The organism is Arthrobacter pullicola (genome assembly GCF_014836875.1).
GTDB classification, from domain to species: domain Bacteria; phylum Actinomycetota; class Actinomycetes; order Actinomycetales; family Micrococcaceae; genus Arthrobacter_B; species Arthrobacter_B pullicola.
The window spans coordinates 167,494-225,164 of the sequence record NZ_JACSQC010000005.1; the positions used below are offsets into that span (position 1 = coordinate 167,494).

50 protein-coding genes and 1 tRNA gene (2 of these 51 only partly in view) are annotated in these 57,671 nt (G+C 66.3%); 26 read left to right on the top strand and 25 right to left on the bottom strand.

Going from position 1 to position 57,671, the window contains the following annotated elements:
• A protein-coding gene (trhO, locus tag H9638_RS11985) for an oxygen-dependent tRNA uridine(34) hydroxylase TrhO (protein WP_191747599.1) crosses the window boundary here: on the bottom strand, positions 1-370 show its start. Its footprint begins 524 nt before the window's first position; only the first 370 of its 894 coding nucleotides appear in the window; it begins with the start codon at positions 368-370; the stop codon falls past the left edge of the window.
• An 82-nt stretch (positions 371-452) separates the two neighbouring features.
• Between trhO and H9638_RS11990 the strand changes: the two genes are divergently transcribed.
• Entirely contained in the window at positions 453-1,103 is a 651-nt protein-coding gene (locus H9638_RS11990) for a GNAT family N-acetyltransferase (protein ID WP_191747600.1), read from the top strand.
• A 71-nt stretch (positions 1,104-1,174) separates the two neighbouring features.
• The gene (locus H9638_RS11995) at positions 1,175-3,538 is read left to right on the top strand and encodes a DEAD/DEAH box helicase (RefSeq protein WP_191747602.1); all 2,364 of its coding nucleotides are present in this window, start codon (positions 1,175-1,177) and stop codon (positions 3,536-3,538) included.
• 9 nt (positions 3,539-3,547) lie between these two features.
• Here H9638_RS11995 and H9638_RS12000 read toward each other — a convergent pair whose 3' ends face one another.
• Genes H9638_RS12000 through H9638_RS12010 form a run of 3 tightly spaced genes read right to left on the bottom strand, consistent with a single transcriptional unit; the run spans position 3,548 to position 6,578 of the window.
• Positions 3,548-4,234 carry an HAD-IA family hydrolase gene (locus H9638_RS12000; protein ID WP_191747604.1) on the bottom strand — a complete coding sequence of 229 codons (687 nt, stop codon included), beginning with the start codon at positions 4,232-4,234 and terminating at the stop codon, positions 3,548-3,550.
• Positions 4,235-4,251: 17 nt separating this feature from the next.
• Positions 4,252-5,640, bottom strand: a complete 1,389-nt coding sequence (gene xylB, locus H9638_RS12005; RefSeq protein WP_191747606.1) for a xylulokinase — start codon at positions 5,638-5,640, stop codon at positions 4,252-4,254.
• Entirely contained in the window at positions 5,637-6,578 is a 942-nt protein-coding gene (locus H9638_RS12010) for a sugar-binding transcriptional regulator (RefSeq protein ID WP_191747608.1), read from the bottom strand. The genes xylB and H9638_RS12010 overlap by 4 nt, the downstream gene beginning before the upstream one ends.
• A gap of 163 nt (positions 6,579-6,741) precedes the next feature.
• Between H9638_RS12010 and H9638_RS12015 the strand changes: the two genes are divergently transcribed.
• From H9638_RS12015 to H9638_RS12030, 4 genes are all read left to right on the top strand, one after another.
• A complete protein-coding gene (locus H9638_RS12015) occupies positions 6,742-7,782 on the top strand; it encodes an NAD(P)-dependent alcohol dehydrogenase (protein WP_225217347.1) in 1,041 nt (346 codons plus the stop codon).
• Positions 7,779-9,308 carry a sugar ABC transporter ATP-binding protein gene (locus H9638_RS12020; RefSeq protein ID WP_191747610.1) on the top strand — a complete coding sequence of 510 codons (1,530 nt, stop codon included), beginning with the start codon at positions 7,779-7,781 and terminating at the stop codon, positions 9,306-9,308. The genes H9638_RS12015 and H9638_RS12020 overlap by 4 nt, the downstream gene beginning before the upstream one ends.
• Positions 9,305-10,327 (top strand): ABC transporter permease, encoded by a 1,023-nt coding sequence (locus H9638_RS12025; protein WP_191747611.1) that lies wholly within the window; start codon positions 9,305-9,307, stop codon positions 10,325-10,327. Before H9638_RS12020 ends, H9638_RS12025 begins: the two co-directional genes overlap by 4 nt.
• Before the next feature lie 67 nt (positions 10,328-10,394).
• Complete coding sequence (locus H9638_RS12030; protein ID WP_191747613.1) at positions 10,395-11,468, top strand: substrate-binding domain-containing protein; 1,074 nt, start codon at positions 10,395-10,397, stop codon at positions 11,466-11,468.
• Positions 11,469-11,701: 233 nt separating this feature from the next.
• On the opposite strand, the gene H9638_RS12035 is transcribed toward H9638_RS12030, so the two are convergent.
• The 8 genes from H9638_RS12035 to ssd form a co-directional block, all read right to left on the bottom strand.
• On the bottom strand, positions 11,702-12,139 hold the full coding sequence (locus tag H9638_RS12035; protein ID WP_318241864.1) for an Rv3654c family TadE-like protein: 438 nt from the start codon (positions 12,137-12,139) through the stop codon (positions 11,702-11,704).
• A gap of 161 nt (positions 12,140-12,300) precedes the next feature.
• The gene (locus H9638_RS12040; RefSeq protein WP_318241865.1) at positions 12,301-12,621 is read right to left on the bottom strand and encodes a TadE family type IV pilus minor pilin; all 321 of its coding nucleotides are present in this window, start codon (positions 12,619-12,621) and stop codon (positions 12,301-12,303) included.
• Positions 12,622-12,719: 98 nt separating this feature from the next.
• Positions 12,720-13,259: a DUF4244 domain-containing protein gene (locus H9638_RS16970; RefSeq protein WP_263599534.1), complete on the bottom strand. Its 540-nt coding sequence runs from the start codon at positions 13,257-13,259 to the stop codon at positions 12,720-12,722.
• Positions 13,260-13,585: 326 nt separating this feature from the next.
• Positions 13,586-15,376 carry a tannase/feruloyl esterase family alpha/beta hydrolase gene (locus tag H9638_RS12050; RefSeq protein ID WP_318241866.1) on the bottom strand — a complete coding sequence of 597 codons (1,791 nt, stop codon included), beginning with the start codon at positions 15,374-15,376 and terminating at the stop codon, positions 13,586-13,588.
• A 335-nt stretch (positions 15,377-15,711) separates the two neighbouring features.
• The gene (locus H9638_RS12055; RefSeq protein WP_191747621.1) at positions 15,712-16,353 is read right to left on the bottom strand and encodes a type II secretion system F family protein; all 642 of its coding nucleotides are present in this window, start codon (positions 16,351-16,353) and stop codon (positions 15,712-15,714) included.
• 10 nt (positions 16,354-16,363) lie between these two features.
• Positions 16,364-17,251: a type II secretion system F family protein gene (locus H9638_RS12060; RefSeq protein ID WP_191747623.1), complete on the bottom strand. Its 888-nt coding sequence runs from the start codon at positions 17,249-17,251 to the stop codon at positions 16,364-16,366.
• Positions 17,226-18,434: a TadA family conjugal transfer-associated ATPase gene (locus H9638_RS12065; protein ID WP_191747625.1), complete on the bottom strand. Its 1,209-nt coding sequence runs from the start codon at positions 18,432-18,434 to the stop codon at positions 17,226-17,228. Before H9638_RS12065 ends, H9638_RS12060 begins: the two co-directional genes overlap by 26 nt.
• Positions 18,435-18,436: 2 nt before the next feature.
• The gene (gene ssd / locus H9638_RS12070) at positions 18,437-19,573 is read right to left on the bottom strand and encodes a septum site-determining protein Ssd (protein ID WP_191747627.1); all 1,137 of its coding nucleotides are present in this window, start codon (positions 19,571-19,573) and stop codon (positions 18,437-18,439) included.
• A 466-nt stretch (positions 19,574-20,039) separates the two neighbouring features.
• On the opposite strand from ssd, the gene H9638_RS12075 reads away from it, so the two are divergent.
• On the top strand, positions 20,040-21,740 hold the full coding sequence (locus H9638_RS12075) for a bifunctional 3'-5' exonuclease/DNA polymerase (RefSeq protein ID WP_318241867.1): 1,701 nt from the start codon (positions 20,040-20,042) through the stop codon (positions 21,738-21,740).
• 9 nt (positions 21,741-21,749) lie between these two features.
• On the opposite strand, the gene H9638_RS12080 is transcribed toward H9638_RS12075, so the two are convergent.
• The 3 genes from H9638_RS12080 to H9638_RS12090 all read right to left on the bottom strand — a co-directional run bounded on the left by H9638_RS12080 (position 21,750) and on the right by H9638_RS12090 (position 24,636).
• Positions 21,750-22,433 carry an NUDIX hydrolase gene (locus H9638_RS12080; protein ID WP_404799662.1) on the bottom strand — a complete coding sequence of 228 codons (684 nt, stop codon included), beginning with the start codon at positions 22,431-22,433 and terminating at the stop codon, positions 21,750-21,752.
• Positions 22,430-23,221 carry an endonuclease III gene (nth, locus tag H9638_RS12085; protein WP_191747912.1) on the bottom strand — a complete coding sequence of 264 codons (792 nt, stop codon included), beginning with the start codon at positions 23,219-23,221 and terminating at the stop codon, positions 22,430-22,432. Before nth ends, H9638_RS12080 begins: the two co-directional genes overlap by 4 nt.
• Positions 23,222-23,298: 77 nt before the next feature.
• Complete coding sequence (locus tag H9638_RS12090) at positions 23,299-24,636, bottom strand: hypothetical protein (protein ID WP_191747631.1); 1,338 nt, start codon at positions 24,634-24,636, stop codon at positions 23,299-23,301.
• Positions 24,637-24,957: 321 nt separating this feature from the next.
• On the opposite strand from H9638_RS12090, the gene acs reads away from it, so the two are divergent.
• Complete coding sequence (gene acs / locus H9638_RS12095; RefSeq protein WP_191747633.1) at positions 24,958-26,946, top strand: acetate--CoA ligase; 1,989 nt, start codon at positions 24,958-24,960, stop codon at positions 26,944-26,946.
• Positions 26,947-27,027: 81 nt separating this feature from the next.
• Here acs and H9638_RS12100 read toward each other — a convergent pair whose 3' ends face one another.
• The gene (locus tag H9638_RS12100) at positions 27,028-27,450 is read right to left on the bottom strand and encodes an organic hydroperoxide resistance protein (protein ID WP_191747635.1); all 423 of its coding nucleotides are present in this window, start codon (positions 27,448-27,450) and stop codon (positions 27,028-27,030) included.
• A gap of 113 nt (positions 27,451-27,563) precedes the next feature.
• Between H9638_RS12100 and H9638_RS12105 the strand changes: the two genes are divergently transcribed.
• The 3 genes from H9638_RS12105 to aroQ all read left to right on the top strand — a co-directional run bounded on the left by H9638_RS12105 (position 27,564) and on the right by aroQ (position 30,082).
• Complete coding sequence (locus tag H9638_RS12105; RefSeq protein ID WP_191747637.1) at positions 27,564-28,151, top strand: TetR/AcrR family transcriptional regulator; 588 nt, start codon at positions 27,564-27,566, stop codon at positions 28,149-28,151.
• Between the two features lie 129 nt (positions 28,152-28,280).
• The gene (locus tag H9638_RS12110; protein WP_318241868.1) at positions 28,281-29,609 is read left to right on the top strand and encodes an MFS transporter; all 1,329 of its coding nucleotides are present in this window, start codon (positions 28,281-28,283) and stop codon (positions 29,607-29,609) included.
• A gap of 8 nt (positions 29,610-29,617) precedes the next feature.
• Positions 29,618-30,082 carry a type II 3-dehydroquinate dehydratase gene (gene aroQ, locus H9638_RS12115; RefSeq protein ID WP_191747641.1) on the top strand — a complete coding sequence of 155 codons (465 nt, stop codon included), beginning with the start codon at positions 29,618-29,620 and terminating at the stop codon, positions 30,080-30,082.
• 24 nt (positions 30,083-30,106) lie between these two features.
• On the opposite strand, the gene H9638_RS12120 is transcribed toward aroQ, so the two are convergent.
• Positions 30,107-31,288, bottom strand: a complete 1,182-nt coding sequence (locus H9638_RS12120) for a MarP family serine protease (protein ID WP_191747642.1) — start codon at positions 31,286-31,288, stop codon at positions 30,107-30,109.
• A 221-nt stretch (positions 31,289-31,509) separates the two neighbouring features.
• On the opposite strand from H9638_RS12120, the gene H9638_RS12125 reads away from it, so the two are divergent.
• Positions 31,510-32,187 (top strand): Crp/Fnr family transcriptional regulator, encoded by a 678-nt coding sequence (locus H9638_RS12125; protein ID WP_055239104.1) that lies wholly within the window; start codon positions 31,510-31,512, stop codon positions 32,185-32,187.
• Positions 32,188-32,256: 69 nt separating this feature from the next.
• Here H9638_RS12125 and H9638_RS12130 read toward each other — a convergent pair whose 3' ends face one another.
• Genes H9638_RS12130 through H9638_RS12140 form a run of 3 tightly spaced genes read right to left on the bottom strand, consistent with a single transcriptional unit; the run spans position 32,257 to position 33,798 of the window.
• Positions 32,257-33,168 carry an NUDIX hydrolase gene (locus H9638_RS12130; protein ID WP_191747643.1) on the bottom strand — a complete coding sequence of 304 codons (912 nt, stop codon included), beginning with the start codon at positions 33,166-33,168 and terminating at the stop codon, positions 32,257-32,259.
• The gene (locus tag H9638_RS12135) at positions 33,161-33,643 is read right to left on the bottom strand and encodes a RidA family protein (protein ID WP_191747644.1); all 483 of its coding nucleotides are present in this window, start codon (positions 33,641-33,643) and stop codon (positions 33,161-33,163) included. The genes H9638_RS12130 and H9638_RS12135 overlap by 8 nt, the downstream gene beginning before the upstream one ends.
• Complete coding sequence (locus H9638_RS12140; protein ID WP_151723881.1) at positions 33,643-33,798, bottom strand: DUF4177 domain-containing protein; 156 nt, start codon at positions 33,796-33,798, stop codon at positions 33,643-33,645. The genes H9638_RS12135 and H9638_RS12140 overlap by 1 nt, the downstream gene beginning before the upstream one ends.
• Before the next feature lie 37 nt (positions 33,799-33,835).
• Here H9638_RS12140 and H9638_RS12145 point away from each other — a divergent pair, with 37 nt between their 5' ends.
• The 6 genes from H9638_RS12145 (at position 33,836) to H9638_RS12170 (ending at position 41,882) form a co-directional block, all read left to right on the top strand.
• The gene (locus tag H9638_RS12145; protein WP_225217349.1) at positions 33,836-36,079 is read left to right on the top strand and encodes a transglycosylase domain-containing protein; all 2,244 of its coding nucleotides are present in this window, start codon (positions 33,836-33,838) and stop codon (positions 36,077-36,079) included.
• 2 nt (positions 36,080-36,081) lie between these two features.
• On the top strand, positions 36,082-37,020 hold the full coding sequence (locus H9638_RS12150; RefSeq protein ID WP_191747646.1) for a metallophosphoesterase: 939 nt from the start codon (positions 36,082-36,084) through the stop codon (positions 37,018-37,020).
• Positions 37,021-37,161: 141 nt separating this feature from the next.
• Positions 37,162-38,982 carry an ABC transporter ATP-binding protein gene (locus H9638_RS12155; RefSeq protein WP_191747647.1) on the top strand — a complete coding sequence of 607 codons (1,821 nt, stop codon included), beginning with the start codon at positions 37,162-37,164 and terminating at the stop codon, positions 38,980-38,982.
• A gap of 11 nt (positions 38,983-38,993) precedes the next feature.
• A complete protein-coding gene (locus tag H9638_RS12160) occupies positions 38,994-40,859 on the top strand; it encodes an ABC transporter ATP-binding protein (protein WP_191747914.1) in 1,866 nt (621 codons plus the stop codon).
• 103 nt (positions 40,860-40,962) lie between these two features.
• Positions 40,963-41,039: transfer RNA gene (locus tag H9638_RS12165), tRNA-Pro, on the top strand.
• A 201-nt stretch (positions 41,040-41,240) separates the two neighbouring features.
• Positions 41,241-41,882 carry a dihydrofolate reductase family protein gene (locus tag H9638_RS12170; protein ID WP_191747648.1) on the top strand — a complete coding sequence of 214 codons (642 nt, stop codon included), beginning with the start codon at positions 41,241-41,243 and terminating at the stop codon, positions 41,880-41,882.
• A 44-nt stretch (positions 41,883-41,926) separates the two neighbouring features.
• Here H9638_RS12170 and H9638_RS12175 read toward each other — a convergent pair whose 3' ends face one another.
• Together H9638_RS12175 and purD are read right to left on the bottom strand one after the other, a co-directional pair.
• Positions 41,927-42,820, bottom strand: coding sequence for a phosphoribosylaminoimidazolesuccinocarboxamide synthase (locus H9638_RS12175; protein WP_191747650.1), 894 nt, complete (start codon positions 42,818-42,820; stop codon positions 41,927-41,929).
• The gene (gene purD, locus H9638_RS12180; protein WP_191747652.1) at positions 42,817-44,127 is read right to left on the bottom strand and encodes a phosphoribosylamine--glycine ligase; all 1,311 of its coding nucleotides are present in this window, start codon (positions 44,125-44,127) and stop codon (positions 42,817-42,819) included. Before purD ends, H9638_RS12175 begins: the two co-directional genes overlap by 4 nt.
• A gap of 413 nt (positions 44,128-44,540) precedes the next feature.
• On the opposite strand from purD, the gene H9638_RS12185 reads away from it, so the two are divergent.
• Genes H9638_RS12185 through purM form a run of 5 tightly spaced genes read left to right on the top strand, consistent with a single transcriptional unit; the run spans position 44,541 to position 48,992 of the window.
• Positions 44,541-45,545 carry an asparaginase gene (locus tag H9638_RS12185; RefSeq protein ID WP_191747654.1) on the top strand — a complete coding sequence of 335 codons (1,005 nt, stop codon included), beginning with the start codon at positions 44,541-44,543 and terminating at the stop codon, positions 45,543-45,545.
• Between the two features lie 3 nt (positions 45,546-45,548).
• The gene (locus H9638_RS12190; RefSeq protein ID WP_191747656.1) at positions 45,549-45,929 is read left to right on the top strand and encodes a sterol carrier family protein; all 381 of its coding nucleotides are present in this window, start codon (positions 45,549-45,551) and stop codon (positions 45,927-45,929) included.
• A 25-nt stretch (positions 45,930-45,954) separates the two neighbouring features.
• Positions 45,955-46,275 (top strand): hypothetical protein, encoded by a 321-nt coding sequence (locus H9638_RS12195; RefSeq protein WP_191747658.1) that lies wholly within the window; start codon positions 45,955-45,957, stop codon positions 46,273-46,275.
• A 51-nt stretch (positions 46,276-46,326) separates the two neighbouring features.
• Positions 46,327-47,880, top strand: coding sequence for an amidophosphoribosyltransferase (gene purF, locus H9638_RS12200; RefSeq protein WP_191747660.1), 1,554 nt, complete (start codon positions 46,327-46,329; stop codon positions 47,878-47,880).
• Positions 47,877-48,992: a phosphoribosylformylglycinamidine cyclo-ligase gene (purM, locus tag H9638_RS12205; protein ID WP_191747662.1), complete on the top strand. Its 1,116-nt coding sequence runs from the start codon at positions 47,877-47,879 to the stop codon at positions 48,990-48,992. Before purF ends, purM begins: the two co-directional genes overlap by 4 nt.
• A gap of 181 nt (positions 48,993-49,173) precedes the next feature.
• On the opposite strand, the gene H9638_RS12210 is transcribed toward purM, so the two are convergent.
• Positions 49,174-49,410 (bottom strand): DUF3073 domain-containing protein, encoded by a 237-nt coding sequence (locus tag H9638_RS12210; RefSeq protein ID WP_191747664.1) that lies wholly within the window; start codon positions 49,408-49,410, stop codon positions 49,174-49,176.
• Positions 49,411-49,682: 272 nt separating this feature from the next.
• Here H9638_RS12210 and H9638_RS12215 point away from each other — a divergent pair, with 272 nt between their 5' ends.
• Positions 49,683-51,659 (top strand): septum formation family protein, encoded by a 1,977-nt coding sequence (locus H9638_RS12215; protein ID WP_191747666.1) that lies wholly within the window; start codon positions 49,683-49,685, stop codon positions 51,657-51,659.
• Between the two features lie 99 nt (positions 51,660-51,758).
• Here H9638_RS12215 and clpB read toward each other — a convergent pair whose 3' ends face one another.
• Positions 51,759-54,383, bottom strand: coding sequence for an ATP-dependent chaperone ClpB (gene clpB / locus H9638_RS12220; protein ID WP_191747668.1), 2,625 nt, complete (start codon positions 54,381-54,383; stop codon positions 51,759-51,761).
• 181 nt (positions 54,384-54,564) lie between these two features.
• Positions 54,565-55,167 (bottom strand): SRPBCC domain-containing protein, encoded by a 603-nt coding sequence (locus tag H9638_RS12225; RefSeq protein ID WP_191747670.1) that lies wholly within the window; start codon positions 55,165-55,167, stop codon positions 54,565-54,567.
• Between the two features lie 311 nt (positions 55,168-55,478).
• Between H9638_RS12225 and betT the strand changes: the two genes are divergently transcribed.
• A complete protein-coding gene (gene betT, locus H9638_RS12230; protein ID WP_191747672.1) occupies positions 55,479-57,590 on the top strand; it encodes a choline BCCT transporter BetT in 2,112 nt (703 codons plus the stop codon).
• Positions 57,587-57,671 carry the beginning of an aldehyde dehydrogenase family protein gene (locus H9638_RS12235; RefSeq protein ID WP_191747674.1) on the top strand. The gene runs 1,424 nt beyond the window's last position, so only the first 85 of its 1,509 coding nucleotides appear in the window; the start codon lies at positions 57,587-57,589; its stop codon lies off the right edge, out of view. Before betT ends, H9638_RS12235 begins: the two co-directional genes overlap by 4 nt.

Sequence of the window (57,671 nt, forward strand, 5' to 3'; positions counted from 1 at the left end):
GCAGTTCCTCGGGGCGCAGGTGTGTGCCGCCGCCTACCACGCCGTTTTCGTCGACCTTCAGCTCCCCCGGAGCGCCGAAGCTGACGATCTCCGGGCGGACCTTCACGCTCAGACGCGGGAAGTCCTCGGCGGAACCTTCTGAATACTTGATGTCCATCTTCTTGAACGCCGGATATTCGCGGGTGGCCTTGACGTAGGCCTTGACCGCGCTCAGCTCACCGCCGACCGTTCCGTTGATGCCGTCCTTGGAGATGAGGATGCGGCCCCGCAGGCCGAGTTTCTCGCAGAGTGCACGCTGCCAGAGACGGATCGCTTCCGGGTCCGGAAGCGGGGTAAAGGCGTAATAAAGAGCGATTCGGTTCAAAGCCACGCTTTAAGGGTAGACCGACGGGCAAAATCCGATTTAGGGATCAGCCCTGCCGCCCGTCCGGCTGCCGGGCTAGTGTTCATTCATGAACGCACTAACCGACGATCTCCTCGAAACCTGGGTTACCGGCTGGGCCCGCGCCCGCGGGTACCAGATGCGTCACGAGGGTCGGTTCCCGGCGGCCTTCCTCCACGACAAGACCAATGACTGGGAGTACTTCGCCCTCGAGCCCTCACATGACGAGTTCGCGGCACTGGCCTCCTCTGCCCGGCAGGGCGCCAGCCGCCTGTTCACCATCGTCACTTCACGGGTGGGTGAACTGCACGGCGCAGCCAACGTTTACGGGCTCTCGGTCCGCTCCACGGACGAGGTTTTTATGGTCCTAAACATGGACGGCCAGGACATTGAGGATCCGATCACGCCGGACGGCTACGACGCCGAGACGCTCCGGTCCGGGCCGGTGGGATCAGTGCTCGTCACAATGGAGGGCGAACCGGCAGCCCGCGGGCATGTTGCCGTGGTGGACGGCTATGCCGTGTATGACAAGATCTCAACGGAACCGGCCTTCCGCCGCCGCGGACTGGGCAGTTACGTCATGCGGGCGCTGACGGCGGTGGCCTTGGAACAGGACGCGGAGACAGGCCTGCTGATTTCACCCGAATCCGGGCTGGAACTGTACCGCTACCTCGGCTGGGAATCGCTGGCCAACGTGATGATTTTCGAACCGCGGCTCTAGCGGATTTCGCCGGTCGCGGAGCGGGCCGGGTTTGTTGCCTGCCACTGGCGTGCCGGTGGGAGAATGGCGGCGTGGCCTTACATGATTCCCTCATCCCGCTGCTCGGCGGCGGAACAGACCCGGAGCAGCTGGTCCACATCCATTCCATTCCGGCCCGCAAGGCGGAGACGGTGCCGTGGCCCGGTTGGGTCCATCCTGACGTGCAGGCCGCCTATGAACGTCTGGGCGTTCACTCGCCGTGGCGGCATCAGGCCGAGGCTGCCGAGTCAGCCCGCGCGGGCCGGCACACGATCATTTCCACCGGAACGGCGTCGGGAAAGTCGCTGGCTTACCAGCTGCCGGTGCTGGATGAGATCCACCGCACCGCCCTGGACGGCAGGATCAGCCTGGAACCCACCGGCTCGGTAGCCCTGTACCTCTCCCCCACCAAGGCACTCGCGGCAGACCAGCTCTCTGCCCTGAACGCACTGCAGCTGCCAACGCTGCGCGCGGAAACATACGACGGCGACACCGACCCGGGTGCGCGCCGCTGGATCCGTGACCACGCCAACCTGGTGCTGGCCAATCCGGACATGCTGCACTTCGGCGTGCTGCCGAACCATGCCTGGTGGGCACGGTTCTTCCGCCGGCTCAAGTACGTCATCATCGATGAGGCCCACAGCTACCGGGGCGTTTTCGGCTCCAACGTGGCCAACCTGATGCGCCGGCTGCGGCGGATCTGCACCTACTACGGTGCCGATCCGGTCTTCATTGGAGCCTCCGCCACGTCAGCGGATCCAGCACAATCCTTCGGCCGGCTGATCGGCGGGGACGTCCAGGCCTTCACCCGCGACTTTTCCCCGCACGGCGCGACGACGGTGGCGCTTTGGGAACCGCAGCTGACCGACCTGAAGGGGGAAAACGGTGCCCGCGAGCGGCGCACGGTGATCGCCGAAACCTCGGATCTGCTGGCCAACCTGGTTGCGGCCCAGGTCCGCACCATCGCATTCATTAAGTCCCGCCGCGGCGCGGAGGCGATAGCGACGATCAGCCGCCGGCTGCTGGAGGAGGTCCATCCGTCGCTGCCGGACCGGGTGGCGGCCTACCGTTCGGGATATCTGCCGGAGGAGCGGCGGGAGCTGGAGAATCAGCTGCGCAGCGGAGCACTGCTGGGGATTGCCAGCACCCCGGCCCTGGAGCTGGGGATCGATATTTCCGGGCTCGACGCCGTGCTGGTGGCTGGTTGGCCGGGGACGCGCGCGTCCCTGTTCCAGCAGATCGGCCGGGCCGGACGGTCGGGGCAGGATGCTCTGGCGGCCTTTGTAGCCAGCGACGATCCGCTCGATACGTACCTGGTGCATCATCCGGAGGCAATCTTCGATATTTCGGTCGAGGCAACGGTGTTCGACCCCTCGAACCCCTATGTGCTCGGCCCGCATCTGTGTGCCGCGGCCGCCGAGCTGCCCCTGACGCCGGATGAGCGGGAGCTGTTCGGCCCCACGGCTGCGAAACTGCTGGATTCGCTGGTGGCCCAGGGGTACCTGCGGCGCCGTCCGGCCGGCTGGTTCTGGACCCATGCCGAGAGCGCTGCCTCCATGGTGAACCTGCGTGCCAGCGGAGGCGGGCCGATCAACATCGTCGAGTCGGAGACCGGAACGCTGCTGGGCACCATGGATGCAGCGCAGAGCCAGTACCAGGCCCATACCGGCGCAGTCTATGTGCATCAGGGCCAGACCTTCATGGTGGATGAGCTGAACGAGGCCGACCACTGTGCCATGGTGACGCGGGGAAATCCGGAGTTCTATACCCAGGCCCGCGACATCACCCAGATCGAAGTGATGGAAACCGAGCGCACTTCACAGTGGGGCGAGATTACCGTGTGCTTCGGCACGGTGAAGGTGACGACCCAGGTGGTGTCGTTCCAGCGCAAGGCCCTGGTCTCGAACGAGATCATGGGCGAGGAACCCCTGGACCTGGAGGCCAAGGAGCTCTTCACCAAGGCTGTGTGGTTCATCATCGATGAGAAGCTGCTTCTCGGTGCCGGGCTGGCGGCCGCTGACTTCCCGGGGTCGCTGCACGCTGCCGAGCACGCCGCGATCGGGATGCTGCCGCTGGTGGCAACCTCGGACCGCTGGGACATCGGCGGGGTATCCACGGCTCTGCACGCGGACACCGGCAAGCCGACGATCTTCGTGTATGACGGCCATCCCGGCGGCGCCGGCTTCGCCGAACGGGCCTATGACGCCGCCACCGTGTGGCTCACCGCCACCCGGGACGCGATCCGTGCCTGTGAGTGCGACGGCGGCTGCCCGTCCTGCGTGCAGTCCCCCAAATGCGGCAACAAGAACAACCCGCTCGACAAGAAGGGTGCGGTCACGCTGATCGAAGTGCTGCTCGCGAATGCCCCGGACGGCGCGGCTGCCGGAGCCTCCGTCTCCGCCGGCTCACACCGGTAAAACCTTTTATTACCGGTCCTGGACACCGATCAGGAGCGGTCCTCCCGGCTGGCGGGAGACGGTGAGCTGGTTCAGGGAAGCCACAACGACGTCGGCGTTCAGTGCGTCTGCAGCGTAGGTTCCGGTCACGCCCAGGGTCTGCGCGTTCGCCGACCGGCCGGCGCTCAGGCCTGCCGGAGCGTCCTCGACCACCAGGCACCGCCGGATGTCCGTTCCCAGCCGCCGGGCAGCCAGCAGAAAACCCTCGGGTGACGGCTTTCCCGTAGTTACCTGGTCCGCGGTGACCATGTGCTCCGGCCAATCCAGCCCCGCGGCCGCCATGCGTGCACGCGCCAGTTCACGGGTGCAGGAGGTCACGATGGTCCACTTCTCCGGGGGAATAGCCGCCAGGAGTGCGGGGACTCCATCTTTCTGCCGGATTCCGCGGGTGTCTTCGATTTCCAGGCGGGTGATCAGCTCAAGTGCTTCGGCCCGGCGGGGTTCGTCCACCAGTTGATTGACCAGAGTCTGCGCCGTCAGGCCATGGGCGGTATGCCGGTAGCCCGCGATCCCCATACGTTCGCCCCAGAAGGTCCAGGCACGTTCGGTGGCGACAGTGGAGTCAATGAGCGTGCCGTCGAGGTCAAAGAGGACGGCGTCGACGTCGAACGTCCCGGCGGATTCCTGCAGCAGTCGTGTGTGGGCTCGATCAGTCATGGGTTCCTTCGGACCGTTCACAGTCCATATGCGGCGATGCGGGACGCCGTGAAGCGTCCCCGGACCTCGGCTGCCCAGGAGGCACCGGTTGGTTCATGGGTTTCCTCCGTGGAGCGGGTCCACGTTGGTGGTTCCGGCTCCCCGCTCAGGGCCCACGCCGCCTGGCGGGCTGCCCCCAGCGCCACGTATTCCGCGGGGGCAGGAATGACAACCTCGGCGTTGAAGATCTCCGCCGCGGCCCGGCGGACGGAGCGGGACATGGAACCTCCGCCGATCAGCACGATGCGTTCGCAGGCCACCCCCTGCGCGCGGAGCCGGTCCAGTGCGTCCGAGAGTGTGCAGAGCAGGCCCAGGACCGAGGCCCGGGCAAGGTTTTCCGGCGTCAGGTTCGCCCGGGTCAGCCCCGTCATCGTCCCGGTCGCGTGCGGGAGGTCAGGGGTCCGCTCGCCGTCCAGGTACGGGATGAGGGTCAGTCCACCGGCGTCCGGGGCACCCGCTGAGGCAAGGTCATCGAACGCGTCGAGGTCAACGTTGAGGAGCCGGGCACTGGCGGCCAGGGTGCGGGCAGCGTTGATCGTGGCCAGCAGCGGCAGGTTGTTGCCGGCCGCGTCCGCGAATCCCGCCACAGCGCCGCTGGGATCCTGGATGCGGGCGGCCGACGGCGCAAACACAGTGCCGCTGGTCCCGATGCTGACGACCACTTCACCCGGCGTCAGGCCCAGTCCCAGCGCCGCACCGGCGTTGTCTCCACAGCCTGCTGCGAGGAGGGCACCCGAGGCGGTTTTACCCGCTGTCGCGCTCGGGGCCAGAACGCGCGGCAGCTCGGGCACCCGGCCGAAGGCCAGCTCCAGGATGTCCTTGCGGTAGCGGCCTTCGGGAACCGAATAGTAGCCCGTCCCCGAGGCGTCGCTGCGGTCGGTGGTCGCCTCCTCCGGACGGCCGGCGAGCCGCCAGGTCAGCCAGTCGTGCGGAAGCAGTACCTGGTGCACCCGGTCGGCGAGCTCAGGGTGGTTTTGGGCGAGCCAGGCGAGTTTGGTGACCGTGAATGACGGAACCGGAACAATACCGATTTCCCGTGCCCAGGCCTCGGGCCCCAGGGCTTCCCTGAGCTCCTTGGCCTGTGCGGACGAACGGGTGTCGTTCCACAGCAGGGCGTCGTGAACCGGTGCGCCGCTGCTGTCCAGGGCAACCATGCCGTGCTGCTGCGCGCTGACAGACACCGCGGCCACGTTCTCCAAGCGTCCCTGCGACTGCAGGGCCTCCCACCAGAACTCCGGGTCGATGCTCGTCCCGTCGGGGTGGGGAGCCGAGGTCTTGCTGAGGATCTCGCCTGTCTCGGCATCCACGTGCAGCACCTTCGTGCTTTGGGTCGATGAGTCAATACCGGCGACGACAGTGCGGGTCATGGGTTCTCCAACAGTCGGTAGGCAAGGGTGGAATCGGTGACCAGCGAGTCGATGAGTCCTGATTTCAGCGCGGCGCGGACGGCGTCATGCTTCAGCGCGCCGCCGGCGACGCCGATCACCTCCGGGATCCGCCGCAGCTCGCCGTCGTCAATGGCCACGCAGCGGGCCTGGATATCGTTGACTACTTTTCCCTCACGGTCGATCAGGATTGAGCCGATGTCGGCCTGGACGCCGCTGTCCAGAAGTGCGGCGTGGTCCTCGGCGGTGATGGCCGGGTTGTCGAAGAACTGCGAATCGGCCGGCGCCCAGCTGCCGATCGCCACGAGGGCGAGGGTGACCTTGGAATACTGCCCCATGGTCTGCTGCACGTCGTGCTGGCGGCGGATGGCTGCGGCGGCTTCCGGGTCGGACGCGACGATGGGCGCATACAGGGTCCAGCCGCGTGACCTGGCAGCCTCGGCCACCCGCCGGATGACTTCCACCCCGGTGGCCTGGACCGGCCCGGCGACACCGGCCAGCTGGACTACTTCACAGCCGGGCAGCGAGTCCAGGGAATCGGCAAGCCGGCCCAGGGTCCGGCCGGCCGTCATGCCGATGACGTCCTCCGGAGCGGCCAGCTCGGTCAGCAGGTCCGCGCCGACCTTGCCGAGCTCCTCCTGCACGGCTTCCGACGCATCTGTGGGAGTCCGCACCACAACAGCACGCTTGAGTCCGTAACGCCGCTGCAGTTTCAGGGAGGATTCCACGTCCACGGGGCCGGGTACCGAAATATCGAACGTGACGATCCCCGACTTGACCGCGTCGTCGAGGAGCCGGCCGACCTTGAAGCGGCTCAGTCCCAGTTCTTCTGCAATTTCGACGCGTGTTTTGCCGGCTATGTAATGTTCGCGGGCGATGTGAGCCAGCCGAACCAGCTCGTCGGGGCCAATGGGTGCCAAAAACGTCTCCTTGCAGGGGGCGGGCTTCCACCATAGCGTACCGTGCTCACATGAGCATGCTGATTGCACAAGTGAGAAAACTTCGTGCATACTTGTGGCTGTCGTCACGGCGCATCTCTGCTCAGCGGGAAGCCCGTTGAAGCAACCATGAGAAGGAATCCCCATGCGCGAACTACTTCCAACGCAGATGCGTGCCAGCGTCCTGCGCCGCGCCGGCGACATCGTCGTCGAGTCGCGTCCCGTCCCCCAGCCCGCAGCTGATGAGGTGCTGATCCGCGTTGGTGCGGTCGGGATCTGCGGCTCCGATGTGCACTATTTCAAGGAAGGCCGGATCGGTGACTTCGTCGTCGAGTCCCCCCTGGTCCTGGGGCATGAAGCGGGTGGCACCATCGTGGCTGTTGGCTCGGACGTTGACGGGTCCAGGGTCGGAGAAAGGGTCTCGATCGAGCCCCAGCGTCCCTCCCCGACGAGCCGGCAAAGCCTCGCCGGTGCCTACAACCTCTGCCCGCACATGGAGTTTTACGCAACCCCGCCAATTGACGGAGCATTTGCCGAGTACGTCACCATCCAGTCCCACTTCGCCTTCCGGATCCCGGACTCCGTCAGCGAGGACGCCGCAGCACTGATGGAACCGCTGTCAGTGGGCATCGCCGCTGCCCGCAAGGCCGGCATCACGGCCGGATCACGGGTGCTGGTCACCGGGGCCGGGCCAATCGGCATCATCGCCCTGCAGGTCGCACGGGCCTTCGGCGCCACCGAGGTGATCGTCAGCGACGTCGATCCCGAACGCCGCGCCCAGGCCCTGAAATTCGGTGCAGACCGTGCGCTGGACGCCATCGCTGACGATGCCGAGCTGCGGACTTTGGGTGTGAATGCCCTGCTCGAATGCTCCGGCGCCACCCCTGCCGTCCTGGCTGGACTGGAGGCCCTCGCACCCGCCGGCACCGCAGTGCTGATCGGCATGGGCGCAGACGAGATCGCTTTCCCGGTTCCGCTGATTCAGAACCGCGAGCTCGTTGTGACAGGGATTTTCCGCTACGCCAACACCTGGCCCACGGCCATCGACCTGGTGAGCACCGGCCGGGTGGACCTGGATTCCCTGGTTACCGGCACCTATGGTCTCGACCAGGTTGAAGAAGCCCTCCGGGTCTCCACGGCCTCCACCAGCTTGAAGACCATGATCCGGCCGGGAAGCGCCTCATGAACGCCGGTTCAGGAGCCCTGGAATGCGTTGACATCCGCAAGGGGTTTGCGGGAGTTCCAGTTCTCAAGGGCATCACGCTCACCCTCGAACCCGGAACCGTGACCGCCCTCGCCGGAGAAAACGGTGCGGGCAAGTCCACGCTGATGAAGATCGCTTCCGGCCAGTACCGGGCGGACAGCGGCAGCGTCAGCGTCGCCGGGGAGCACCTGCCCGTCGGAAACCCACAGGCCGCCAACCAGCTCGGGGTGGCCATCGTGCCCCAGGAACTGGCCTCGATCCCGGACATGAGCGTTTACGAGAACCTGTTCATCGGACGGGAACTGCGCCGCGGCGGGTTCCTGCGCCGCCGGGCCATGAAATCCGAGGCCCGCGCCATGCTGGCGAAGTTTGGCCTGGATATTTCACCGGAGATCCAGATGGGCTCGCTGCCCGTCGGTGTCCGCCAGATCATCGAAATAGCCAAGGCAACCACGCGCGGAGCGAAGGTCCTCCTGCTGGATGAGCCCACCAGCGCCATCGCGGAAAAGGAAGTAGCCCGGCTGGCTGCGGTTGTCCGTCAACTGCGTGCCGAGGGTGTGGCGCTGCTCTTCACCACCCACAAGATGGAAGAGATCCGGGCCATGTCGGACCGCGTGATCGTGCTCCGGGACGGGAACCTCGTCGCGGACAGCCCCATCGGGGAGGTCACCGACGATGACATTGTCCGCGCGATGATTGGCCGTGAGCTTGAGGACCTGTTCCCCGAGATCCATCCGCACGGCAGCGAAGTCCTGCTCGAAGCCACCGACCTGCGGGTGGGTGACCGGAGCCCGGTGAACCTCTCCGTACGCCGCGGCGAGATCCTTGGACTGGCTGGCCTGGTCGGCGCCGGACGCACCGAGCTGCTCGAGACGATCTTCGGTATGCGCGCCCGCACTTCCGGAACCGTCGCTGTCTCAGGCACCAAGGTCCGGGCAGGTAACCCGGCCGCCTCCATCGTGGCCGGCATGGCTCTGGTCCCCGAGGACCGCAAGGGTGCCGGCGCCGTGATGGGTATGTCCATCCTGGACAACACAACCCTTCCGCGCATCTCGGCCTTCTCCACCGCGGGCTGGCTGCACCGGCGATCACGCCAGCAGACCGCCGCCGAGGTCATGGACTCCCTGCGGCTTCGCCGCCGCACCCTGAACCAGCCGGTGGAAACACTGTCCGGGGGAAACCAGCAAAAGGTTGTCCTGGGGCGCTGGCTGACCGGAAACGTCGATGTGCTGCTGCTCGACGAGCCGACCCGCGGCGTCGACGTCGGTGCGCGCAACGAGATCTACCGGATCATCACCGACCTCGCGCAGTCCGGCATGGCCGTGGTGATGGCCTCCTCCGACATGCCGGAGATCCTCTCATTGACCCACCGGACCCTGGTGATGCGCGACGGCGGTTTCGCAGCCGAACTCTCGCGGGAGGAACTGGCCCATCCCGACGTTCAAGACCGCATATTCAGACTCGCCTCCGGGCAGGAAGCCCACTCCGAGAAGGACCACAGCAAATGACGACGACTAAACCGGCTCCCCAAAGCGGTCAGGCAGAAACAGCACGGCCTGCCGCCCTGGGACCCGCGCGCTTCAGCGGACCCTGGATCAAGCAGCTGCTCATCGACCACGCCATGGTTGTTGTTATGGTGCTGGTGATCTGCTTCTTCCTGTACCGCAGCGCGCGTTTCGGCACTCCGGAGAACCTTGCGACGATCCTCATCGCTGCGGCACCGTTTGCGTTGATCGCGCTTGGGCAGACCCTGGTGATCCTGACCGGAGGCATCGACCTCTCCGTCGGCAGTGTCATCGCGGCCAGCGCCATGGCCGGAGCACTCACGGCTAAATCGAACCCCGACCAGGTGTGGCTGGCCCTGCTGGTCGCCGTCGCCGTCGGCCTGCTGGCGGGCGTGATCAACGGCCTGGTGGTCGCGTACATGAAGGTTCCGCCTTTTATTGCCACGCTGGGCATGATGACGCTGGCCTCGGGTATTGCCTACGTGATCGGCAACGGAGCGCCCATTAACGGCCTGCCCAACAGCTTCGGCAGCTTTGCGAACACGGAGATCCTTGGGGTCAAGATCCCGGTGATCCTCATGATCGTCAGCATCATCGGCCTTGGCGTGATCATGAAGCGTACATCCTACGGCATGCGGGTCTACGCCGTGGGCGGGAACCGCCTGGCCGCCGAAATTGCCGGCGTCAACAGCTCCCGGATCCTGCTCAGCGTTTATGCCATCAGCGGTGTGCTCGCCGGGCTCTCGGGAATCATGATCGCTTCCCGGGTGATCTCCGGCGCTCCGAACCTGGGCTCCGGCTACGAACTCGACGCGATCGCCGCCGTCGTCATTGGCGGAGCATCGCTGATGGGCGGCCGCGGAAGCATCTGGGGAACAGCGCTTGGCCTGCTGCTCATCCAGACCCTCAACAACGGGTTCGACCTGCTGGTTGTCCCTGCCTACTGGCAGGACGTTATGAAGGGCATCCTGATTGTCGCGGCCGTGGCCGTCGATGTCTGGGCGTCCAAGCACCGCAAATAGCGGCTCCCTCCCTCTTCCATCCCCCCCACCTATTCATCAGCCCAACCCACTATCAGGAGTGTCAACGATGATCCGTCCTCTGCAAAAACTCGCCACCAGCATCGCCGCTGTGGGAGTTTTCTCGCTCGTCCTTACCGGCTGCGGTGCCGGTGACCCGAATGCCGCGTCCGGTGCCACCGATGCCGGCGGCGAGCAGCTCACCATCGGTGTGAGCGTTTACGACATGTCCTCCTTCGTCACGCAGGGCAAGGAAGGCATCGACGCATACGCTGCGGCCAATAACGTGAAGATCCTCTGGAACTCCGCCAACCTGGACGTCAACACCCAGGCCAACCAGGTGGACCAGTTCGTCAACCAGGGCGTTGACGCGATCCTCGTGAACCCGGTCCAGGCGGGCTCGCTGCAGCCCCAGGTCGCCGCGGCCAAGGCCGCGGGGATTCCCTTCGTGGACGTCAACGCGTCCCTGAAGAACGATGATCTTGACGGCTCGGTGCAGCCCGACGACGTCGCAGCCGGCGCGCAGGAAGCCCAGATGATGATGGACAAGCTGGGCGGCAAGGGCAACGTGGTGATCCTGCAGGGTCCGCTGGGCGGCTCCGGTGAGATCGACCGCGGCGCGGGAATCGACTCTGTCCTGGCGCAGTACCCGGACGTGAAGGTGCTGGCGAAGGACACGGCCAACTGGAAGCGCGACGAGGCCGTCAACAAGATGAACAACTGGATCTCAGCCTTCGGCGCCGACATCGACGGCGTTATTTCCCAGAACGATGACATGGGCCTGGGTGCCCTCCAGGCCTTGAAGGAAGCCGGGATCACGGATGTCCCGATCGTCGGTATCGACGGCATCGAGGACGGCCTGAACGCGGTCAAGAACGGCGACTTCATTGGAACCTCGCTGCAGCACGGCACGGTGGAAATGGCGGCCGGGCTGGCCGTGGCCATCAAACTCGCCAAGGGTGAGGACGTCGACGCCAAGCCTGTCTACATGATGCCGGCCATCACCACGGAGAACGTGGAGGACGCCATGAAGAACGTGGTGACCGAACGTGACGCATTCCTGGATCGTCTGCCCGCTCTCATCGACGAGAACCTGGCCTCCGGCAACGTGGCCTATGAGGGTCTGCCCGGCCAGGAGCAGTAACCACTGGATCTCCCCCTACAGCAGTTGGCGGTTGCCGGATGATTCCGGCAGCCGCCAATTCGTTTTCCAGAGCGGTTAAAGTCCCCTGGAACGATCTGCTTCCCGGTTCCGGCGGGGCAGAACGATTCGAATCCGTTCCGCTGCGGGGTTTCCTGCATCGACGAGCTGGGCTTTGTTGGTTGGTGCTTGTCGGTGTTGGGTTTCCCGTGTTTTTCCAGTTGCCGGTGTTGTTGCTAACCGGGCGGCCCGGCCCGCGCGCGGGCCGAGGACGGCCAGGGCAGTAGTCTTCCGGCACTTGAGGCGACTTCCACGGTGATGGAGCGGGTTCCCGTGTCCGGGGCACACGAGATAAGTTCTGCTCCGTTCCGGGCGACGACCTCCGCAGCGACTGTGCACGGGTCCCCGGCCCTAAGCGCCCGGACAGCGTCTGCACCGGCGAGCGCCGCCAGATCTGCGGCAGCACCAGCACGCGCCGCTCCTACCGTGGCCTGGGCCAAAACCAGCAGTGCCAGGAGCAGCGTGATCACGGCCAGGCAGAGACCCAGGCTCAGAACGGTCCCGGATCCCTCATCCCGCCGCAGCTGGCCAGGGTTCCACCCGGCGCGGGTCCGGCGGAACGTACCGGCTGCTGGGATGCCAGGCGCCTCCTTTGGCTGGCCTTGGGCTACCACGGTGCACTTCCTTTCCGCGTACCGGAGCAGCCGGACTCCGGAGCGTCGGTTCCGGGGCATCGGTTCCGGGGCATCGGCGGGGCTCTGCGTTTTCCCTGCTGTTTTGGGCCTTTTCCTGCGCGGCGCAGGGAGGTCTTCGCCAGACTGCTTCCCCAGCACATCTAAGGCGGCTGTTCGGGAAGCGCAACGGCCTGCGCCGTGAGGGTGATCGGGAGGTGTTCAAGCAGCGGAGCGCTGAGCGGGGACTCGACCTGGACCGTGACCCACTCCCCCTCCGTCCTCAGCTCAAGTCCGGCGCGTGGTCCTGCCAGCCGGGCAACAGTATCCCCGGCAGCAGCGGCCTCGCCGCGCATGACCTGCCTGGCTGCGGCGCTGGCCGCTTCTTCCAGCCGCAGCTGGGTGACCCCCGCTGCGGCTCCGGTCAGCAGCCCGGCCAGCAGGACCACCACGGCGGGCAGGGCCACAGCTAGCTCGGCCGTCACCGCCCCCAGTTCCTCGGGAGATTGGCTGGGGCCGGCACCGCGGGCGGACCGGTGCAGCGCCGGCTGCAGCATCCTTCCGCTGCGGCAGGACCGCCGGATCACCCGAAACTCAGGGCTCCACGGATGAGTGCCAGAAGCAGCTCCCGGACATCACCGCTGCTCAGCACCGCCACCAGCAGGGCGGCGAAGGCCACGGCGGCCAGCGTTGCGATCGCGTACTCGGCTGTCGCCATGCCCGCCTGGCGCTCCTGCCGGGAGACGGCTACCCGCTGCCGGGGACGGAGCGGAATGACCGGAGCAAGCGGTGAGTGTTCTGATGGACGCTGGTCTTCCGTGGAGCCGCAGTCATCGATGGCTCTGATTTCACCCCGCGCTTCACCCCGGGCTTCGACCCGGGCTCCGGCGCTGAGACCAGCTCTGAGTCCGGCCGGGGCTCCAGTCCTGACACCGGCCCCGGTGCCTGCCCCGGCACCTGCGTCCAGTCTGGTGCCGGTGCCGGTGCCGGCCAGGGTACCGGGCCCTCCCGCCGAACAGTTGCAGGCGGACTGGGCGCAGCATGGTTCCTCCGCCGCGCCGGGAACGCCTGGCTCGGGGGCTGCTGTATGCGGCGAAGCGGGTTCAAACGGCAGGGACAACATGGAGGGCTCCTTTGGTCGATTCGTATCCTGCGCCGGAGGAGTCTGGGAGCTCCTCCGGCGTGGGATCGATTCTGGCCCTTTTTCCCTGCCCGCGAACGGGCAGGAACAGCGCTCTGGATAACGGTCCGGCTCCAGTCGGTTGTGGAGGACAAGCGGGCCAGAGCGTGGGGCAGGAAGCAGGGACCCAGGAACAGCGTTGCTGCCGCAGGGCAAACCACCTTCTGCTGCCGGACAGCGGGCTCCGGCCCTCGCGCGGACGCGGGGCCGGAGCAGTGAATCAGGGGCGCTAGACCGTTGGCCCAGGCCCAGTGCCCCGCGCCCACCCGCTAGGGGCGCCCGTTTCCGTTTCCGTTTCCGTTTCCGTTTCCGTTCCCGTTCCCGTTCCCGTTCCCGTTTCCGTTCCCGTTCCCGTTGCCGTTCCCGTTCCCGTTCCCGTTGCCATTGCCGTTCCCGCTCTCGCATTTGAAGCTGTCGGCACTTTCCGGATCGCCCTTCTTGTACTGCGCAATGAGCGGGTACACGCAGAGCGGCCTGGAGCGGTCGGCTGACCAGCTGGCAGGGATCTCCGGGTTCACGCCGCCGGGGTTGCCGGCACCACGGGCCGTGGCATCCATACGGTCGGGTGCCACTCCTCTTTCAACCCAGTTGACCAACGCCCCGAGTCCGTCGAACTGGTCCGTGGCAGGGCCGCCGCGGACGTGGCCCATGCCCGGCACCTCGAAGTAGCGGACGAATTCGCCGGCCTTTTTCTTGTAGCGGCTGTCAACAGACCGGTACCAGGCGGCCGTGTCATCAGAAGAAAAGACGCCGTCGGCAGCTCCATGGACAACGATCATCTTGGCTCCGCGGCCGCGGAGCGTATCGAGCTGCGTCGGGTTCGGCGGCGTCATAAAGGACATGGCGCTCTCGGTGTAGACGCCGTCCGTCGCGAAGATCTGCGGGGCCTGGATGTCGACGTCGTAATTCAGTGCGTAGCCGAGAGTGTCGTCCAGCATGCTGACATCCTCCGGCGGGGCAGAGAAGATAAAGCCCACTGCCACCGGGTCGCGGTTGCGGTCGATCGAACTCGTGAACTTCCAGCTGGCCCATCCCGGCGATACGATCCCCGGGTCAAGCGGGAACGAACTGTACAGTTCTTCGCCCGCGCTGTTGCGGGCCCCGGCGAAGACGGCCGCGATGACCTTCTTCTGTTCGGCAGTGAGGCACGTTCCGTCCCGTACCGGAGCGCACGTCGGCACGTCCCGGTTGATGGAGAAGACGTCCTGGCAACCGTCGATGTTCTGCACCATGCCGTCCTTCAGCCGGTCCAGTCCGTCGCACCTGGCGATGATTGCATCGGCAACGAGCTGACGCTCCACGGCCGGGAACGCCGTTTCCAAGTCAGCGGGTCCTGTCACAGGCGTGGCGGCAGCCACACTCGCCCATTGCTGCGCTCCCCACAGCTGCGCCACGGCGGCCTGAGGAAGATTGAACCCCGGGGCGACGGCCAGGAACCCGTCATACTCCTGCGCGTAGCGGGTGGAGGCGACCATGGCGTGGCGGCCGCCGTTGGAACCGCCGGCGATGTAGGACCGGTCGGGCCCGCGGCCGTAGGCTGCGCTGATCAGTTCCTTCGCCATGGGGGTCAGTGTCCCCACTGCTTGGTAGCCGTAGTCCAGGCGGGCCTGCGGGTCGAGTCCGAACAACGGGTTCTGCGCTCCGCTGTGGCCGGCATCCGAGCTCAGCACCGCGAAGCCCATTTGCAGGCCGTTCTCCAGCTGGCCGCCAGTGATCGCGCCAACGGCAGGGGCAACCCGGCCATCGGTTCCGCCATTGGCCTGGTAGAGGTAGCGGCCGCTCCAGTCCGCCGGCAGGCGCATCTCGAACCCGATCGCGTATTTCTGCCCGTCGACAGGACTAATGCGTTCGTTCATCTGTCCCAGGACCAGACAATGCTCACCCACAGGGGTTCCTGCATTTGTCAGTTCGCCAGCGGGAACGATTTCCGCCCGCGCAATGGTGGTTGTGCCGTAGTCAAAGGACGTCAGGCCGGTGCATTCCTCCAGGGACCCTGGTTGCGCTGCCGACAGCTGCGGGATCTTTTTTGACGTCTCGGGCTGCGCCGCAGAAGCGGACACCAACCCCGTTGTCAGCGTGAGGGCGGCGAGCGCCGCAGCGTATACAAGGCGGCGCGGGTGTCTGCCGCCGTAAGGGGCCGGCAAAGCCCCCCTGAACCTGGTGATCATGTCCATCCCTCCATTGGGTTTCGATGAGCAGCTTCACCCGTCACGGACGCACCGTGCCAAGCCACCCGGTGCGTCGTTGCACCCGGTCGATGTCATCCTTGCCCAAACTAGGATGCATTGTTGAGGTTGGCAATAGTCAAGTACCTCAAACGTTGTGACCTGCCCCAAATACCGCGTACCCCAAGCAGCGCGGCCCCTGGGTCCTTGGCCTGCACAACCGTGGCGCTTCAGAACGACGGCAGGAGCGCGAGAAGCAGCGGAACCACCGTCAGGCAGATAAAAGCCGGAAGCGCACACAGGCCAAGGGGCAGCACCAGGTGAATACCGAGCGCTGCCGCGCGGCGCTCAGCTTCCCTGGCACGGCTGCGCCGGATCTGCTCGGCCTGTGCATGCAGGACGGCCGCGGAGGGAGCGCCGCTGGAGGCCGCAAAAGCCAAGGCGCTGCGGAGCGTGTCCGCAGCTGCCCCGATCTGCGGCGCCTCTTTGCGCAGCGCCCCGGGGCTGCTGCCGCGGACCAGTGCCCAGGCGTCCGGCCAATCCGAGCCCAGCTCGAGGGCGGTGACCACACTGACAAGCATCCGCGCCAGGTGCGGATCGACTGATTCACTGAGGATGCACAGGGCGACGGGCAGCGGTCTGCCGGACACCAGGATGGCTGCAACCAGGTCCAGCATCAGGGCAGGGTCGCTGATGCCCCCGCCCTCACTGCTGGCAGCTCCGGCCGCCCCGGCTTCTCCGGACGAGCCAGCACTCTTCTCGCGGACGCCGGATCGGAGGCTGCCACGTTGTGCCGCTGCCGGGTACGAGCATGGCCTGCAGAGAATCCAGGCGGCCGCACCAAGCAGCACAGCCACTACCGCGCCGGTCATAATCCTGGTCTCATGCCGGATCCGGACCGGCTGCCCGGCGGACCAGAAGCCTGGTCCAGAACCCCGCGGCGAGGGCCAACCCGGTGCCTGCAGCCGCCGCGCTCCACCCCAGAGGTGTCTGGGTAAGCACGGCCAGGGGATCGGCACCGAGCGCATATCCCATTCCGAGCCCGGCGACGGGCAGCCAGGTCAGTACACGGACGGTCGCTTTGGGCCCGGACAGAGCCGTTGCCCTGGCCGCCCGGGCATCCAGGACAGCCTCCAGCCCATGGGCATACCGCTCCAGGATCCCAGCCAGCGGTGCACCGCTGCGTTCGGAGGAATGTACGCAGGCGGCAAGGTCATTCCAAACCATCGCTTCAAGGCTCCGGGCGGAGAGAGCTGCCTCCCGCAACAGGGGTACCGGGCTGAGGCCAAGACCAGCCGCTCGGGCTGCGGCCTCGAGGATCGCCGCTTCCCCCGCCCCGCCCACAGTCCCGTTGCCGTGCGCGCCAGTGCCTTCCCGGCTCAGCTGTGCCGCATCAGCCCACAGTTCGCCCGGTGTCCGGCCTGCTTTCAACAGCCCGGCCAGCTGATGCACCAGCAGCGGGAACCGGTGCAGCTCCTCCTCCCGGTTTCCCGGCTTGAACCTCGACGCCGGTGCCCGCATCGCGCGGGCCGAACCGTCAGGTGAACCCGTCGACCGCAGCGGACCTGGCTGGGCTTTCGCCCCGGGTGGAGGATCCCGGTGCGGAGGCAGGGTCCTCAGTTGGCTCCGGTGCCCGCCTAGAACTATCAGCCAGGCTGCTGCGAGAAGAATGCCGACCAGTCCCCCGGTCATCGCGCCCGGCCCAGCCCACAGCCCCTGGACTGCCCGTCCGGCCGGCCCGGTATCACCGGCTTCCTGCCCGGAGTCCAAGCCGTTCCTGCAGCTGTTCCCAGCCGCGGTGCCGGATCATTCCTGTCGGTCCCAGGGAGAGCGCGGTCACCGCCGCAAGTTCCCCGTCGTTTTGGGACAGGACTGCTATCTCCGTTACCGTGCGCCCGGCCGCAGAACGCTCCAAATGCACCACCGCGTCGAGCGCTCCCGCCGCCTGCAGGGCCAGGGCCCGGCCGCTCATTCCCGCGAGCGCCCCCAGCGCTGCCAGGCGTGCCGGAACGGTGGACGCGGAATTCGCGTGGATGGTTCCGCCGGCACCGTCATGCCCCGTGTTCATCGCGGCCAGCAGCTCTCGCACTTCCGCACCCCGGCATTCCCCCACCACCAGCCGGTCCGGACGCATCCGCATGGCCTGGCGCACCAGATCGGCCAGCTCCACTGACCCGGCACGCTCGATGTTGCTGTGCCGGGTTTGCAGGCCGACCACGTGGGGATGCGCCGGATCCAGTTCAGCGGCATCTTCGATCAGTACCAGGCGTTCGGCCGGATCGCACAGGGAGAGCAGGGAGGACAACAGGGTGGTTTTTCCTGTGCCGGTGGCGCCGCTGATAAGGAAGTTCAGCCGCCCCTTCACCATTTCCCGAAGGACATCTGCACAGCCCTTTTCCAGCATGCCGCCGGCTTCGAGCTCATCGAGCCGGAAGCTGCGCGGAGCCCGCAGTCGAATGGACAACAGGGTCGATCCGGTGGAAACCGGCGGCAGGACCGCATGCACGCGGTACCCGTTCAGCTGCACATCCGCGCAGGGGCAGGAATCATCCAGCCGCCGCCCACCGGCGGCGATCAGCCTGACCGCCATAGCCTGGACATCGGCATCGCTGGTGAACCGGACACCGGTCCGTTCGAGGCCCTGCCCGCTGTCCGTCCATACCTGGTTGGGTCCGTTGACCAGGATGTCGGTGACCCCCGCCTGCAACAGCAGCGGCTGCAGCGGACCGAGCCCCTGCAGATCTGCCCGAACCCGGTCCACGGCCCGCATTCCGCCTTCAGAGCCGAGCAGCCGGCCGCTGGAGAACACGGCTTCTGCCAGTGTGGCTCCGGTAACCGGGGCGCCGCCGGACAGGACGTCTGCCCGGACCTGCTCAACAAGTTCCCTTCCTCCTTGTTCCGACCTGTAGCGTCCGGCCGCACCGTTCCTGGCGTGTCTGCCGCTGCCGCCCATGTTCACGGCACCCCCGGCAGAACCGGTTCAATTTCCCGGAGAATCCGGACCAGGGCGGAACGCAGCCTTCGCCGCCGCAGCTCCAGGATCCTTCCATGGTCAGTGGCCGGGCTGAGTGCGCGCACGCACGGCACGTAGCCGGCCAGCCGCATGCCAACCAGCTCGGAGACACGGACTTCGTCCAGCCCCTCACCGAGCGGCCCCCGGACAACGGCAAGGGTTTCCGGGGGATCAGTGCGGAGGGACGTCCACCAGGACCGGGCAGCCAGCAGCAGCTGCGCCCGGCCTGCCAGGACAGCGAGCACTACGTCGCACTGGGCCAGTGCCGGTGACCGGGCCCCCGGACAGGCTCCGAGGTCCAGGAAAGTCTGGTCGAAACCCGCCCGCGCGGCCTGCAGGACCGACGGGAGCACCTCGCGGTCAAGGCCGGGAGGCGGCGGCTCCCCCGCCGGATGTGTCAGCAGGGAGAATCCGCCCGCCGTGGGCAGGGCTGAAACCAGCTGGGCGGGGTTCACCGTTCCCCTGACGTCGGCAAGGTCCTTCCAGCGCAGACCCGCCGAGGCGCCCGCCCCCAGCCTGTGTTCAAGGCCAGCGCCGGAGGGATCAGCGTCCGCCAGCAGGACACTGCAGCCCTGGGCTGCCGCTTCCTGCGCAAGCAGGCACGCCAGAGTCGATCCGCCCGAACCGCCGAAGGTGCCCGCCACGCCGATGACGGAGCCGGTTGGCGAGTTCCTCCGTGCCAGGTACTCCGCCAGCCAGGCCCCGCCATCCGGAAGAACCACAACCCGATCCACGGAGCAGCGTGCCGCATGGGTCCAGGGCCGGTCGGACTCAAATCCGATGCAGATGGTTTCGATTCCCCGCAGCGCTCCCAGCGATTGCCCGTCGCGGGCCAGTCCGTCCGCAGCGATGAGCACTATCCCGCACGGATACCGCACGGCCTCGGCAAGGTCCTCAGCAAGAATCAGTTCCACGCCTGCTGCCACGGCTATCCGTGCCGCCTCGTCCTGCAGCCGTTGTTCTCCCGGTCTGACCAGCACCAGGGAATCCGTCCCCGCGCTTTCCCCTCCCTTGGTCGTCGGCAACAGGGAAGCACCTCGCCGCTGCCGTTCCGGGAGCCAAAGCACGGTGTCTGTCATGCGTTCAATCTGCCCGGCCGGGGCCGGCTCGTCAGCCGCACCGGCAGGACCTGTGCGCCCGGACGGGGCGTTAGGCGCCTCAAAGCGACCTTGTGGAGGAACAGTGTCCATGCCGGGGCACTTCCAGTGCACGGAAGCGGGCCTGCCCATCGTCCGATCCCCGATGCTGCTTTGTCTGGTGCTGCTGCGGCTCGGGTGTGCAGATACGGCGGGGTGGTCAGCCATCCAGCGCGTTGGGTGCGCAGGTATGGTGGCCAAATCGGCGGGCAAGTCGCCAGACCTGCACATCCAACGGCCCGGGGGCCCGCCGCAAGCCGCCGGCAAGGCGTCGAGCTGCAGCCCCGCCACACCCGCCCTACCCGCCGGAACCCTGCCCCGCACCATTGAGGACAGAACCTGTCCGCAGTCCCGGTACGCGCCGGGGATTTGGTCCGGCAGCCACCGGCGGACAGGCGAGAATGGGAAGGTGTACATCCTCCTCGCGCCGGCCACCCCGGATTCCTGGGTCATGCAGCCGACGGACGGCAACGGAATACCATCCGCACCCGCCGCCGTCGTCCCCGGAACTGCACTGCGGCAGGCCGTAGCGGCCGCGGAACAGCAGCAGGTGCGCTGGGTCTGGAACCGCAGCCGGGAAACCTACGGCGCCCTGCTCCAGGCGGGAATCAGCGTGGAGCGCAGCCACGATCTCAGCCTGGTACGCGATATCCTGCGCCACTCCGAGTCCGCCGCCGCTACGCCCTATCTTGAGCGGCTCCGGGCCGAGGCCGCGGCACCGGACCCGGATCCCGCCCCGCGGCAGCTGCTGCCGTTGCAGCCCTCCCCGGACCAGGGATCCTTGTTCGAAGGCATCGACGGGTTCGATGGACAGCCCGGCCCGAAGCGGACTGTCCCGGTGGAAGATCTGGCCGCTGAGCTCCAGGAGCAGCTGGCCGCCGTCGCCGGCTCCCCGGAACGCCGACGGCTGGGCCTGCTCCTGGCCGCTGAATCCGCCGGCGGGCTGGTCGCCGCCGAAATGGAGCACGCCGGCATCCCGTGGCGCCGCGATCTGCACGAGGCCATGCTTGAGGCAGAGCTGGGCCCCCGCCCGCCGGAAGGCCAGCGGCCGGCAAAGCTGGACGCCCTGGCTGCTGAGCTGCGGCACAAACTCGGCAATCCCACCTTCAACCCTGATTCGCCGCAGGAACTGCTGCGTGCCCTGCACCGGGCCGGGATTGAAGTCCGAACTACCCGGACCTGGGAGCTGCAGGAGCACCAGCACCCGGCGATCGAGCCGCTGCTTCGCTACAAAAAGCTCTCCCGGCTGCTCTCAGCCAACGGCTGGGCCTGGCTGGACGAGTGGGTGGACGGCGGACGGTTCCGCACCGAATATGTGGTCGGCGGTGTGGTGTCCGGGCGCTGGTCCTCCCGCGGCGGAGGCGCACTGCAGATCCCCAAGAACGTTCGCGATGCGGTGCGCGCGGACCCCGGCTGCAAGCTCCTGGTCGCCGACGCCGCGCAGCTGGAGCCGCGGGTGCTGGCCGCCCTGGGCCAGGACAGCACGCTGGCCGCCGCGGCCCGCGGTAAGGACCTCTACCAGGGAATCGCGGACCAGGGCTTCAACGGAGACCGCTCGCTGGCGAAGATCGCGATGCTCGGCGCGATGTACGGGGCCACCAGCGGCGAGGCCGGCCGGCTGATGCCGGTGCTGACAAGGACTTATCCGCGGGCCATCGACGTCGTTGAACGGGCGGCCCGCGCGGGCGAGGCCGGGAAGACGGTTTCCACCCACCTCGGCCGCAGCACTCCCCCGGAAACCGAAGCCTGGTTCCGTTCCCAGCAGTCCGCGTCCGCGGAGGAGCAGCGCCGGGCAGATAACCTGGCCCGGTCCCGCGGGCGGTTTACCCGGAACTTTGTGGTTCAGGGGACGGCGGCGGAGTGGGCCACCTGCTGGCTGGCGGGGATACGACGCCGGCTGCGGGCAGCGTCGCGCACCGCACCCGCCGGCCAGCTGGTGTTTTTCCTGCACGACGAAGTGATGCTGCATGTTCCCGCGGAGCGCGCCGAAGAGGCCGCTGCGATCGTGGAAGCTGCTGCGGCAGAGGCCACGGAGCTGCTCTTCGGAAAGATACCGCTGGAATTCCCGGTGGTCGCCACCGTGGTCGATTCCTACGCGGAGGCGAAGTAGCCTCGTCAGCTAGAAGTCCGGGACCATTTCCCGCGAGCTGTCCCAGGGCAGGGTCCAGCCCAGCTGGTTGAACAGGCTGTCGATGATCAGGGCGGTAAAGCCCCAAACCACCACCCCGTTTACCAGGAACGCCGGGCCCCGGTGCTCCTGCCCGCCGCGGGCCACCACCGTCGTGCGGCGGTTCGCCGGATTCAGCAGGTCCGCCACGGGCACCCGGAAGACGGACGCCGATTCTGCTTCGTCGACGACGTCCACCGGGGTCGGACGGTCCCACCAGCCCAGGACCGGCGTGACCAGGAAGTTGGTCACGGGGATGCCCACTTGGGGCAGCGTGCCCAGGATCCGGACCCCGGAGGGATCCAGGCCCGTCTCTTCGTTGGCTTCCCGCAGCGCTGCGGCCACCGGACCGGCGTCGGCTTCGTCCACGCCTCCGCCGGGAAAGGCGATCTGCCCGGGATGCGAGTTGAGCGTGGCCGCCCGTTCCACGAACAGCAGATCAAGGTCATCGGGCACCGCGGCGCCATGGAAATCCGCTGGATTCTCGTCCAGCACACCAAACAGGATCAGGACAGCAGCCTGCCGGGCGCGGGCCGGATCAACCGCGCGGGTCATAAAACGCAGATCCGCGCTAAAGCTCTCCTGTCTCTCCGTTACCAGCGCACCGAAGGCTTCCAGCTGGGCCTGCGCGCTCACGCTTCGAGGCCGTAACCGGCGGCGCGCAGCTCAGCCCGCGTCTCCGAGGCCATCATCCGGGCCAGCAGTTCTTCCCGCCCGGGCGCCAGCTCATACTTGAGCAGCTTCCGTGCCTTCTCCGGATCGGTCTCGCCTTCGCCGAAGGACGGGCACAGCTGCGCGACGGCGCAGACGCCGCAGGCCGGCTTTTTGGCGTGGCACACCCGGCGGCCGTGGAAAACGACCCGGTTGGACAGCGGCGTCCAGTCCTTGGGCTCAAAGAGCTCCGCCACGTCCTGTTCAACCTTCACCGGGTCCTTGGACGTGGTCCAGCCGAAGCGCCTGGAAAGCCGCAGGAAATGGGTGTCCACGGTGATACCGGGAACCCCAAAGGCGTTGCCCAGCACCACGTTGGCGGTCTTGCGCCCAACACCCGCCAGCTTCACCAGGTCCTCGAGTTTGTCCGGCACCTCGCCGTCGTAATCATCGACGATCTGGGTAGCCAGCTTTTTGATGGCCGCGGACTTGGCCCGGAAGAATCCCGTGGGCCGGATCAGTTCCTGCAGCTCGGCCTCGTCCGCTTCCGCCAGTGCCTTCGCATTGGGGTACCTGGCGAAGAGGACAGGCGTGACGGCGTTGACCCGTACATCGGTGGTCTGCGCCGAGAGCACCGTGGCGATGAGCAGCTCGAACGCGTTCGTGAAATCCAGCTCGGCGACCGCGTAGGGGTAGAGCTCCCCGAGGCGCCGGTTGATCTTCCGGGCCCGGCGTTTCAAGGCCAGCAGGGAGGCATCGTTGCCGGTTGCCATGGAGTTCGTGTCCTTCACAGTCAGCGATGCCCCGGTGGGCCTCCGCAGCGGAGCGCTCACCGGGGCATCGAAAGGATTTAGTGCCCCGAGCTGTCGTCGCTGACGCGCTCGATGTTGGTGAGGTCGCGCAGCACACCGATGCGGCCGGTGCGCTTGTCCTGGACCAGGAATTCGTGGCCGCGGTCCTCCAGCCCCAGTTCCCAGTCGCCCGGGTAGAACATGAACAGCGGCAGTCCGGTCCGCTCGTCAACAATCTGGCGCGGAGTCCCGACGGCGAACCAGAAGGCCTCCACCACGTTCTCATTCTCTTCGCGGGTGGCGGAAATGGATTCCTGTGCCTGGGTGGCAGGCTGGCTGGACGACGGCGTACCGGACGCTACGGCGGGGTTCACCGTAGTGGCGGGCAGGGCGTCTTCCCCAGCCGGTGTCCGGGAGTCGGCCGCAGGTTTCTGCGAAGCGGCATCCGACGGCGATGCGGCGGCGGGGCCGCCGGCACCCGGTGCCGCAGGGGTTTCCGCAGCGCGTGCTCCTGCGCCGGTTGTGGGAGCCGCTCCGGTCTCGCCGGTTGCTCCGGCAGCTGTCCCGGCGGCAGCACCCGCAGCGCCTGCGGCACCCGCGGCAGCGGCCACACCGGCGGCGCCGGTTGCCGCGGTGCGCGGCTGGTCAGTTCCGGCCTGGGCAGGCCGTCCGGTGTTGAACGCGGCCTGGCCCTGCTCCCGTGCCTCCGGTCCGGCGGGCGCGGCACCGGGCTGACCGGCACCTGCCTGGGCAGCTCCAGCCGGGTTGCGGCCGAACCTGCCGGCGGCAGCCGGGGCAGCGGGCGTCCCCGCCGCGGGACCCTCGGGCTTGGGAGCCGGGGCGGGCTTAGGCGCGCGGTGCAGCGGGAGGGCATCCCGGGCCACCGGGTGTGCCGGAACTTCTGTGCGGCCCTTGAACTCTTCAGAGAAGGGAGGGATGTGCGGCGCGAAGGTCGTTGCCGACACCAGCGCCACAGAGCCGATCAAGCCAATCAGCGATCCAATGCTGAAGACGTAGACCAGCTGCAGGAAGAAGAAGATGACAGCCAGCACGGCTATCACGGAGGCGAACTGGTCCACGGACAGCGACCCGATGCGCAGCTTCATGTCCGGGGACAGGCGCCGGGCAATAAACAGGCCCGCGGCGAGCAGGGGCATGATGATGCCGATACCAACGTAGAAGAGGCTGAAGGCCGTCCACAGGTTCAGTCCGCTGCCGATGGTGAAGGGCAGCACGCTGCCCACCAGCATCACCAGGACGGCTGAGCCCACCACGATGTCACGCAGCCCGAACGGACCGGCGACGGCCTGCTGCCGGCTACCCTCTGCCGGGGCCTGCAGCGGTGCTGGCGCATTCACGTCTGTGCTGGCCTCGTTCTCGACATGGGGTTGGTTCATTCTGGTCTCCGTTCCGACAGCAGCCAACCGGAAGGCGGGTGCGCCGACCGTGCAGGGCACCGCATGCGCAGGGCCACAAGCGGATTGCTTTCAGTCACAGCCTAGTCAACGCCGGCTGGACAGACTACCCGGATCACGTCTCCGGCGGCCTGCGGAGGCTACCGCTTACCGCATAATTACCCCGCTTGACGGAGCCCGATGTGAGCGGTGCCACAACATCGTTCCGCCCGCGTTAGGGTTGGGACAACATCCGAATAACCCCCGCCGGCCGGGCGCCAGCCCGGCCCAAGGCCGGGTTCGAGCCAATCGAAAGGGTCCGCGATGTCTGATCAGCAACCGGTCAAACAGCATGGTGACGCGCTGGAGAACCTGTACCATGAGCACCGCAGTTTTCCGCCGAGCGCAGAATTTTCCGCAGCCGCCGTGGCACAGCCTGAACTGTATAAGGAAGCTGCCGCCGAAGGTCCGGAGTTCTGGGCTAAACAGGCGCGGCAGCTATTGACCTGGGACGAGGACTTCACCCAGACCCTGGACTGGACGGATGCCCCGTTCGCCAAGTGGTTTGTGGGCGGGAAACTTAACGCCTCCTACAACGCCCTGGACCGGCATGTGGAAGAGGGCCGCGGGGACCGCGTCGCCATCTATTTCGAGGGCGAACCGGGCGACACCCGCACGTACACCTACGCGGAACTCACCGAAGAGGTCAAGAAGGCCGCCAACGCCTTCGAATCCCTGGGCGTGAGCAAGGGCGACCGGGTGGCCGTTTACCTGCCGATGATTCCTGAAGCTGTCATCACCATGCTGGCCTGCGCCCGGATCGGCGCCGTCCATTCCGTGGTCTTTGGCGGTTTCTCCGCTGATGCCCTGCGCAGCCGAATCGACGACGCCGAGGCCAAGCTGGTAGTCACAGCTGACGGTTCCTACCGGCGCGGCAAGCCGAGCCTGCTGAAGCCAGCGGTGGATGAGTCGCTGCTGAAGGACGGGCACACGGTGGGCCACGTCGTCGTCGTCAAGCGCAACGGCGAGCCGGTGGGGTGGACCGAGGGCCGCGATGTGTGGTGGGACGACGTCGTCTCCTCCGCGAGCGCCGAGCACACCGCCGTGCCGCACGATTCCGAGCACCCGCTGTTCATTCTCTACACCTCCGGCACCACCGGAAAGCCCAAGGGCATCCTGCACACCACCGGCGGCTACCTGACGCAGACCGCGTTCACCCACCGGGCAACCTTCGACCTCAAGCCGGAGAGCGACGTGTACTGGTGCACGGCGGACATCGGCTGGGTCACCGGCCACAGCTACGTCACGTACGCCCCGCTGATCAACGGCGCCACCCAGCTGATGTATGAGGGCACCCCGGACACCCCGCACCAGGGCCGCTGGTGGGAACTCGTGGAGAAGTACAAGGTCAGCATCCTCTACACGGCGCCGACGGCGATCCGCACGTGCATGAAGTGGGGCCGGGACATTCCGGGGAAGTTCAACCTGGATTCCATCCGCGTGCTCGGTTCCGTGGGCGAGCCCATCAATCCCGAGGCCTGGATGTGGTACCGCACAGTCATTGGCGCCAACGGCGGAAAGAAAGAGATCCCGGCTCCGATCGTCGACACCTGGTGGCAGACCGAAACCGGCGCCCACATGATCACTCCGCTGCCCGGCGTCACGGCCACCAAACCCGGTTCCGCCCAAGTGGCGGTGCCGGGCATCTCGGTGGACGTCGTGGATGAAATGGGCGAATCCGTTCCGGACGGTTCCGGCGGTTTCCTGGTGGTCCGCGAGCCCTGGCCCGCCATGCTGCGGGGCATCTGGGGAGATCCGGAGCGGTTCAAGGAGACCTACTGGTCGCGTTTCGACAACATGTACTTCGCCGGCGACGGTGCCAAGAAGGACGAGGACGGAGACATCTGGCTGCTCGGCCGGGTGGATGACGTGATGAACGTGTCCGGCCACCGGCTCTCCACCACGGAGATCGAATCGGCCCTCGTCAGCCATCCTTCGGTGGCGGAGGCCGCCGTCGTCGGCGCCACGGACGAAACCACGGGCGAGGCCGTGGTCGCGTTCGTGATCCTGCGCGGCAGTGCCAAGGACGACGACGATATCGTCACGACCCTGCGCAACCATGTGGGCAAGGAGATCGGCCCGATCGCCAAGCCGCGGCACATCCTGGTGGTGCCGGAGCTGCCCAAGACCCGTTCCGGCAAGATCATGCGGCGTCTGCTCAAGGATGTGGCCGAAGGCCGCGAACCGGGCGATTCGAGCACGCTGGCGGACAACACGGTGATGTCCCAGATCGCGGAGTCGCTGCGCAAGTAGTCTCCGCCCTGCGCACAACGCAACGGTGCCCTCTTCCCAGCAGGGAAGGGGGCACCGTTGCGTCGTGGGTCGAAAGGCAGGTCAGCCGACGACGGCGTCCACCTCCACCTTGATGTTTCCCCGCGTGGCGTTGGAGTAGGGGCACACCTGGTGGGCTTCCTCAACGAGCTTGTCTGCCATGGCCTGCTCGACGCCGGACATCTCAGCGTGCAGGGCCACGGCGAGCTGGAAGCCGCCCTCCTCAGTGGGGCTGATGCTTACTTCCGCAGTCACGGCACTGTCACTGATGGTCACCTTCGCGCGGCGTGCAACCAGCTTCAGCGCGGAGTGGAAGCAGGCAGCGTAGCCGACGGCGAACAGCTGCTCCGGATTGGTTGCACCCCCTGCTCCGCCCATTTCCTTCGGCACGGCCAGGTCCACCTCGAGCAGCCCGTCACTGGTGCGGGCCGCGCCGTCCCGGCCCTCGCCGGTGGCGGTGGCAACTGCTGTGTAAAGGGCGCTCATGGAAACTCCTCGGGTAGGAAATGGCTTGCGCGAGGACGGGATTATCCGCCGCTCACCAAGTAGACTAACTAGTACGTCTACTTAAAGCCAATGACCCGCAGGAGGCTCCATTCATGGCACCCGACACCCCCGCCAACGGCCGGCCGGTCCGCGAGCGGCTCCTGGACGCCGCCGGCAGCCTCTTCTACCGCGAAGGCATCCGCGCCGTCAGCGCTGACAAAATCATCGCTGCGGCGGGCACCACCAAGGTCACCTTCTACCGGCATTTCCCCACGAAGGATGACCTGGTGGCCGCCTACCTGGAGGAGCAGTCCCGGCGAATCCGTGACGCGGCCGGAGCGCTCCCGGACGACCCCTGCGAGGCACTGACCGCCCTCGCCTCTGCCATGGGTGAAGAAGCCTGCCGGCCGGGTTTCCGCGGCTGCCCGTTCATCAACGCCGCAGCAGAGTACCCGGACCCAGGGCATCCCGTGCGCGCCGCCATTGACCGGCACCGCACCTGGTTCCATGCCCTGGTGGCGGGACTGGTGGCCCGCCTGGGAGCTCCGGATCCGGAAGCCGCCGCCAGCCAGCTGGTAATGCTGCGCGACGGCGCCATGGTGCACGGATACGTCTCGGAACCGGACAGCGTGGGCATCAGTCTGCTGCAGGCCGGCCGGGCCGTCCTGCGCTTCCATGCCCCGGCGGCCGTCACCGGCTAGGAACCTGCACAGAAGGTATCCCCGCAGGCCGTGGCGGTGAACGGGGACGAACCCAAGCCGGCGCAACGAAACGTGATGTTGGGCTCATCAGGTGGCAAAAGCGGGGAGCAGATAGCAAAATCAGCAGTTGTGTCTACTACCCCCGCAGCAGTGAATCCCGCCCAGCGTTCCCGGATGGCCCGCAGGGTTGCCGGCGCCTCCTTCGTCGGAACCGCCCTGGAGTCCTACGACTTCTACGTTTTCGGCACGGCCGCCGCCTTGATCCTGAACCGGGTGTTCTTCCCGTCAGTGGACCCGCTGGCCGGCACGCTGCTGGCCTTCCTGTCCCTCGGCATGGGCTTCGTCGCCCGGCCGCTGGGAGCCGTGCTGTTCGGGCACATCGGCGACCGGATCGGGCGGAAACGGTCACTGATCTACACCATCGTCCTGATGGGTGTGGCCACCGGGGTGATTGGCCTGCTGCCCGACTACAACGCCATCGGGGCCTGGGCGCCGATCCTCCTGGTGTCCCTGCGCCTGCTGCAGGGCCTGGCCGTTGGGGGCGAATGGGGCGGCGCCGTGCTGATTGCCAGCGAGCACGCCGAACCAAAGAAACGCGCCCTCTACGCCGCGATCCCCCAGATCGGTTCCCCGGTCGGCACGATCATGGTCACCGCCACGTTCCTGATCCTCACGCAGGTCTCCCCGGAAGCCATGGAAGCCGGCGTCTGGCGCATCCCGTTCCTGCTGGCCTTCCCGTTTATGGCCGTGGCCCTCTACCTGCGCCTGGCCATCGATGAAACCCCGGTCTTCAAGGACGTCGCCGAGCACCACCAGGTGGCCCGGGTGCCGGTCCTCGAAGTTCTCCGCACCCAGCGGGCCGCCGTCATCATCGCAACGTCCGCCGCGCTGCTGGGCATCGGCTCCTATTTCCTGATGACCACCTATACCCAGGCCTACGGTGTATCCGAGCTGGGTCTCTCCGAATCCACCGTGCTGAACGCGGCGCTCGTGGGCTCGGTCCTGCAGCTGGCCACCATTCCGGCGTTCGGCTACCTGGCCACGAAAATCGGTTCGGCGAAGGTGGTGGCGGCCGGCGCCGCCTGCACCCTGCTGATTTCCTTCCCGCTGTACTACCTGATCAGCATCGCCAACCAGCCGGTCTACATCCTCACCATCCTGATCGGCGGCATCTTCCCGACGGCGGCCTGGGCGGCGCTGGGCGGACTGATGGCGGACCTGTTCCCGGCACGCACGGGCTTCACCGCCATGTCCCTCGCCTACAGCTTCGCGGGGATTCTGGCCGGGTTCACTCCGGCGGTCACTCAGCTCTTCTCCAACGCGACGGGTGCGGCCTGGTGGCATCCCGGCGCGGTCCTGGCATTGATGTCGCTGATCACCATCGGCGGCGCACTGGCGGCCGGCCGGATGACCCGCACCCGGTCACAGAGCGGGCCCACCCCGGTCGCTGCGGCATAGTTGACCCCATGACTACCGAACGCACACGCAACCTCCTGGTCCTGAACGGCCCCAACCTGAACCTGCTGGGCACCCGCGAGCCTGCCGTCTACGGCACGGACACCCTTGACGACGTCGAAGCCGCCGCCGTCGCCGCCGCGCAGGCGCACGGCTGGACAGTGGACTGCATCCAGTCCAACCACGAGGGTGACCTGCTCGATGCGATCCACGGTGCGCCGGGGCTCGCCGACGCCATCATCATCAACCCGGCCGCGTACAGCCACACCTCCGTGGCGCTCCGGGACGCGCTCTCCGGTGTGGGGCTGCCCGTGGTGGAAGTGCACTTGAGCAACATCCACAAGCGGGAGGAGTTCCGCCACCATTCGTTTATCTCCGCAGTCGCGGAGGTTGTGATCTGCGGTGCCGGAATTGCCGGCTACCGGATGGCCGTGGACTACCTCGCCGCGTCGCTGGACGCCAAGGCCGGGCAGTAACAAGCCTGCGGCAGCTGCCCGCAGCTACTCGCTGATGCATTCGCCGGGCGACACCGGGCTGAGGTAGCCCGGCGCCGCCTCGGCGATCGGTGCCAGCTCGGCCAGGGACAGCGCGTAGCCGATCGGCTGGTCCCCGGTGGTCTTGGCGAACACCACGCCTGCCACACGTCCGTCGATGTCCAGCAGCGGCCCGCCGGAATTGCCCTGCTGGACGTTGGCCGCCAGGGTGTACACCTCCAGGACCTCCGGCGAGGTGCCGTAGATGCTGCGGACCGAGACGTCGCCCAGATTCTGGACCTTGGCCGGCTGCAGCCGGAACGGGCCGCCGGCCGGGTACCCGGCGAAGGCGGCGGTGGTTCCGGAGGGAAGCTCTCCTCCAAGCTGGAGCGGATCCGCGTCGAGGTTCTCGACCGCGATCACGGCCAGATCGCGCGCGGGGTCGAAGTGCACCACCCGGCCCGGCCGCACGCCGCCGCCGGGCACCTGGACCACGGGTTCGCTGACCCCGGCGATCACATGCGCGTTGGTGACCACCCGGTCCTCGGCAATGACGAACCCGGAGCCGGTTTGGTTTTGCCCGCACTGGAACGCCGTGCCCGTGATTTTCAGCACTGAGCCGGAGGCGGCGGTGAGCGCCTCGGAGCTGATTCCTTCCGCCGGTATTTCCGCCGCCTGCGGGGCAGCGCCGTCGAAGATCCGGGGCAGCCCCTCAGCGAGCGTGAACGAACGGATCTGCGCGGCCCAGGTCTTGACCGGTGTCGGCGTGACCGTCTCAATCACGGTCAGGACGCGGGAGGAAGCGATCTGCTGCGACAGGAAGGGCATGCCCAGCGTGCCGATGCTGAACGCGAGCATGGACATGACCAGGGCTGCCACCAGGACGTTCAAGGCCCCGCCCAGAATCCGGTCCAGGGCGCGCAGCGGCGCAAAGTTGAACCAGCGGCGGACTCCCGCCCCCAGGGCCGCGCCTGCGGCGTGACCCACCAGGACCAGCACGACGGCGGTGGCAATCACCGCCGCCAGCCGCCAGCCTTCGTCAGGTACCCAGCCCGACACGAGCGGAATGGCAAAGAAGGCGGCAGCGGCACCGGCGACGAAGCCGACGATTCCTCCAAGAGTTACGGCCAGTCCGTTGCGCAGGCCGGACAGAAGGTAGAAAACCAGGGCAAGCAGCAGGATGATGTCCAGAACGGTGAGTCCGAGCACAAAGAGCTCCAATAGGATGTAATTACGCGTGCGGCTGCCAGGGAAGAGCCCCGTAATCCCCGAGTCTAGCGGGCAGGACCGACGATTCCATGGCGGTGTTGCCCGCGCCACAGGGCGGCAGCGCTTTTTATCATCCGAGGGCGAACAACGCTATTACGGGTGTCACATGGACGTTCAGTGCGGCAAGATAGTACAAGCGACAACTATTTACAGGAGATTTCATGGATATCGAGGTATTGCGCCGTGCGCCTTTGTTCGCCTCACTGGGAGACGACGTCTTCGCCGCTTTGACCGACGAGCTCACCGAGGTCGATCTTTCGCGCGGGGCCTCTGTCTTCCGCGAGGGCGACCAGGGTGACCAGCTGTATTTCATCGTGTCCGGAAAGATCAAGCTGGGGCGTTCGGCCCCGGACGGCCGCGAGAACCTGCTGGCCATTCTCGGCCCGGGTGAGCTCTTTGGCGAAATGGCCCTTTTTGACCCCAGTCCCCGGACCGCCACGGCCACCGCTGTGTCGGAGACCCGGCTTGCCGGACTGCGGCACGAGAACCTGCGTGCCCTGATCGAGACCCGCCCCGAGGTTTCCGTCCAGCTGCTCCAGGCCCTGGCCCGCCGCCTGCGGCGAACCAACGAGTCCCTGGCGGACCTGGTCTTCTCGGATGTTCCGGGCCGCGTTGCCAAGGCGCTGCTGGACCTTGCCGACCGCTTCGGCCGCCCGGCGACGGACGGCATCCTGGTGGCTCACGAGCTGACCCAGGAAGAGCTGGCCCAGCTGGTTGGTGCTTCACGTGAAACCGTGAACAAGGCCCTTGCAGAGTTTGTCCAGCGCGGCTGGCTGCGGCTCGAAGCCCGCGCCGTCGTCATCCTGGATGTGCAGCGGCTGCGCCAGCGCTCCCGCTAGGCCCCGCACAGCAGATTAGAACGGCACCGTTTCCCGAGGGAGACGGTGCCGTTCTGTTGTGCGGGCCGCTTAGCGGCCGCGTTGGCCGGAGCCTTCCGCCGCATCGTTGCCGGTGACCTGCAAAACGTATTTGCCGTCCGCCACCACCAGTTCAGGCTGGTACACGGCAGTGGGGCGGCGGTGCGCCAGGTAGGCGATGCAGCCGCGGGCCTTCGCCAGCTTCTCTATCATCAGCAGCACGGCCGGGACCGTCAGCTGGTCCAGTGTCAGCCCGACGGTGTCCGGCTGACCCACTTCGTCCCCGAGCCCGGTGGTGTTCTGCCGCTCCGCTTCACGGGCGGCAATGCGCCACTCGCCCCAGATGCCCTTGCCCTCAAGCAGGGAGGTTTCCTGGCCGATGGGCTGGACGGCGGCGAAGTAGCGGGTATCAAAGCGGCGTAGCGCAAAGTCCGCCGTCCGCCAGTTGGAGAGCGGACGCAGCAGGTCGGTGCGCAGCCCCAGCCCGCGGCGCGCAAGGAGTTCGGGGAAGGACTTCTCCCCGGCGGCGATGCCCACGCGGGCCGCCATCCAGTCCGGTCCGCGGTTACTCTCCAGCAGCGTGGACGCATCCGGTCCGGCAAGCAGCACTCCGGTCTCTTCGAACAGCTCGCGGATCGCCGCCACCACGTGCCGTCTGGCCTGCTGCGGATCATCCATGCCCAGGGCCTTGGCCCAGTCCGAGGGCGAGGGACCGTACCAGGGCACGGGGTCGTCGTCGGCCGGTTCCAGGCTGCCGCCGGGGAACGCGATCTTCCCAAGCGGGGACTCGCCGGTGCGGTACCGCAGGAACGTTTCCGCGCCCTCACGGGAGTCGCGCAGCAAGAGAACCGACGACGCCGGCCGCGGTTTGCGCGGGGCGGTTTCCCCGCGTTCAAACCAGCTTTCAGCAGCTGCCTCCTGCCACGGAGGCAACTGGAAGTAGCGGGTGGGAAAACTAGGCAAATTCAGCGATCACTTCCACTTCCACGGGAGCATCCAGCGGAAGTACGGCAACGCCGACGGCGGAACGGGCATGGCTGCCTGCCTCGCCGAAGACCTGGGCGAACAGTTCGGAGGCACCGTTAATAACGCCGGGCTGTCCGGTAAAGGACGGATCCGACGCCACGAAGCCGACGACCTTAACGATCCGGGTCACCCGGTCAAGGTCGCCGATTTGTGCCTTGATCGCGGCAAGGGCGTTCACGGCGCAGCGCGCAGCATACGCTTTGGCGTCCTCTGCGGAGACTTCCGCGCCGACCTTGCCGGACGCGGGCAGCGCACCGTCAATGAACGGCAGCTGGCCCGAGGTGTACACGTGGTTTCCGGTCACAATCGCCGGAACGTAGGCAGCGACGGGTGCCGCCACGCCGGGGAGTGCCAGGCCCAGTTCAGCCAGGCGGCGCTCGACGGCGGAAACAGCCTCCGGTCCGGCGCTCATCAGGCTTTCTCCCGCTTCATGTAGGCCACGGCTCCGGTGCCGTTGGGGGCCGGGGTGATCTGCACGAGTTCCCAGCCTTCTTCGCCGTGCATGTTCAGGACCGCGCCCGGAGTGTGGAGGGGCAGCGGCGTGATGAAGTATTCCCATTTGCTCATGATCCAAAGACTAGCGTGTGCTTGTAGACTGATCGGCATGGCAGCTCGCAAATCTCCTTTTTTTGACACGGCTACCACGCTGGGCAAAATTGTCGCTTTTTTTGGTGTGAGCACACTCTGCGGCGTGCTCGCCGCCGGGCTGCTGGTTCCCGCAGCTGCTGCTGCCGGCACGGCCGCCTCCGGATCGCTGCAGTTCTTCGATCAGCTGCCCTCCGAACTCCAGCGCGGTGCCCTGGCTCAGCCCTCTAAGATCTACGCCAACGACGGCTCGCTGATCGCCACCCTTTATGAGGAGAACCGGCAGCCGGTCACGCTGGATGAGGTGTCCCCGCACATGGTGGACGCGATGCTGGCCATCGAGGATGACCGCTATTACGACCACGGCGGCGTGGACCTGCAGGGCATCTTCAGCGCCGTCGTCTCCAACGTCACCTCCGACCGGACCCGCGGCGCCTCGACGATCACCCAGCAGTACGTGAACAACGTGATCATCGATACCAACATGCAGGAGGGCGGGGAGGTGGTCTTCAGCGGGCAGAAAACCGTCGGCGACAAACTGCGCGAAATCAAGCTGGCCATCGCCGTTGAGAAGGAGCTGAGCAAGGACGAAATCCTTGAAGGCTACTTCAACATCGTGCCGTTCAGCGGAACAACGTTCGGCGTTCAGGCTGCCTCAAAGTACTTCTTCAACGTTGATGCCAAGGATCTGAGCATCGCGCAGTCCGCGCTGCTGGCCGGCGTCGTCAACGGTCCCACGTACTACAGCCCGGAGCTGAACCCGGAACGTTCGCTGGAACGCCGGAACCTGGTGCTCGGCGCCATGCTGGATAAGGGCCGCATCACGCAGGAAGAACATGATGCAGCAGTTGCCACCGGCCTGGAACTGAACCTCACCCCCGTGCTCAACGGCTGTGTGGGTGCCGAACAGGCGCCGTACTTCTGTGACTACGTCAAGCAGCTGGTGCTCAATGATGAGCGCTACGGTGCCACCTACGACGACCGGAATAAGCTGCTCTACCGCGGCGGCCTGAGCATCACCACCACCCTGGACCCGGTGCTGCAGAACGCCGCGCAGACCGCGATCAATGAGACCGCGAACCCGGATACCACCGACGCCGAGATCGGCCATTCCATGGTCAGCGTCGAGCCCGGCACCGGTGCCATCAAGGTGATGGCACAGAACACCCGGTTCACGCCTGAGCTGGCCGACGGAAACTCGGTGCAGAACTTCAACGTGGACCAATATCAAGACGGTGATCCGAACAAGTACCTCGGAGGGCTGGGTGGGTTCCAGCCCGGATCAACGTACAAACCGTTCACCGTCGCGGCCTGGCTGGATGCGGGCAAGACACTGAACGCCACCCTGAACGGCAGTAAGCGGACCTACCCGGTGGGGACGCCCTGGAATGCCAGCTGCTACGGCGGGGCGTACGTCAGCACCACTGAATGGACGCCGATCAACTACGGCGACACCAACTACAAGACCACCACCGTCATCGACGGCCTGGCGAACTCCTACAACACCATCACCCTGGCCGAGGCCCGGGAACTGGATCTGTGCAAGTTCCAGGAGATTGCCTTCGCGGCCGGCGTCCACAACGGCAAGGGAGCCTCCGGCGAGCGGGAAATGCTCGAAGTCAATCCGCCGTCGACCTTCGGTGGCGGCGGCGACGCTTCCCCGCTGGCCATGGCCACCGGTTTCGCCACCTTCGCGGCCGAGGGCCTGAAGTGCGAACCGCGGGCACTGGTATCCGTCAAGACCCCGGAGGGAACCGAGCTGCCGGTACCGGAGCAGGACTGCGAGCAGGTCATGAAGAAGGAAGTCGCGCAGGGCGTGAACATGGCCACCCAGCGCGTGATGACCAACGGCTCCGGTATTAATCTGCAGGTCGGTGTCCCCATCGCCGGGAAGACCGGCACCAACGACACCCGCTCGCAGACCTGGTTCATGGGTTACAGCACCGGCCTCTCCACCGCATCCTGGATCGGCAACTGGAAGTCCAACAACACCACCATGTCGGACAAGCTGATCGGCGGAAGGATCTACCCGGAGGTCGACGGTTCGCTGATCGCGGGCCCGTCCTGGAAGAACTTCATCCAGCGTGTGGCCGGACAGTACGAAGCCAATCCGTTCACCAACCCGCCGGCCAGCATCATCGGCCAGACGCCGGCGCCGCCGCGCTCCAACCCCGCGCCCGCACCCAGTAATTCCGGGCCGGGGAACAACAACGGCAACAACAATAATTCCGGGAACAACGGCAACGGCCAGGACAACGACTGACCTTGACAACCGCCAACACACTCCCGGCCCTGAAATCCGCTGCCTGGGTTGCCGGCAGCTTCGCCGCTGCCGGTGCCGGCGCTTTCGCCTACGGTTCGCTGATTGAACGGAACCTTTTCGGCATTCGCACCGAAACGGTCCCCGTGCTGCCTGCGGGCAGCAAACCCCTGCGGGTCCTGCATCTCTCTGACATCCACTACGTGCCCGGGCAGGCCCGCAAGACCCGCTGGCTGCGCTCCCTCGCAGACCTCGAACCGGATCTGGTGGTCAACACCGGGGACAACCTCAGCCATCTGGACGCGATTCCGCCCCTGCTGGAATCACTGAAGCCGCTGATGCGGTTCCCGGGCGTCTTCGTCCCCGGCTCCAACGACTACTACGCACCGGTGCTGAAGAGCCCGTTCACATACTTCACGTCACCGTCCAAGCTGCGCAAAGACCCCCAGAAAATCCCCTACGGTCAGATGTTCTCCGCCTTCGGCAACGCCGGGTGGCTGGACCTGACCAACCGGAACCAGTCGATGGTCCTGGGCGGACTCCGGCTGGACTTCTCCGGCGTGGACGATCCGCATTTGAAGCGCGACCGCTACGCCGGCTTCCCCGCGGGAAGCTCATCCTCAGGCAACGCCCGGCACCTGCGGATCGGCGTGGCCCATGCCCCGTATCAGCGGGTGCTGGACTACTTTTCCGACGGCGGCGCGAAACTCATCCTCGCCGGGCATACCCACGGCGGGCAGGTCTGCATTCCGGGGTACGGTGCACTGGTCAGCAACTGCGACCTGCCGACCTGGCGGGCCAAGGGCCTCACCGATTGGGAGCACAACGGGCGGACTGTTCCGTTGAACGTGTCCGCGGGCATCGGCACCTCCCGCTTCGCTCCGGTCCGCTTCGCCTGCCGGCCGGAGGCCGTCCTCCTCACGCTCACTCCCCCAGCCGGCTGACGGTACGGCCGGTAGGCGCCTGCGCCAAGCCGCTTCGCCGTTCTGCCCCGCACCGTTCTGCCCCGCGGGTGCTGTGGCCTACGATTGAGCGGTAACACGGCCCGCGCCCACCGTGCGGCCAGCCCGGCACGAAGAGGATCCATGCCCCCGCAGACAACTTTGTGGCAGTCCCTGGGGCGTCTGTACCCGCATATCAAGCCGATTCTTCCGCGCCTGTTCCTGGGCTTTCTCTGCGCCATTGGTGCGAGCATCGTTGCGCTGGCCATCCCGCAGGTTCTGCGGATCCTGGTGAATTCCTATCTGCAGCCCGGGGCGCAGTCCTCCGCACTGTGGTGGGCCACCGGCATCGTGGCGCTGCTCGGCATCCTGGAAGCAGCCTTTATGGCCCTGCGGCGGCAGTTCGCGATCGCCCCCGCCACCACCGTGGAGACCGGCCTGCGCACCTCGTTCTACCGGCACCTGCAGGACCTCTCCGTCGCGTTCCATGACCGGTGGGGATCGGGCCAGCTGCTCTCCCGTGCAATGAGCGACCTGAACCTTATTCGCCGCTGGATGGCGTTCGGCGCGATGATGCTGATTGTCACCGTCCTGACCGTGGTCATCGGCGTCACCATCATGTTTTTCACGAGCTGGCAGCTGGCGCTGGTATTTCTGCTGGCTGCCGTCCCGATCATCGTTTACGGCTTCCGGTTCCGGCGCTTCTACGGCAAGGTGTCCCGGCAGAGCCAGGACCAGGCCGGGGACCTGGCCACCACCGTAGAGGAATCCGTCCACGGTATCCGCGTGCTCAAGGCCTTCGGCCGCAGCTCCGAAGCCCTGGACGCGTTCGAGGAGCAGGCCCAGGGGCTGCGCCAGACCGAGGTCTTCAAGGCGAACTCGCTGGCCAAGTTCTCCCTGGTGGTAACCCTGCTGCCCGAAGCCGCGCTTGCCGTGTCCCTGGTCTGGGGCATCCTGCTGGTCAACGCAGGGGACCTGAGTATCGGTGCCCTGGTCGCGTTCTTCGCCACGGCCGCCGTCGTAGCCGGTCCGGTCGAATCCATGGGCCCGCTGCTCTCCATGACCCTCACCGCGAAGACCGCGATCGACCGGCATTTCGAGGTCATGGACGCCAAACGCACCATTACGGATCCGCCGCAGCCCCGGCGCCCGCAGGCGGTACGAGGCCATCTGGCCTTCAAGGACGTCCATTTCGCCTATCCGGATGCTGCCGGGGATCGGCCGGACGTGCTCGACGGCGTCACCTTGGAACTGCGAGCCGGTGAAACCATGGCGCTGGTCGGGATCACCGGCAGCGGGAAGTCCACTCTGCTGCAGCTGGTCCCCCGGCTGTACGACGTGACTGGAGGAACCATCCGGATCGACGGCGTCGACCTGCGCGAGTATGCCCTGGAGGAGCTGCGCTCCATTGTGGCCGTCGCATTCGAGGACACCACCCTGTTTTCCAGCTCTGTCCGGGACAACGTCCTGCTGGGTGCCGATCCAGCCAACGACGCCGAAGCGGAGCTGCTGCTGCGCGAAGCCCTGGACGTGGCGCAGGCCCAGTTCGTCTACTCGCTGCCGGATGGGGCTGACACGCTGATCGGGGAGGAAGGCCTCAGCCTCTCCGGCGGACAGCGCCAGCGGATAGCCCTGGCCCGGGCCATCGCCGCCCAGCCCAGCGTCCTGATTATGGATGATCCGCTCTCTGCCCTCGATGTGCGCACCGAGGAGCTGGTGGAACACCGCCTGCGCGAGGTCCTGGCCGAGACGACCACCCTGGTGGTGGCGCACCGGCCGTCCACGGTGAGCCTCGCGGACCGCGTGGCCCTGTTGGAGGGCGGCCGGATCTCCGCGGTGGGCACCCACGCCGAGCTGCTGGCCGGTAACGAGCATTACCGGCATGTCATCGCCAGCCTCCCGGCCACGCCGCAGGATCTGGACAGCGAGCTGGAACCCGATGACGAAGATGAGGTAGTCCTGTGAGCCGGTTCAGCATCCGCCGCGGAGGCGCTGCCCTACCTGGGGCGAACGCCGGCCCGGCAGCAGCCACCGGAACCGCGGGTGAGGACAACCTCCACCTGGACCAGGCGGAAAACCAGGCCGTCCGGCGTCGTTCCCTGGCCCTGCTGCGTTCCCTGCTGCGCCCGAACCGCAGCCGTTTTATCCTCACCATCCTCCTGGTCGTCATCTCCCAGGCCGCCCGCGTGGCCGGTCCGGCGATCATCGCCTACGGCATCGACCATGCACTTCCGGCCCTGAACGGGAACGACGACGGCGGCGGCAGCCCGGTGCCGCTGCTGCTCTCCGGCGGCACCTACCTGCTCGCGGCCGTGCTGGCAGCGGCACTAACCGCCGGTTATGTCCGTTCCACCGCGCAGCTGAGCCAGGCGATGCTGCTGGACCTGCGGCTGCGGGTCTTCCGGCACACCCAGCGCCTCAGCCTGGAATTCCACGAACGGTATACCTCCGGGCGGATCATCTCCCGGCAGACCTCGGACCTGGAGGCGCTGCGCGAACTGCTCGATTCGGGGATCAGCTCGCTGGCGTCCGGGGCCATGTACATGCTCTTCGTCGCGGTCAGCATCTTTGCCCTGGACTGGCGCACCGGGGTACTGCTCTGCGCCGCGTTCATTCCGATGTACCTGCTCACGCGCTGGTACCAGAAGCGCTCCCAGATTGCCTACCGCGCGTCCCGGGTCACCTCCGCCCGGCTGATCGTGCATTTCATCGAAACCATGACCGGCATCCGCGCTGTGAAGGCGTTCCGCCGGGAGAAGGTCAATGCTGGCAAGAATGACGAGCTGGCGGAGGACTACCGCAGGGCAACGCTGCGCTCCATCAACCTCAACGGCGTCTTCCAGCCGGGCCTGATCCTGATCGGCAATTCCACCGTGGCGCTGGTGCTGCTGGTGGGCGGATACCGGGTGCTCGACGGCGGATTGGAGGTCGGTGCGCTGCTGGCGCTGCTGCTGTATACCAAGCGTTTCTTCCAGCCGGTGGACCAGATGGCGATGTTCTACAACTCGTTCCAGTCCGCCTCCGCCGCCCTGGAAAAGGTGTCCGGCCTGCTGGAGGAAGTACCCACCGTGCGTCCGCCGAATCATCCGGTGGAGCTCAAGGAAGCCAAGGGCGAGATCCAGTTCGACGGTGTGGAGTTCCGTTACGGGGACGGTCCGGTGATCCTGCCGCGGATGGACCTGCACATTCCTGCCGGGCAGACGGTGGCCCTGGTGGGCCAAACGGGGGCCGGGAAGTCGACGCTGGCCAAGCTGATCGCCCGCTTCTACGACCCCTCGGCCGGAGCTGTGCTGCTGGACGGGGTGGACCTGCGGGACCTGACCCAGCGGGACCTGCGCCGCGCCGTCGTGATGGTGACCCAGGAGGCGTTTCTGTTCAGCGGGTCGGTGGCGGAGAACATTGCCCTGGGTAAACCCGGTGCCTCGCCGGCGGAAATCGAGGCTGCTGCCCGGGCCGTGGGTGCGCATGAATTCATCGAGTCCCTGCCCGAAGGATATGAGACCGATGTGAACAAGCGCGGCGGCCGGGTCTCCGCCGGGCAGCGGCAGCTGATCAGCTTTGCCCGGGCCTTCCTGGCCGATCCGGCGGTGCTCATCCTGGATGAGGCAACGTCCTCCCTGGACATTCCGAGCGAGCGGCTGGTGCAGCAGGGCCTGAAGACCCTGCTCGGCAGCCGGACAGCGCTGATCATCGCCCACCGGCTCTCCACCGTGGAGATCGCCGACCGGGTGCTGGTCATGGCTGACGGTCAGGTGGTTGAGGACGGCACACCGAAGGAGCTGACCAGCGGCACCGGACGGTTCGCTGCCCTGAACGCCGCCTGGCAGGATTCGCTCGTCTAGTGTGTTTCGCCTGCCCAGGAGCTGAATTTCGTTCTCCCGCAGGTTGTCGAGTACACTTGTAAAGTTGCTTCGCCGGGAGGGAAACCTTCCGAAGCAGTGGTTACGGGGTGTGGCGCAGCTTGGTAGCGCGCGTCGTTCGGGACGACGAGGTCGCAGGTTCAAATCCTGTCACCCCGACCAAAACAAAGAAGGACCTGCTGTTTTCAGCGGGTCCTTTTTTGCTGCCCTTTGATGGTTCGATCCCGCCGCCCAGCCGGAACCCACCGGCAAGGCATGCGTATTCCGGCTGAGCTGAGTCCATTCGACCGGGCGCCCTTGAATCATCCGGTCCCGGCGGTAGGCTCGGGTTCACTCTCTGTCTAGCTGCCCAGGAGCCTCGCCATGGCTGTTCGCGTTGACCTCAACATTTCCCTGGACGGATACGCCACCACCACGGACCAGACACCGGAGCACCCGTTCGGCCAGGACTGGGGCCGGCTCGTCGGCGCGTATGCAGCCACCCGGACCTTCCGCGAGCGGGTACTGCTCGAGACCGGCGGCGAAGGGACTACGGGCGTGGATGACAAGTATGCCCAGGCCTACTTCGACGAGATCGGGGCTGAGATCATGGGGGCCGGCATGTTTGGCCTGCATAATTTCCCCGATGATCCGGATTGGCAGGGCTGGTGGGGCGAAGAGCCTCCGTTCCGCGTTCCGGTCTACGTCCTGACGCATACGCCGCGCCCGCTGATCGAAATGGCTAACGGTACCCGGTTCGAGTTCCTCACCGCCTCCCCCGAAGAAGCGCTGGACCTGGCCACGGAAACTGCCGCGGGCAAGGACGTCAGGGTGGGCGGGGGCCCCACGGTGGTCAAGTCATTTCTGGAGGCCGGTCTGGTCGACCAGCTGCATGTGGGCATCACCCCCATCCTGCTGGGCCGCGGCATCAACCTGTGGGAGGGGCTCCGCGGCCTCGAAGACGCCTACGACGTCAGTGCGGAAACGGCGGAAAGCGGCGTGGTGCACCTGACCTTCCGGGGCTGAAACAAAGCGGCCCCGGGAAATCCCGGGGCCGTTTTCAGGAGATGCTAGACGAACGCTTTTCCGGTAAGCCGTTCGTACGCGTCGACGTAGCGGGCGCGGGTGCGCTCGACGACGTCGGCAGGCAGGGCGGGAGGCTGCGTGTCTGAAGCCTTGTCCCAGCCGGACTCGGGGGAGGTCAGCCAGTCCCGGACATACTGCTTGTCGAAGGACGGCTGGGCCTGGCCGGGCTCGTACAGGGACGCATCCCAGAACCGTGAGGAATCCGGGGTCAGCACCTCATCGCCCAGAGTGACCAGTCCGGTAGCCGGATCCAGCCCGAACTCCACCTTGGTGTCCGCCAGGATGATCCCCCGCTCCCGGGCAACCGCCTCGGCAGTCGTGTAGATTTCCAGCGTCAGGGTGCGGATCTTCGCGGCGGTCTCGGCACCCACGGCGGCGACGACGGCGTCGTAATTAATGTTCTCGTCATGCTCGCCCACCTCTGCCTTGGCCGACGGCGTGAAGATTGCCGGCTCCAGCCGCGAGCCGTCCACCAGGCCGGCTGGCAGCGGCACGTCGCAAACGGTCTGCGAGTTCTTGTACTCGATGAGCCCGGACCCGGTGAGGTAGCCTCGGGCGATGGCTTCCACCGGGTACATCTCCAGCTTTTTGCAGATCATGGCCCGCCCGGCGACTTCGGCCGGAACGCCTTCGTCGGCAGAAATCACGTGGTTGGGAATGCTCTTCAGCTGGTCGAACCACCACAGGCTGAGCTGTGTCAGGATCCGGCCCTTGTCCGGGATGGTGCTGGAAAGGACGTGGTCGTAGGCGCTGATCCGGTCGCTTGCGACCACCAGCACCCGGTCATCCGGAGCGTCCTCGCCAGCCGGAACATACAGGTCGCGGACCTTCCCGGAATAGATGTGCTTCCAGCCCTGCAGCTGCGGTGCCTGGCTCATGAAAGTTCCTTCTCATTGTCGATGCCCGCGCTGCCAGCCGGCACCACAATCTCGCCGAGTGAAGCCTTGAGTGCAATATCGGTGCGGTGCTGCGAACCTTCCAAACCGATCTCGGCGACACCCGCATAGGCAAGATCCCGGGCCTGCACCAGGTCCTGGCCCAGGGCCACAACGGCGAGCACCCGGCCCCCGGCGCTGACGATTTCCGCGGCGTCGAGCCGGGTTCCGGCGTGCAGCACGTGCACGCCTTCGATCGCTTCCGCTTCCACCAGGCCCAGGATCGGATCACCGGTGCGCGGAGTGTCAGGGTAGTTTTCGGAGGCGACGACGACGGCGACGGCCGTGCGTGCGTCCCACTTCAGCTGCTCCATGGCGTCCAGTTCGCCCTTGGCCGCTGCCAGCAGCAGCCCGCCGAGCGGGGTCTTCAGCCGGGCCAGGACCGCCTGGGTTTCCGGATCGCCGAAGCGGGCGTTGAACTCGATGACGCGCATACCGCGGGAGGTCAGGGCCAGTCCGCAGTACAGCACGCCCACGAACGGGGTGCCGCGGGCCGCCATTTCATCCACTGTCGGCTGGGCGACGCGGGCAATAACGTCGTCCACCAGATTTGCCGGGGCCCACTCCAGCGGCGAGTAAGCACCCATGCCGCCGGTGTTGGGGCCTTCGTCATTGTCAAAGATGCGCTTGAAGTCCTGTGCGGGGGCGAGCGGCACCACGTGCCGACCGTCTGAGAGGACAAACAGGGAGACTTCGGGTCCGTCGAGGTATTCCTCGATCACCACGGTGCCGCCGGCGTCGAAGCAGGCCTGCGCGTGCGCGATTGCCTCATCCCGGTCGGAAGTGACGACGACGCCCTTCCCGGCGGCAAGCCCGTCGTCCTTAACTACGTAGGGCGCACCGAAGGTGTCCAGCGCGTCTGCCGCTTCCTCGGCTGTGGCAGCAACCCGGGCCATGGCCGTGGGGACGTTGGCTGCGGCCATGATCTGCTTGGCGAACGCCTTGGAGGCTTCGAGCTGCGCCGCTTCGCGGGACGGGCCGAAGACCGGAACACCGGCGTCGCGCAGCGCATCGGATACGCCGGCGGCGAGCGGAGCCTCCGGCCCCACGATCACCAGCTCTGAACCGAGGCTGCGGGCCAGTTCGGTCACGGCCGCGGGATCGCTGGCGTTGACGGGATGGACTGGCACAATCTGGGCGATTCCCGCGTTACCGGGAGCCGCATGGACTTCCGAAACGTAGGGATCGGCCAGCAATGCCCGGACAATGGCGTGTTCGCGGCCACCGGGGCCGACAACGAGAACCTTCACAATCATTCAGCGTATGGCAGGAACGCGGCACCGTAAAAGCCGCGGACTAAGCATGACGGCATCCCGCCGGACGGTTTGACCCTGAAGCGTTGCCCACGCGCCGCTGGCAGGCGGATAGTAAATGGTGGCGGATGCAACGGCTCCGCCGGCGGGCGGTGAGGTAGACGGGCACGACGGCTGTGCCGGGGCGGTCATCGCTCCCCTGCCTCACCGCGCGCGCCGCCTGATTTTTCCGGACCACGTCCCGTCCCAGCGGGCGGGACCGGCCGGGTTGTTTCCTGCCACCGCGGATCCTCCCTTGCAGCCGTCTCTGTGGGCGCAAAGCTACCGTCCGGTCTCCTTGCCGGCAACAACCCGTTCCGCTTCAGTGCGTGCGTCCCGGGCTGCGCGCCGGACTTTCGTAGACTGGCAGTATGTCTGCCACTTTTACTGCCGCTGATGCCGTCGAACTCGCCGTTGTGGAACGCAACGGTTTCATTGAGTCCCGGCACGCGGGGTCTGCCGTCGTCCTCTCCGGAGACGGGTCGGTGGTGACCGCCCTCGGCGATATTACGACGCCGGTCTTCCCCCGGTCCTCCCTCAAACCCTTCCAGGCGGTTGCCGCCATGCAGGCCGGTGTTCCCCTGCGCGGACCGCAGGTGGCACTCGCCGCGGCAAGCCACACCGGAGCCAAGGAACACACCGACGTCGTCCGCGGCATGCTGGAGGCCGCAGGCCTGACCGAAGACCACCTCCAGTGCCCGGCGGACTGGCCGCAGAATGAGGAAGCCCGGACAGCACTGATCCGTGCAGGTAAGGGCAAGCAGAAGATTGCCTTCAACTGCTCCGGCAAACATGCCGCGTTCCTGTGGGCGTGCACCGAAAACGGCTGGGACACCGGCACATACCTGGACCCCCGGCATCCGATGCAGCAGGGCGTGGCCCGCGTCGTCGAAGAATACTGCGGTGAGACGCCGGCCCACTGGGCCGTCGATGGCTGCGGCGCACCCCTGGCTGCGGTATCCCTGACCGGCCTTGCCCGGGGAATCGGCCGGCTGGCCCAGGCCCCGTCCGGCAAACACGGTGACGCGCGTGCCGCAACCGTGGCCACCGCCATGCTCGACTACCCCTGGGCCGTGCACGGTGCCGGCAAGGAAAACACCACGGTCATGGAGGACCTCGGGGTCATCGCCAAGAGCGGCGCCGAAGGTGTCCTGGTCCTGGGTACCAGCACCGGCGCTTCCGTGGCGCTCAAGATGCTCGACGGCAATGGACGGGCCGCAACACTGGTTGGACTGACCCTGCTCGCAGCCAGCGGCGCGATCGATCCGGAGGCTGTCTTCAAGGTCCTCGCCAAGGTGGTGCCTCCGGTCCTCGGCGGCGGCAACCCGGTCGGCAGCCTCCGGCTCGCCGCCCCCGTCACCGCGCTGCTGGACTAAGGCGTGGCGCGACGCAGGATCTCCGCCGCCGACGGCAGGACAGCGCTCTCTGCGGCGGCTGCCGGCGGAACGGACCGCGCAACGACGGCGACCGCCGTGCGCTATGCCCTCGAAGAGCTGGCCGAGCGGGTGCCGGGCAACAGCGTGGAAGTCCGGGTGCCGCCGTTCGGCGTTACGCAATGCATCCCGGGTCCCCGCCACACCCGCGGCACGCCGCCGAACGTGGTGGAGACAGACGCCGCCACCTGGCTGGCCCTGGTAACCGGCGCCCAATCCTGGGCCGGAGCCGTCGCCGCCGGGAAAGTCTCTGCCTCGGGGCTTCGCGCCGACCTTAACGAGTGCCTCCCGTTGTTCCCGGAGCTTGGCGCCGGCGTCGGGCAGTAGCCTCTACTCCCGGTAGAATTCCCGTATGACTTCAGAGCAGCACAGCCCTGAGCGGCGCGAGATCACCATTCGCCGAGCTCCCCGCTTCGTTCCCTTTATGGTGCTGGGCGCGGTTGCCGCCTTCGTCGTGGCCATCATCATGGCCTACACCGGACCGGAGAACGCGCAGTACACCCGTGAGTCGGTTCTGGGCTTCTTCTTCGTGATCCTCGCGCTTCCCGGCGTCGCACTTGGCTCGATTCTTGCGCTCGTGCTGGACCGCATCAGTGTCCGCCGCGCCGAGCACGCCGTCGTCGAGGCCGCCGATGACGAGCCCGGAAACACCGGCGGGTCCCCCACCGCGTAACGCACTGTCCCAGAGCCGGTTGCACGCGGTGACCATGAGAGAATAACTCCTATGGCACGCGGTGACGGAAAGCTTTCCCACGATCTCATGCCCGGCGAGAAAGGACCGCAGGACGCCTGCGGTGTATTCGGTGTCTGGGCCCCCGGCGAAGAGGTAGCGAAGCTTACCTATTACGGTCTGTATGCGCTGCAGCACCGCGGACAGGAGTCCGCCGGCATCGCAACCAGCGACGGCAACCGGATAAGCGTATATAAGGACATGGGCCTGGTCTCCCAGGTCTTTGATGAGACCACCCTCAACACCCTGCTGGGGCACATCGCCATCGGTCACTGCCGCTACTCCACTACCGGCGGCTCCCACTGGGCCAACGCGCAGCCGACCCTCGGCGCGACCGCCTCCGGCACCGTAGCCCTGGCCCACAACGGCAACCTCACCAACTCCGCTGAACTGTATGAACTGATCCTGGAACGCCAGGGCCGCCCCCGCGCGGGCGAAATCGCGCAGGGCAACACCTCTGACACGGCCCTGGTCACCGCGCTCCTCAATGGCACGGACGGCCGCTCGCTGGAAGCAACCGCCCTGGAACTGCTGCCCAAGCTGCGCGGCGCGTTCTCGTTCGTCTTTATGGACGAAGGCACGCTTTACGCCGCCCGCGACACCTACGGCGTCCGGCCGCTGGTCCTTGGCCGGCTGAACCGCGGCTGGGTCGTCGCTTCCGAAGGGTCTGCCCTGGCCACGGTCGGTGCGACCTTCATCCGCGAGATCAAGCCCGGTGAGTTCATCGCGATCGATGAGAACGGTGTCCGTTCCCAGATGTTCGGCGAACCGACTCCTGCCGGCTGCGTGTTCGAGTACGTCTATCTGGCCCGGCCCGATGCCACCATCAACGGCCGCTCGGTCTATGAGTCCCGCGTCGAAATGGGCCGCCAGCTGGCCCGCGAAAACTCCGTGGAAGCCGACATTGTGATTCCGGTACCGGAATCGGGCACCCCCGCTGCCGTGGGCTACGCCGAGCAGTCCGGCATCCCGTTCGCCCACGGCTTCGTCAAGAATTCATATGTGGGCCGCACCTTCATCCAGCCCAGCCAGACCCTGCGCCAGCTGGGCATCAAGCTGAAGCTCAATGCTTTGGAATCCGTGATCCGCGGCAAGCGTGTGGTGGTGGTGGACGACTCGATCGTCCGCGGCAACACCCAGCGTGCCATCGTGCGCATGCTGCGGGAGGTCGGGGCGAAGGAAGTCCACGTCAAAATCTCCTCTCCGCCTGTTCAGTGGCCGTGCTTCTACGGCATCGATTTCGCCTCCCGGGCAGAACTGATCGCCAACGGCGCCGAGGTCGAAGAGATCTGCACATCCATCGGAGCGGACACCCTGGCCTACATCTCCGGCGACGGCATGATCGGGGCTACCCAGCAGCCGCGTGAGAAGCTCTGCACGGCCTGCTTCACCGGCGACTATCCCATCGAGCTTCCCTCCGCTGACCGCCTGGGCAAGAACCTGCTGGAGAACCCCGCGGACGCGGACGGCTCCAACGGCTGCGATCCCGGACCGGACAGTGAATTCGAGACCCTCCTGACCCCGACAGACAAGAAAGAATCAGTATGAGCGCGAGCGAAAACGCCATCACCTACGCCTCCGCAGGTGTGGACGTCGAAGCCGGTGACAAGGCCGTTGAACTGATGAAGGCGGCCGTCAAGGCCACCCATAATGACAACGTCATCGGTGGGGTCGGCGGATTCGCCGGACTCTACGACGTCTCCCGGCTCCTGACCTACAAGAAGCCGCTGCTGGCAACCTCCACGGACGGTGTCGGCACCAAGGTGGCCATCGCCCAGGCCCTGGACATCCACCACACCATCGGGTTCGACCTGGTTGGCATGGTGGTGGATGACATTGTGGTGGTTGGCGCTGAACCGCTGTTTATGACCGATTACATTGCCTGCGGCAAGGTGGTCCCCGAACGCATCGCGGACATTGTGCGCGGCATTGCCGCTGCCTGTGAAGTTGCCGGCACCGCCCTGGTTGGTGGAGAGACCGCCGAGCATCCTGGCCTGCTCGGCGTTGATGAGTACGACGTCGCCGGTGCCGCCACCGGCGTGGTGGAAGCAGCGGACCTGCTCGGCCCGGAGCGCGTGCGCAACGGCGACGTCGTTATTGGCATGGCATCCTCCGGCATCCACTCCAACGGCTACTCCCTGGTCCGCCGCGTCATCAACCACGCAGGCTGGCAGCTCGAGCGCCAGATTCCGGAACTGGGACGTACCCTCGGCGAAGAACTACTGGAGCCGACCCGCGTGTACGCCGCAGACTGCCTGGACCTGGCACGGTTCGCCCCCGCCGGTGTCCATGGTTTCAGCCACGTGACCGGCGGCGGTCTGGCCGCTAACCTGGCCCGCGTGCTGCCCAAGGGCATGGAAGCCACCATTGACCGCTCCACCTGGGAGCTTCCCCCGGTCTTCAAGCTTGTGGGCGAACTCGGCAACGTCCCGCTCCCGGATCTGGAGCGGACGCTGAACCTCGGCGTGGGTATGGTCGCAATCGTCGACGCCGCCGGTGCCGATGCCGCGCTGGCCCGCCTCGCCGAGCGCGGAGTCCCGGCCTGGACCATGGGCACCGTGGGAACCGCAGGGGAACCCGACACCGCGAACCCGGACTATGTCCAGGGCGCCAAGGGTGTCGACGGCGGTGCCGTCCGCCTGGTTGGCAGCTACGCCTAAGCGCCCAACAGCGTTCAATGCAAAAGAGGGTGGTCACTGCAGCGGCAGTGGCCACCCTCTTTTTGCGTGTGCCTGCAGCTCAGCCAAAATAGCCGCTTAAACGCCCTTCAGCGGATCCACCGATTGGTGATCCGCTGAAGGAGGGCAATTGGCTTGCCGAAGAACGATTCGTTCGCTGCATCTATCCGATGCGGCGGGAACCCTCGTCCTCGTCGTCATCATCGCCAAATTGATCTGCGTACTTATCCTCGTACGCCGAGTAGTCCGGCTCGGCCGGTTCCTCGGGATATCGACTCGAAGGACGGCTCGTAGGTCCCGACAGCTCACGCTGGAGGGCCGAGTAGTCCGTGGCAGGAGTGAAGTACTTCATCTCGCGTGCCTGCTTGGTTGCTTTTGCCTTTTGACGGCCGCGCCCCATGGCGTGACCCCCTTTTTGCGTCGATCCGGAGGTGGTCGCTCGGGCAGGAGAGCGAGGCCCCGGAATTTGGTCAATTTGTCGTAACTACAGGTTACATGTTTTCCCGCGTCGTTGTGCCCCTGCATGACCTCACGCGCACTCAACTTCCAAGTTTACGCCTGCTCCGCTACCGGCGTGTACTGCGCTGTCACCTGCAAATTCGCTAAAGTCAGGGGGGAACAGACGTTGCGGGACACCAGCGAGGCCAGGAACAGGGAGGACAGACGTTCACCATGAGCGATCAGAAGCGGACGCCACGGGCAGGTTTACCCCTGCCCGGGAAGTCCCTGCGGCCCTCTCCGCCAGTGAAGGGCAACGCCGTCCCCAAGGGTTCCGGGGCGGCTCCTCCCGCTGCGAAGGCAGCACCGCCTGTCCGGAACAACCCCGCTACAAGGAGCATTCCCGTTATCAAGCCGCAGCAGCCAGCCGACAGTGGGCGCCCCGCACCGGGTGCTTCTCCCCAAAACAAGGCCGACCAGCCCGGCAAGGCCGGTAAACCGGGGAAGACAGGTAAGCGCGCTCCCGGTGCCAAGCGGCCTGCCCCGGCCAAGAAGGGCACCGTGGCCAAGGGGCTGCTCGGTTCAAAGGGTGGGGCCAAGCGGCCGCCCCTGCGCACCGGCCCCGGTGCCAAGAACGCCTCTGGACCAGCCGACGAGCCCACGAGTCCTGAGCCCACGGACCATAAATCAGAACCTGCCCAAGCCGCAGAACCGGGGTCCGGGTCCGCAGAGCCGGCAGCGGAACAGGCCAATGCTCCGGAGCCTGCGCCAGTCCCCATCCTCGCCGATTTGGTCTCCCACACCGAGGCGCCGGCGTGGCTCTCGCGCGATGGGTCCCGTGACGTCGAAGTCTGGACTGAAGTATTCGAGTCCGAGACGCTGCAGGCTGCCCCGCTTGAACCCGTTGTCATTCCGGCCGAAGACGTACATCTGGTGGAACCGTCCCTGGACACTCCTTCCATCAGCGCTGAGGCAGCCGAGGCTGCTTCACTTCTGGAAGCCGCGGCCGAGGTGCGGGCGGTGTCGGAGGAGGCAGCAGAAGCCGGCAAACAGGCCGGCATCACCGAACCCGCCCCCGAAGGCACCGAAATCGCCGTTGATGCCGGTGAGGGCCTCACCGAGCTGGAACCAGCCACCGGGGATGCCGCCGCTCAGCCTGAGGCTGACGGAAGCGAAAACGGCGAGGAAACCGAAGAGTCAGCGGCAGCTCCTGAACGAGCTGATCCGGTTGAACCAGCTGAACCGGGCGAAAAAGCTGATCCGGTTGAACCAGCTGAACCGGGCACTGCACCTGACCAGCTGGCCCGCCCCGCTGAAGACACCGGTGATGCTGCCGCTGATGCTGAAGCCGATACTGAAGCTGGCTCTGACGAGGTTGCAGGGGCTGCAGGCTCGACCGAGGCCGCGGAGACTACGGAGTCAGAGCCGGACGAGGACTCTGCGGACACCGCGGAGGATGGCGGCGCAGCGGATATTGCCGGAACCTCCAGCCCCGCCGGCTCCACCGGCGCGCAGCCCATCATCGCCACGGCGGTAGTCAGCGGAGACAGCACCGATGTGTCCGCGCCGGTCACCGATTCGTTTGCCTCCCTCTCGCTGACCAAAAAGGTCCCGGCCGGGGATCCGGCAGATACCGGCATCACCCACGTTGTCCGTCCTTCCGGTTCCACCGCAGTGCCCGCCGATTCGCGGCGGGCCCGGCGCACCCGGGAAGCAGAGGAAGCCGCAGCCAAGATCAGTGGCAGCAGCAGGACCACCCGCATGCTGGTCCTCATCGGATCGATCCTGATTATTGTCCTGCTGGGTATCTGGCTGGCCACGGTCGTAGCCGACAGCAACCGGGAGGAGGGTGTCCTGGAGGATTCGGTGGCTCCCATCGACCTGGAAGCAGGCGCCTGCATCCAGGACTTCCAGAGCGTGAACGCAGAGGTCACGGTTGTCACCTGCGACACCCCGCACAACGCGCAGCTGGTCGCCAGCGAGTCCTACCTCAATTCGGATTCCTTCCCGGGCCCGGACGCGCTGGCGGCCAAGGCCGAGGAAGTCTGTTCCTCCGTGATGTACACGGACGCTGCCTCCAAGTACGCGGACCTGGAACTGAACCGCGCCGTCCCGACGCAGAGCTCCTGGGATGCAGGCGACCGCCGGGTGGACTGCTTCGTGGTCGCGCCTGGTGAAGAGCTCTCCGAATCCCTCATCGTCCAGCCGTAGGAATACCGTCCTGCCCTGCCCCTGGTAGGGCAGGGGGAAACACACAAAAAACCGGGAGACCGCCAGCGGCGGGCTTCCGGCTTTTTGCGTGCCCTGGGACTATCCGACCGGCGCCACGGCCTCAACGGTGAGGCCTTGGGCAGCGTGTTCATCACCGATGCCTTCGGGACGATCCACCAGGACGGTGTCGCCGTCGGAAATCCGGCCCGCCAGGATGCCCTTGGCGAGTTTGTCGCCGATTTCGCGCTGCACCAGCCGGCGCAGCGGCCGGGCGCCGTAGGCCGGATCGTATCCGGTCAGCGCCAGCCACTCGCGCGCTGCGTCGGTGACCTTCAGGGTCAGGCGGCGGTCCTTCAGCCGGGCGGCGAGCCCGCGGACCTGGATGTCCACGATCTGGGACAGCTCTTCCAGGGTCAGCGGGTCGAAGAGGATGATGTCGTCCAGCCGGTTCAGGAACTCCGGCTTGAAGTTGGCGTTGACCATGGACATCACTGATTCACGTTTCTGGTCCTCGTTCAGCCCCGGGTCCACCAGGAACTGGGACCCGAGGTTGGAGGTCAGGATCAGGATCACGTTGCGGAAGTCCACGGTACGGCCCTGCCCGTCCGTCAGCCGCCCGTCGTCGAGAACCTGCAGCAGGATGTCGAAGACGTCAGGGTGGGCCTTCTCCACCTCGTCCAGCAGGATGACGGAGTAGGGGCGTCGGCGGACTGCCTCGGTGAGCTGGCCGCCTTCCTCATACCCGACGTATCCGGGAGGAGCCCCAACCAGGCGGGACACGGTGTGCTTTTCGGCATACTCGCTCATGTCCATACGGACTATGGCGCGTTCGTCGTCGAAAATGAATTCCGCAAGGGCCTTGGCCAGTTCGGTCTTGCCGACGCCGGTGGGGCCGAGGAACAGGAAGGAACCGGTAGGCCGGTCCGGATCGCTGACCCCGGCGCGGGAACGGCGGACGGCGTCCGCCACGGCGGAGACGGCACTGCTCTGGCCGATCAGCCGTGAACCGATGACTGATTCCATCTCCAGCAGCTTCTGGGACTCGCCCTGGAGCATGCGGCCGGCCGGGATCCCGGTCCAGGCGGAGACCACTTCGGCGATGTCGTCGGCGGTGACTTCCTCGGAGACCATCAGTTCCCTGGCCTCCTCACCGAACTGGTCCTGCTCAGCTTCCTGCGCCGCATCGAGTTCCTTCTGCATGGCCGGGATCTCGCCGTACAGGATCCGGGATGCCTCGGCCAGATCGCCGTCGCGCTGGGCTTTTTCAGCCAGCGAACGCAGTTCGTCGATGCGAGCCTTGATGTCGCCAACGCGGTTGAGGCCAGCCTTCTCTGCCTCCCAGCGGGCATTGAGGGCGGCGAGCTGTTCCTTCTTGTTCGCCAAGTCCGCACGGAGCACTTCGAGGCGTTCCAGCGAGGCCTCATCCGTTTCCCCGGAGATAGCCAGTTCCTCCATGGTGAGCCTGTCCACGGCGCGGCGCAGCTCATCGATTTCCTCCGGAGCAGAGTCGATCTCCATCCGCAGCCGTGACGCAGCCTCATCGACCAGATCAATGGCCTTGTCCGGAAGCTGGCGGCCGGTGATGTACCGGTTGGAGAGGTTAGCCGCCGCGACCAGCGCCGAGTCGGCGATCGCCACCTTGTGGTGCGCTTCGTAGCGTTCCTTCAGGCCGCGGAGGATGCCGATGGTGTCCGCAACGCTGGGCTCCCCCACGAAGACCTGCTGGAAACGGCGCTCCAGCGCGGCGTCCTTCTCCACATTTTCACGGTATTCGTTCAGCGTAGTGGCGCCGATCAGGCGCAGTTCGCCGCGGGCCAGCATCGGCTTGAGCATGTTGCCGGCGTCCATGGATCCTTCAGCCGCCCCTGCGCCCACAACGGTGTGCATCTCATCGATGAAGGTGACGATCTGCCCTTCGGCACTGGCGATCTCCTCCAGTACGGCCTTGAACCGTTCTTCAAACTCGCCGCGGTACTTCGCCCCCGCCACCATTGAACCCAGGTCCAGCGAGAGCAGGGTCTTGCCGCTCAGGCTCTCAGGCACGTCCCCCGCCACGATCCGCTGCGCCAGGCCTTCGACGACGGCGGTCTTGCCAACCCCGGGTTCGCCAATCAGCACAGGGTTGTTCTTCGTCCGGCGGCTCAGCACCTGGATGACCCGGCGGATTTCGGCGTCGCGGCCGATGACGGGGTCCAGCTTTCCGGACCGGGCCAGTTCGGTGAGGTCGGTGCTGAATTTTTCCAGTGCCTGGAAGGTGTTCTCCGGATCGGCATTCGTCACTTTACGGTCTCCTCGGACGGTGGGAAGGGCTGCGGCCAGCACATCGCGGCCGGCATTATTGTTCCGCAGCGCTTGGCCTGCGGGCCCGTTGTCAACTGACAGGGCCAACAGCAGATGCTCAGTGGAAACGTAGGCGTCACCGAGCTGGGTTGCCTCCTGCTGCGCTGCGTTGATGACCTGCAGGAGGGGACGCGAGAACTGGGGCTGCTGGACGGAGGACCCGGAGCTGGAGGGCAGGTCGTGGATGGCGTTGCTGGCTGCGACGCTGACGGCGTCGGGATTGGCGCCGGCCGCTTTGAGCAGGGCCACGGCCACACCCTGGCGCTGGTCCATCAGCGCCTTCAGCAAATGGGCAGGCTCAATCTGGGGGTTTCCGGCAGTAGTCGCATTCATGGCGGCGGACTGAAGCGCCTCTTGGCTCTTATTCGTGAACTTCGTATCCACAGCGGGCTCCTTCTCGGGCTCGGAGAACAACCAAACAAGCTCTCGGTGGACTGCCCAATTGGAGAACCCTGACGGTCCTGCCATCTGGCTTCATCCGACCATGCTCAACAAGATTGAGTGTAGTCCACTCAAGGTTGGACGTAAAGTTATCCACAGGCAGTTGCGTGCGCCTGGAGCAGGTTTACTCGGGTCCGGGTAACGGGCTGTGATCCCGCTCGAATTCCTCCCTCACCCGCACCCATTCGTCGTTCCGGGCGTGATACAGCTCTTTATCGGCGCCCTCCATGGTTCGCCAGTCCCGGTCTATCGGACGCACCTCCCGGTTATCAAGGTGTGCGGTGAGGTTATCGAGGAAGAACTCCCAGCCCGGCCCTGCCGCCCACTCATTGACGTCCGGGGTCATAACGGCAAATCTCTTGCGCACGGAAGCGTAGAGCAGCTCCACCCGCGTGGCCCCGTCTTCGTCGGACAGATGGATTTCCAGCTCACCGTCGTTCCCATGCGGCGGGATCCAGGAAAGCGTCAGCAGCCGCGGTGGATCACACCGCAGGATGGCCCCCTGGGAGAAGCCAGGCACCTCATAGTCGCCCCCTCGTCGAAAGTCGCCCGTCGGCTCCACAAAGTAGGCTCCAATACTGGAGGGGTCGGTCAGTGCATTCCACACCGCTCCGATGGGCTGTGGAAGAACCCGTCCGATCACCAGCATGCGCGCATGCCCAGCCTGTATCTGACGGAGCCCGAAGGACCGTTCGGTTTCGGAAAGTTCCACATCCAGCTCGGACATACACCGCTCCTTCAGCTTGCCGGCGTTGCGGTTCTGAGGAGTAACTCCGGATCGATACGGCGGTCTGGCCGGGCACCCCGGAACCGGTTCTATGAGATGGGACACACCCAGCCCTTCTTGGAGGTTAGCAGGGAAAACCGGCTCAGGACAGGCTTCAAGGCAGGACCGTGCACCTTCCACCGCCAGCCCCGCAGGCCTCTCCTTTCGGGGGTCAGCCCTCCGAAACCTACCGCTGACTAGGCACTTTGATAGCCTGAAATCTCCGAGACTAAGGAACCTTTCTTTTTTCGCCCCACTTCGAAAAGGACCCGATGATCAGCCCGGAAGCGGAAACTCCGCCCGAATCAGCCGCCAAAACCCGTGTCAACAAGACGGTATTTACCGGGTCCGCCATCGGCATTATCGCCATAGCGGTGTGGGCCATGGTCTCCACCGAATCGGCGGAGTCGGTCATCGGCACGATGGTCGGCTGGGTGTCCACGAACATGGGGTGGTACTACTTCCTGGTCGTCACCTTGGTCGTCATCTTCGTCCTCGTTATCGCCCTCTCCGGCGTCGGCAGGACAAAGCTCGGCCCAGACCATTCCAAGCCGCAGTTCGGGCTGTTTACCTGGGGCGCCATGCTGTTCGCCGCCGGGATCGGCATCGACCTGATGTTCTTCTCAGTCTCCGAACCCGTCACCCAGTTCCTCGCCCCGCCCCAGGGCGACGGTTCCACCGCTGAGGCGGCACGCCAGGCGCTGGTATGGACCCTGTTCCACTACGGCATCACGGGCTGGGCGCTTTACGCCCTCATGGGACTGGCACTGGGATATTTCGCCTACCGGCACAACCTCCCGCTGAGCATCCGCTCCGCGCTGTATCCGATCTTCGGTAAGAAGATCGACGGTCCACTGGGCCATGGCGTGGACATAGCGGCCCTGCTCGGCACCATCTTCGGCATCGCTACTTCACTGGGCATCGGCGTCGTGCAGCTGAACTACGGACTGAACTTCATGTTCGATGTTCCGGAGAACGTCAGCGTCCAAATCGCGCTGATCGCGCTGTCCGTAGCCATGGCCACCGTCTCGGTGGTCTCCGGCGTGGAGAAGGGTATCCGCCGCCTCTCCGAGCTCAACGTCATCCTGGCAGTCGGCCTGATGCTGTTCGTCCTCATTGCCGGCAAAACCAGCTTCCTGTTCGACGGGATCGTGCAGAACACCGGCGATGTCCTCAGCCGCTTCCCCGGCATGACGCTGGACACGATGGCCTACGACAGGCCGGACGAGTGGCTCTCCAGCTGGACCCTGTTCTTCTGGGCCTGGTGGATCGCCTGGGCTCCGTTCGTGGGCCTGTTCCTGGCGCGTATTTCCCGCGGCCGGACCATCCGCCAGTTTGTCCTGGGCACCATGGTTGTCCCCTTCGCCTTCATCCTGCTGTGGATCTCCATCTTCGGGAACAGCGCCCTGGACCTGGTGATGGGCGGAAACGCCGCGTTCGGCGAGGTCGCCATGAACCAGCCCGAGCGGGCGTTCTACGGCTTGCTGGAGCAGTACCCCTGGGCGCCTGCCACTGCTGCCATCGCCACCTTCACCGGATTGCTGTTTTACGTCACCTCCGCTGACTCCGGTGCGCTGGTCATGGCGAACTTCACCTCCCACCTCAAGGACGCCGATTCGGACGCCCCGAAGTGGATGCGGGTCTTCTGGGCCGTGGTCACCGGACTGCTCACCCTGGCCATGCTGATGGTGGGCGGTGTGAGCACGCTGCAGAACGCCACGATCATCATGGGCCTGCCGCTGTCCATCCTGCTGCTGTTCATCATGCTCGGTGTCTATAAGGCGCTGCGGGTGGAGAACTCGCTGGCCGCCAGTTTCCGGGCCTCCCTGCCCGGCATGATCGCCGGCCGCGGCGGCGGAGATGCCCGGGGTGGACGTTCCTGGCGCCAGCGGCTCACCCGTGCCATGACCTATCCCGGACCCAAGCAGGCAGCCCGCTTCGTGGAAAGCGTCGCCTACCCCGCCCTGCAGGAGGTCCACGACGAACTCGAATCCAAGGGGGCGGAGGTTTCCCTCTCCCTCACCGGCTGCGGTTCAAACGACATCCGCTCCGCAGACCTCACCGTCGGACTAGCGGACGAGCGTCCCTTCAAATACCAGGTCTACCCCGTCCAGTACGAGACGCCGTCCTATGCGCTGCGCAGCGCTTCGACGGACACCAAATACTTCCGCATGGAGGTCTTTTCGCTCGAAGGCAGCCACGGTTACGACGTGATGGGCTACACGAAGGAGCAGCTGATTACCGACGTCCTGGATCACTACGAACGACACCTCGAATTCCTGCACCTCAACCGCGAGGTGCCCGGCAACACCGCAATCACCGAAGACCCGGTTGGCAAAGACAACTGGGATGCCGACTTTGTCGGCGAGGAGGAAAAAGTATGACCAACACGGCGAACACCGCAAACACGGCCACGCTTTTCATCGATGGTGAGTGGGTCCCCGCTTCCGACGGCGGCACCCGTG

Coding starts and splice junctions, on each gene's coding strand:
- H9638_RS11990 (WP_191747600.1), top strand. CDS start 453: ATGAACGCACTAACCGACGATCTCCTCGAAACCTGGGTTACCGGCTGG.
- H9638_RS12000 (WP_191747604.1), bottom strand. CDS start 4,234: ATGACTGATCGAGCCCACACACGACTGCTGCAGGAATCCGCCGGGACG.
- xylB (WP_191747606.1), bottom strand. CDS start 5,640: ATGACCCGCACTGTCGTCGCCGGTATTGACTCATCGACCCAAAGCACG.
- H9638_RS12015 (WP_225217347.1), top strand. CDS start 6,742: ATGCGCGAACTACTTCCAACGCAGATGCGTGCCAGCGTCCTGCGCCGC.
- H9638_RS12020 (WP_191747610.1), top strand. CDS start 7,779: ATGAACGCCGGTTCAGGAGCCCTGGAATGCGTTGACATCCGCAAGGGG.
- H9638_RS12025 (WP_191747611.1), top strand. CDS start 9,305: ATGACGACGACTAAACCGGCTCCCCAAAGCGGTCAGGCAGAAACAGCA.
- H9638_RS12030 (WP_191747613.1), top strand. CDS start 10,395: ATGATCCGTCCTCTGCAAAAACTCGCCACCAGCATCGCCGCTGTGGGA.
- H9638_RS16970 (WP_263599534.1), bottom strand. CDS start 13,259: ATGTTGTCCCTGCCGTTTGAACCCGCTTCGCCGCATACAGCAGCCCCC.
- H9638_RS12055 (WP_191747621.1), bottom strand. CDS start 16,353: ATGACCGGCGCGGTAGTGGCTGTGCTGCTTGGTGCGGCCGCCTGGATT.
- H9638_RS12065 (WP_191747625.1), bottom strand. CDS start 18,434: ATGGGCGGCAGCGGCAGACACGCCAGGAACGGTGCGGCCGGACGCTAC.
- ssd (WP_191747627.1), bottom strand. CDS start 19,573: ATGACAGACACCGTGCTTTGGCTCCCGGAACGGCAGCGGCGAGGTGCT.
- nth (WP_191747912.1), bottom strand. CDS start 23,221: ATGGCAACCGGCAACGATGCCTCCCTGCTGGCCTTGAAACGCCGGGCC.
- H9638_RS12090 (WP_191747631.1), bottom strand. CDS start 24,636: ATGAACCAACCCCATGTCGAGAACGAGGCCAGCACAGACGTGAATGCG.
- acs (WP_191747633.1), top strand. CDS start 24,958: ATGTCTGATCAGCAACCGGTCAAACAGCATGGTGACGCGCTGGAGAAC.
- H9638_RS12100 (WP_191747635.1), bottom strand. CDS start 27,450: ATGAGCGCCCTTTACACAGCAGTTGCCACCGCCACCGGCGAGGGCCGG.
- H9638_RS12105 (WP_191747637.1), top strand. CDS start 27,564: ATGGCACCCGACACCCCCGCCAACGGCCGGCCGGTCCGCGAGCGGCTC.
- aroQ (WP_191747641.1), top strand. CDS start 29,618: ATGACTACCGAACGCACACGCAACCTCCTGGTCCTGAACGGCCCCAAC.
- H9638_RS12125 (WP_055239104.1), top strand. CDS start 31,510: ATGGATATCGAGGTATTGCGCCGTGCGCCTTTGTTCGCCTCACTGGGA.
- H9638_RS12135 (WP_191747644.1), bottom strand. CDS start 33,643: ATGAGCGCCGGACCGGAGGCTGTTTCCGCCGTCGAGCGCCGCCTGGCT.
- H9638_RS12140 (WP_151723881.1), bottom strand. CDS start 33,798: ATGAGCAAATGGGAATACTTCATCACGCCGCTGCCCCTCCACACTCCG.
- H9638_RS12145 (WP_225217349.1), top strand. CDS start 33,836: ATGGCAGCTCGCAAATCTCCTTTTTTTGACACGGCTACCACGCTGGGC.
- H9638_RS12155 (WP_191747647.1), top strand. CDS start 37,162: ATGCCCCCGCAGACAACTTTGTGGCAGTCCCTGGGGCGTCTGTACCCG.
- H9638_RS12170 (WP_191747648.1), top strand. CDS start 41,241: ATGGCTGTTCGCGTTGACCTCAACATTTCCCTGGACGGATACGCCACC.
- H9638_RS12175 (WP_191747650.1), bottom strand. CDS start 42,820: ATGAGCCAGGCACCGCAGCTGCAGGGCTGGAAGCACATCTATTCCGGG.
- H9638_RS12185 (WP_191747654.1), top strand. CDS start 44,541: ATGTCTGCCACTTTTACTGCCGCTGATGCCGTCGAACTCGCCGTTGTG.
- H9638_RS12195 (WP_191747658.1), top strand. CDS start 45,955: ATGACTTCAGAGCAGCACAGCCCTGAGCGGCGCGAGATCACCATTCGC.
- purF (WP_191747660.1), top strand. CDS start 46,327: ATGGCACGCGGTGACGGAAAGCTTTCCCACGATCTCATGCCCGGCGAG.
- purM (WP_191747662.1), top strand. CDS start 47,877: ATGAGCGCGAGCGAAAACGCCATCACCTACGCCTCCGCAGGTGTGGAC.
- H9638_RS12210 (WP_191747664.1), bottom strand. CDS start 49,410: ATGGGGCGCGGCCGTCAAAAGGCAAAAGCAACCAAGCAGGCACGCGAG.
- H9638_RS12215 (WP_191747666.1), top strand. CDS start 49,683: ATGAGCGATCAGAAGCGGACGCCACGGGCAGGTTTACCCCTGCCCGGG.
- H9638_RS12225 (WP_191747670.1), bottom strand. CDS start 55,167: ATGTCCGAGCTGGATGTGGAACTTTCCGAAACCGAACGGTCCTTCGGG.
- betT (WP_191747672.1), top strand. CDS start 55,479: ATGATCAGCCCGGAAGCGGAAACTCCGCCCGAATCAGCCGCCAAAACC.